Genomic DNA, 46785 nt, shown 5'->3' with positions numbered 1-46785 from the left:
GGGTACGGCGACTCCACGTCTCACGGCGGCTCGTCCGCCCACGGGGACTCTTCCGCCCACGGTGACTCCGCGGCGTACGGCGACTCCTTCGGGCACGGCGGCGCTCCGGGCTACGGAGACGCCCCGGCCCACCGAGACCCCTCCGTCCACGGTCACGCCTCCGCGTACGGCGGCGCGCCGGGGGCCGTGCCGCTGCCGCCGGAGAACCGCTCCCCGGCCGGCGACCGGCAGACCCTGGCTCCGCGCCGGGCGGAGCCCGCGCCCCCCGCTCCCGCCCCGGGCCCGGCGTCGGGTCCCGAAGGCGCGGGGGCGACCTACGGCCCCGCCACCCTCGCCGGCAACGCGCGCGTCACCGACGCCCAGCGGGCCCGCCTGGAGGGGCGCTCGCCGATCATCGAGCCCGGCATGCAGCCCGCCGCGCTCACCGCGCTCCTCGGCCTGCTCCTGTCCGGCGCGGCGGCGATCGGCTCGTACGCCCTGGTCGTCCCGCTCGTGGCGCTGCAGGCCGTCACGGCGGCGGGCTGGTTCCGGCTGAACGGCATGTGGCCGGCCCGGCAGGGCATCGCGCTCGCCTTCCTCGGCGCGCTGGTCTCGGACGTCGCCCTCCTCGCGGCCGGCCGGGAACACGCGCCCGCCGCGATCCTGGGCACCCTCGGCGTCTGGGTGCTGCTCTGCCTGGTCCTGCAACTGCGTTCGCACGCCGACCCCGACGAACGCATGTACGGCCTGATGGCGACCGTGACCTCCTCCGCCCTGGCCGTCCTGGCCACCGGGCACCTCGGCGCCGAGCCGGACGCGGTGACGGTCGGCGCGGCCGCGGTGGCCGTGGCCGTCCTCGCCCGTGCGCTGCCGCTGCCCACCCCGGCCTCCGTCGTGGTGGCCCTGCTCGCCGCGGCGGGCGCCGGCATCGCGGTCGGTCAGCTGACCGGACTGGGCCCGCGGGGAGCGCTCCTCGGGGCGGGCGCGGCGGTCTGCGCGCTGATCGGCCACCGGGTCGCGAGCTACGACTACCCCTCCCGCTTCGTGCACTTCACGGCGGGCGTCGCCCTGCCGTTGGCCGCCGCGGCGCCGGCGGTGTATGTCCTGGGGCGGGCGCTCGTGTAGACGGGCTTCGCGCCAGGCGGGACGGCGGGTGGGAGCGGTGCGGGACTGTCACAGGTGATCGACAATCCGGTGGCGGCCGTCGCGCGCGGGGTTACCTTGAACCGTTGTCCATGAGAACCGGCCGGTAACGTGCACCGGTCACCGCGAACGGTTCACCGTGAACCGTTCAGGCCATCCGGGTGGGGGAATCACCGCATGCGTGCGCTTCGAATACTGCTGGTCGTCGTCGTGGTCCTGGGCGGCCTGTTCGTGCTCGCGGACCGCCTGGCCGTGAACTTCGCGGAGGGCGAGGTGGCCGACAAGGTGAAGGCCAACGAGGGCCTGGCCACCACCCCGGACGTGTCCATCAAGGGTTTCCCGTTCCTCACCCAGGTCGTCGGCGGCTCGCTCGACGACGTCGAGCTCGGCATCAAGGACTACCAGGCGGCGACCGGCGCCAACGGCCGGACGATCCGCATCGACGACCTCCAGGCGGACATGAAGGGCGTCGACTTCTCCAGCGACTTCAGCTCCGCCACCGCCTCCAGCGCCACCGGCACCGCGTCCATCACCTACGCCGAACTGCTGAAGACGGCGAAGTCCGAGCCGACGCGGGTGATCCAGGGCGTCACCGCCAACGTGGTCGGTCTCTCCGACGGCGGCAACGGCAAGATCAAGGTCGCCGTCCAGGCCACCGTGCTCGGCACCAAGCTGCCGCAGCCCGTCTACGTGCTCAGCACGGTCACGGTCGAGGGCGACACCGTCCGGGTGCACGCCGACTCGCTGCCGAGCTTCGGCGGGGTGCGGGCCGCCGAGAACGAGGTGCGCTCGATCACCGACTTCCAGCAGAAGATCGACAAGCTGCCCGGCGGGATCAAGCTCGACAAGGTGGTCGCCGCGAAGGACGGCGTGGAGATCTCCGTGAAGGGTTCGAACGTCAGGCTGGCCGGGTAGGGCTGACCCCTGATGGACGGCAGCCGTCCGACAGGCGAGACGCCACCGTCCGCAGGCCAGCTGTGACGACGCAGACGAGCGCCCGGAATCCGTGTCCCCACGGCCCGGGCGCTCTTGGTTTCCCACTATCCGGACGATCGCGTCTCATTATGCGGAGCGCTGGTGACATGTCCGCCTGTCCGTCCCTACGATCGACGACATGATGCAGCGACAGGCGGATCTCACGAAGCGGCGGGCAGTAGACCTGTGCCGCGTCGCCGCCATGCTCTGTCGCCCCTTCTGAGCGGAAGCGCCGCCGGCCTTCCGCGCCTCCCGGCGCCCTCGCACCGAGGGCATCCGTGCGCCGGCCGCCGGCGAGCCCGGGCCGCGCACCCTCTTTTTCTTGCACACCCCCGCCGTAACTGCCCCGGAGGAGAACGAGCATGAGCCGCAGCGACGTACTGGTCGACGCCGACTGGGTCGAGGCCAACCTCGACAACGCCGACATCGCCATCGTCGAGGTCGACGAGGACACGTCCGCGTACGAGAAGAACCACATCAGGAACGCGATCCGGATCGACTGGACCAAGGACCTCCAGGACCCGGTCCGCCGTGACTTCGTCGACCAGGAGGGCTTCGAGAAGCTCCTGTCCTCGAAGGGCATCGCCAACGACACGCTGGTGATCCTCTACGGCGGCAACAACAACTGGTTCGCCTCCTACGCCTACTGGTACTTCAAGCTGTACGGCCACGAGAACGTCAAGCTTCTCGACGGCGGCCGCAAGAAGTGGGAGCTGGACGCCCGCGAGCTGGTCGAAGAGGTGCCCGAGCGCCCCGAGACCTCCTACCAGGCCAAGCCGCAGAACAAGTCCATCCGCGCCTTCCGCGACGACGTGGTGGCGGCCATCGGTTCGCAGAACCTGGTCGACGTCCGCTCGCCCGACGAGTTCAGCGGCAAGCTGCTCGCCCCCGCGCACCTGCCGCAGGAGCAGTCGCAGCGCCCGGGTCACGTCCCGTCCGCCCGCAACATCCCGTGGTCGAAGAACGCCAACGACGACGGCACCTTCAAGTCGGACGACGAGCTCAAGGAGCTCTACGCCGACGAGCAGGTCGACCTGGCCAAGGACACCATCGCGTACTGCCGCATCGGCGAGCGCTCGGCCCTGACCTGGTTCGTGCTGCACGAGCTGCTGGGCGTGGAGAACGTCAAGAACTACGACGGCTCCTGGACCGAGTACGGCTCCCTCGTCGGCGTCCCGATCGAGCTCGGCGCCAACAAGTAACCCGCGCGGCCGGGCGAGCGCACGCGCCGCCCGGCGAACGGACGACAAGCGGACCCGACCGGCCTTCCGGTCAGACATCTCTGGAGAAGCACATGTGTGGAGCGAAGGCCGGCGGCCCGGACGCATCGACGATCAAGCCCGGTGAGACGACGATCCAGGGCCAGGTGACCCGGGACGGCGAGCCGGTGGTCGGGTACGTCCGCCTGCTGGACTCGACCGGCGAGTTCACCGCGGAGGTCCCGACCTCGGCCACCGGACAGTTCCGTTTCTACGCGGCCGAGGGCACCTGGACCGTGCGCGCCCTCGTCCCCGGCGGCACCGCCGACCGTACGGTCGTCGCCCAGCAGGGCGGTCTGGCGGAGGTCGCGATCGCGGTCTGAGCACGAGGCAGGGGCCGCGTCCCCCGGGTTGGACGCCCGGGACGCGGCCCTTCGCCGTGTCCCGGCCTACCCTGGAACCATGCTGTCCCGTCGACGACGCGCGTACTTCGCGATGATGGGCGCCTGCATCGCGCTGTTCGTGCTGGCCTGGGCGGTCGTGCGCATCTGGTCGGTGCCCGCGGCCGTCGGCATGTGCCTGGTGGCCATGGTCATCCCGCCGCTCGCCGCGGTGGTCGCCAACCGGCGCGGCCCCGACGACCGCTGGTGGGACGACCCGTCCGGGGACCCCAAGTCCGACGAGTGGTGGGACGAACTGGACGGCAGGCGCCGCCCCCGCGACCGCCCCTGACGCCTGCCTAGTACACGAGCGCCTGCGTCTCGTCCCCGAGCGCCTCCTGCACGAAGACCTGGGCGCCGGCGATCCGCACCCCCTCGATGACGTCCTTCTCCGTGATGTCCCGACGGGCCGCGCACTGGGTGCACAGGGTGAGACGGCCGCCGGCCAGGACCGAGTCGATCAGATCCGGCAGCGGGGCCGCGTGCGGAAGCTCGAACTCGGCGGCCCGCCCCGGCAGCGCGAACCACGCGGACTCCCCGGTCAGCCAGAGCGACACCTCGACCCCGCTGGCCACGGCGACCGCCGCCACCGTGAACGCCTGCGAACACCGCTCGGGAGCATCGGCCCCCGCGGTCACCTTGATCACGAGCTTCTTCGCCATGCCTGAATCGTAATCAACGCCCTGACAACTGCCGGTGTTGACCATGGCTCTCCTGTGAAGCGCGTTACGTAAGGCACCTGCTGCGTTCGACACCGGCGCGGTGGTTGAGAAAGTCTGCGACGGCCTCACCTCGTTCGCCGCCCCGCAGCACGCCGCGGTCGGCGCGGCCGAGACGGAGTTCGACAAGGCTTACCCCGCCCAGGCCGATGTCGCGACCGTCACGCGGTACGCCTACGACGAGGTGAAGCCGTACGGCGCGGAGCAGCTGCGGCAGGCCTACCTCCGGGCAGGCGACGTCATGGCCTTGGTCCTTGCAGTCGCGCAGGGGCGCCGCGGTGGCCGTGCCCTTCCAGCAGACCGTCGCCCCGCAGAGCCGGCTGCTGGGCTGATCGGCGCGAGGGCCCACCTCACAAGGAGGGCCGGGTCCCGGCCGCGTAAGCTGGGGCCCGGTCCTGTCGTACGTGTCCCGAGTCGTACGTACCCGCAACACGCTCATCCGAGGAGCACCCGTGGAGATCTTCTTCGAAGCCCTGCTGGTCCTGGTCTGCGTCGGCGTCCTCGCCTTCGCCGGTCTGACCGTGAAGAAGCTGTACCAGGGCCAGCGCTGACCTACCAGTCCAGGAACTGCCACTCATGATCGAGATTCCGTCCGACCTCCACAAGGACCTCGTCCCCCTCGCCTTCCTGCTCGGCAGCTGGGCGGGCGCGGGCGTGCACGACTTCCCCGGATCGGAGAAGTGCAACTTCGGGCAGGAGGTCACCTTCGGCCACGACGGCCGGGACTTCCTCGAGTACCACTCCCACACCTGGGTCCTGGACAAGGACGGCGAGAAGGTCCGCCCCCTGGAGTCGGAGTCCGGCTTCTGGCGCATCGACGCCGACCGCAAGGTCGAGGTGACGATGGTCCGCGACGACGGGGTCGTCGAGATCTGGTACGGCGAGCTGGCCGACAGGAAGCCGCAGATCGACCTGGTCACGGACGCGGTGGCCCGCACGGCCGCCTCGGGTCCCTACACCGGCGGCAAGCGGCTCTACGGCTACGTCAAGAGCGACCTCATGTGGGTCGGCGAGAAGCAGACCCCCGAGGTCGAGCTGCGCCCCTACATGTCGGCCCACCTGAAGAAGGTCGTCACCCCCGAGGACGTCGAACGCTGGGCGAAGGCCCTGCCCGACGACATGCCGGACGACGGGATCGCCTTCTTCAAGTAGTCCTAGACTCTTGGGTGTGGTGAGCACTGAAAGCACTGACTGGAAGAGCGACCTGCGGCAGCGCGGCTACCGGCTGACGCCGCAGCGTCAGCTTGTCCTCGAGGCCGTGGACACCCTGGAGCACGCGACCCCCGACGCCATCCTCGTGGAAGTGAGGAAGACGGCCTCGGGGGTCAACATTTCGACCGTGTACCGCACGCTGGAGCTCCTCGAGGAGCTCGGGCTGGTCAGCCACGCGCATCTGGGGCACGGGGCGCCCACCTACCACCTGGCCGACCGCCACCATCACATCCACCTGGTCTGCCGGGACTGCGACAACGTCATCGAGGCGGACGTGAAGGTGGCCGCCGAGTTCACGGCCAAGCTGCGCGAGACCTTCGGCTTCGAGACGGACATGAAGCACTTCGCGATCTTCGGCCGCTGCGAGGACTGCGCCCGCGGGGGTTCGGCGGCAGAGGGTTCCGCCGTGCAGGGTGCCGACGCCCGACGTCCCGCCGCGCGGGGCGGGGCCGAGGGATCGGTCGCGGGTTCGGCTGCCAAGGGTTCGATCACCGAGTCGTAGGCTTGGGCCCATGAAGAGCCCTCTGCTGTCCCTGCCCGGCGCCGTCCCCGCCGAGGGCGTGGACGAAGACGTCGCCGGTCACTACGGCGACCTGTTCCGTGAGCAGCGCGCCCTGGCCGACGGCGCCGGCTTCGTCGACCTCTCGCACCGCGGAGTCGTCGCCGTCTCCGGCGAGGACCGGCTGAGCTGGCTGCACCTCCTGCTCACCCAGCACGTCACCGACCTCGCGGCGGGCCAGGCCACCGAGGCGCTGATCCTCTCCGCCCACGGCCACATCGAACACGCGCTGTACCTGGTGGACGACGGCACGACGGTCTGGGCGCACGTCGAACCCGGCACCCAGGACGCGCTGATCGCGTACCTGGAGTCGATGAAGTTCTTCTACCGGGTCGAGGTCGCCGACCGGACGGCGGACACCGCGGTCGTCCACCTTCCGGCGGGGTCGATCGCCCCCGTGCCGTCCGGCGTCGTCGTCCGTGAGACGGCGTACGGCCGTGATCTCTTCCTGCCGCGCGCCGACCTGGAGTCGTTCGCCGAGCAGGCCGGTCCCCCGGCCGGGATACTCGCCCACGAGGCGCTCCGCGTCGAGCACCACCGTCCGCGCCTCGGCTTCGAGACCGACCACCGCACGATCCCGCACGAGCTCGGCTGGATCGGCACGGCCGTGCACCTCCAGAAGGGCTGCTATCGCGGCCAGGAGACGGTCGCCCGCGTGCAGAATCTCGGCAAGCCGCCCCGGCGTCTCGTCTTCCTGCACCTGGACGGCAGCGAGGTCCACCTCCCGCCCGCGGGCACCGAGCTCCGCGTCGCCGACGAGGGCCCCGACGGGCGCAAGATCGGCTTCATCACCACGTCGGCCCGCCACCACGAGCTCGGCCCGGTCGCTCTGGCCCTGGTGAAGCGCAACGTCCCGGTGAGCGCCCCCCTGCTGGCCGACACGACGGCGGCCGCCCAGGAGATCGTGGTCGAGCCCTAGGGGACCCAGGGGACCCAGGGGACCCAGGGGACCCAGGGGACTCGGGGGACTCGGGGCACCCCCAGGGCATTCCCACGGACACTGTCGCCGGCGGCAGGTTCAGATCTCGATGAGGACGGTGAACGGGCCGTCGTTGGTCAGGGAGACGCGCATCCGTGCGCCGAACCGGCCGGTCGCCACCGTCGCGCCGAGGTCGCGCAGGCGGGCGACGACCTCGTCGACGAGGGGTTCGGCGACCGGGCCGGGGGCGGCCGCGTTCCAGGTGGGGCGGCGGCCCTTGCGGGCGTCGCCGTACAGGGTGAACTGGCTGATCACCAGCAGCGGCGCGTCGACGTCGCTGCACGACTTCTCGTCCTGCAGCATGCGGACCGACCACAGCTTGCGGGCGAGCTGGGCCGCCTTCTCCGCGGTGTCCTCATGGGTCACGCCGACCAGGACGCACAAACCCTCGCCGCTGATCTCGCCGACCGTCTCGCCGTCCACGACGACGCTCGCGCCGTCCACCCTCTGCACCACCGCTCGCATGCCGACCATGATGCCGGGTACGCGGCAAGGACTCGAGAGGGGCCCATTTTTGATCCTTAAGCCCCTGTCTGGGGCCGTTCGGGGGGACTCGGTCACAAAGGGGCCACTTGGGGTGGCACGATGCTTTCCACACGCCGGTCGAGGGGACGGTTGAGGCACATGAGCACACCGAGTACCGGGCGGCCCGCTGCACACCGGCCGCCGACACAGCGCAGCGACGGCGCCCTGCTGCACGTCGCTCCCGCGGATCACGACCTGGCCGGACTGGGCCTGCCCGAGTTGCGCACCCTGCGCCGGGACGCCCAGCGCGACGAGGCCGACCTCAGCTACGTGCGGCGGCTGCTCCAGGGCCGGATCGACATCCTGCGCGCGGAGCTGGCCCGGCGTTCCCCGACGGGCGCGGCCTCCGTGGTCGAGCGGCTGTCGGAGATCCTCACCGACGCACCGGCCCGCCACCGCTCCTCCGCGCGCCACGTCACCCTGGGCACCCCGCACAGTGAGGAGTACCGGCGGCTGGCCGCCGACATGCTCGCCGACGTCGAGCTCTCCGATCTCGACGCCCGCACCGATCCCGAGCTGCACGAGGCGATGGGCCGTCTGATCCGTTACGAGCAGCAGGTCTCCAGCCGACGGCAGAGTCTGCAGCGGACGGCCGACGAGTCGGGGGCGGAGATCACGCGGCGTTACCGGGAGGGAGAGGCGCAGGTCGAGGACCTGCTGGTGTGAGCGTCCGCCGGACGGGGCGCCGGGGACGAACGAGCGGGCGCCGCCCGGGGGTCGACGCCCTGCTGCGAACGTCCGGGCGCCCTGGGTGCCCGGACATCTTCTTGCGGCTCCTTTCGCCGGGCGGGAAGCTGGTGTCCATCCGTAGCTGTTCAGTTGTGGCTGTGCGCTCGCTCTGAAGTTGTGGCTGTGCGGGCGATGTTCAGTTGTGGCTGTACGTCGGCGCCGGCCGCTCGGGACTCCCGGCTCCCCTCCGGAGCGAAGTCCGACCGGCCAACCGTCTGGAAGTTTGACCACGTTGTTGAAGTTGGCAGCCAACTTCACTGTAGTTATGTCCGCTTGGAAGCGGCCTATAACCATCTCTCTTTGAACTGCCGGAAGATGGCGGGAAGTTGTACTGTGCGGACGTGGAGACGGAAAATGCCTCCGTCAAGCGGCGGAGGGGAGCGGAGCGGTCGCAGCGCTCGCACCGCGAGGTGGCCGACGAGCTGCGCGCCCGCATCAGAACCGGAGTGCTGCGGCCGGGGCAGCGCATGCCCACCCAGGCCAAGCTGGCGGACGAGTTCGGGGTCGACCGGGGCGCCGTGCGCCGGGCCCTGCGCATCCTGCAGTCGGAGCGGCTGCTCACCGACGTCTCCAAGGGGAGCCCCGCGACGGTCGTGCGGCAGCCGCACCCGCCGGGTCTCGCGGCCGGCCCCGGAGCGGCGCCGCAGCCCTCGATGGCGGGCCTTCCGCCCCGTGTCACCGAGGCCTTCGCGGCCGACCACGTCCAGGTGGACGCCCTGTGTCTGACGGCGGTCTCGCTGACCGCGGCGATGGGCGAGCCGGTGCGGCGGATCCACGCGGGGCAGCTGAAACCGGCCAAGATCGACGTCCGGGTCCTGCTGCCGTCCCGGGACATCGACCTCGCCTTCCCGTCGCCGGTGGACGCCTCGGCCACCGGGCGGCTGCAGCGCCGCTGGCTGGCCCATCGCAACGCCCAGGGGCAGGTGCTGCGCCACAACCTGCTCACGCTGCGCTCCACGCACGGCATCGACGTGCACGTCACCTTCCGCGCGCTGCCCTTCACCCCGCCCGTCAAGCTGTACGTCCTGAACGGCAGGGAGGCGCTGTTCGCCTACTACACGGTCCAGCGCGGCGAGCAGACGATCGACCAGGAACACCTGGAGATGTACGACGCCGAAGGCACGCGGTCGGTGCTGTTCGCCTTCGAACAGGGCGCCGGACCGCGTGACACGACGTTCGTGGATCAGTCGCGCCTGTGGTTCGACGCGCTGTGGGACACGATCAGTTCGGAGCTGATCCTCACGAGCTGACGGCGGGCCCGGTGGCCAGGAGGGCGAGGATCACGGCGCCGACCGAGCTGAGGGCGGGGCTCTTCGCCTTGACGCCGACGCTGAGCAGGAGCAGGCCGACGGCGCCGGCGGTGCCGTACCTCCACTGGATGGTCTGCTCGACGCCGACGACGAAGGCGGCGCTGAGGAGGACGAGGACGGGCATGGTGATCCCCCCTTCCAGGCTGGGAGCGGGAGGCAACTTCTGCCAACTCGCTCAAGTTGGTGACCAACTATGACTATGTTGTCCCCACTTGGCAGCAACTACTAAACAACTTTCAAACAACTCCCGTCAGATGGATCGCAGTTGTAGCGTTTGGTCGTGACCCAGGAGAACGTGGCAGTGAACGGCAGCAACAGGCTCTCGCCCCAGGAGATCGCCGACGTCCTGCGCGAACGCATCCGGGTCGGGGATCTCAAGGCCGGCGACCGGCTGCCCACCCAGGCCGAGCTGGCCGACGAGTTCGGCGTCGAACGCGGCGCCGTGCGCCAGGCCCTGCGCGCACTGCAGGACGACGGGCTGCTCGCCGGCGTCAGCAAGGGCAGCCCGCCCCGGATCGCCGAACCGCCGTCCTCGGGACCCGAGGAGCCCCAGCCCACGATGGTCGGCCTGGCTCCCCGGCTGACCGCCGCCTTCTCCGCCCCGCACGTGCGCGTCGACGCGGCCTGTCTCACCGCAGAGAGCCTCATCCCGGCCCTGGGGGAGCCCCTCCGGCTGATCCACGCGGGCCGGCTCAAGCCCGCCAGGATCGACGTCCGCATCCTCCTGCCGTCCCGGGACATCAGCCTCGCCTTCCCGGTCCCGGTCGACGGCCGCGGCGACGACGACCCCGTCCATCAGCGCTGGCTGGCGATGCGCAACGCCCAGGGGCACGTCCTGCGCCACAACCTCCAGACGCTGCGCTCGCACGGCATCGACGTCAGCATCGCCTTCCGCGCCCTGCCGTTCACCCCGCCGGTGAAGCTCTACCTCCTCAACGGCCGAGAGGCGCTGATGGCCTACTACATGGTGACCCGGCGCGAGGAGTCCACCGACACCGGCACCCTCGACATGTACGACGTCCTCGGCACCGAGTCGCTGCTCTTCTCCTTCGAGAAGGCGGCCGGTCAGCGCGACGCCACGTTCGTGGAGGAATCCCAGAAGTGGTTCGACGCCCTCTGGGAAACCATCACCACGGACCTGACACTCTCCTAGTGACTTCTGATACGCAGCAGACCCAGCACACGACCCCCCACACCGGCGCCGAAGCGGCGGACCTGCGTGAACTGATCAGGGGCGTTCGAGTCGTCCTGTGGGACTTCGACGGTCCGATCTGCCGTCTCTTCGCCGGTCACTCGGCGGAGACCGTGGCCGACGGCCTGGTGTCGTGGCTCGAAGGACGAGGGCTGCACCACCTGCTGACGGAGACCGAGCGGGAGTCGCTGGACCCGCATGTCGTCCTGCGCGCCGTGGACCGTCTGCGTCCCGGCAGTGACCTGGTCGCCGAGCTGGAGGAACGTCTCACCCAGGAGGAGCTGAGAGCCACGGCCACGGCGATGCCCACCCCGTACGCCGATCCCCTGATACGCACGGTGACAGCCCTGGGCCTGCGGCTGGCGATCACCACGAACAACTCCCCCCGGGTCGTCACCACCTACCTGGCGACCCGCGGTCTCACCTCGTGCTTCGCGCCCCACATCTACGGCCGCACCCAGGAACTGCGCCACCTCAAGCCGCATCCGCACTGCCTGAACCTCGCCCTGCGCGCCACGGGTTCGGCGCCCGGCGCCGCCCTCATGATCGGCGACACCCCCTCGGACTTCCTGGCCGCCCGCGAGGCGGGCGTCCCGTTCCTGGGCTACGCGCGTAACGAACGCAAGGAGAAACTCCTCAGAGGAGCGGGCGCGACCCGGGTGGTGTCGTCCCTGGAGCCGGTGCTGGAGGCGTGCAGGGGCCTGAGCGGCAGGGCCTGAGCGGCGGGGGCTGAGCGGCAGGGCCTGAGCGGCGGGGGCTGAGCGGCAGGGCCTGAGCGGCAGGGGCTGAGCGTCAAGGCACAATCGTGGTTCGACTCCGTCTGGACGTATCTGGCCGAATAGCCCCTACGGCTGCGCTAGCATGCCTCAATCGCGCGAGCAATCACTCCCGTCCATCCGTACAAGACGGCGAACCAGCCAGTCCCGGACGGCCTGACGCGGATGAGTGGCACCCACCCATTGGCTCACTTGCATCGCTCCGGTCGTGCGGCGCCTTTACCGTTTGCCCTGACATGCCCAGCGCGACTATCCGGAGCGGCCAGTGGTCGACCACCTTGTTCCCCTTCGTCACCCCGGGGAGCGAGCCGCCGAGGACTCGTCCGGCGTCCTACGTGCCTTCGTCCGGGCCGCGGAGTCCACACAGGCGTCCTGCGGCCACCACAACCGCAACTACGTGCTGCCGCTGACGGACGAGGTGGCCCGACGGCTGGGCCGCGAGCCGGGCACGCCGGTGACGGTGCGCATCCGGCGACAGGACGCGCTGCCCGTGGTGATCAGGACGTGGCAGAACGAGGCGGCGATCCTCGACGCCCTGCAGGGCGTCCTGCCCCACGCCCCCGCGTGCCTGGTCAGGACGCCGGACTACTCCATCCACAGCTATGTGGAGGGCGTGCCTCTCTCCACCATCTGCGGAAACGGTAAGCCTGTCGACACCCTGCTGATGAGGGCGCTGGCCGGCCTGCTGGCCCAGATGACCCAGGTGCGTCTGCCCGCGTTGCCGGCCCTGCCGAGGCCGTGGCCCGCCGACCACAGCGACAGCCAGGCCTTCCTGAAGACCCTGGCCCATCGCGCCGACGCGGAGATCCGCAAGCCGAACTGGGACGAGTTCGGCGGACTGTTCAAGGCGCTGGGAGTCTCCGACGACGCGCTGCTCCGGCTGGCCGCGCGGGTGCCGGCCATGACCCGGCGGCCGTACAGCCTGCTCCACGCGGACCTGCACCGGGACAACCTGATCGTCTCGTACGACGGCGACCCGCCGCTCGTCTGCGTCGACTGGGAGCTTGCGACGTACGGCGACCCCCTGCACGACCTCGCCACCCACCTCGTGCGCATGCGATACCCCGATCACCAGTGGGACGAGGTGATCCGGGCGTGGACCGAGGCCATGCGGGAGTGCCGGCCCAGCGCGGTCAAGGGTCTCGCCAAGGATCTGCGCCACTACCTCGACTTCGAGTGGGCGCAGTCCCTCTATCCGGACGTGATGCGGGCCGCGCGGTCCTTGCAGGAAGCGTTCACCCAGAAGTGCCTGGACGAGGCGACGGTGGAGGTGGGCCGGGCGCTGCGCCAGGCGGCGGAGCCCCTGCGGCTCGGGAACGTCCCGACCAACGACGAGATCGGACGGGCTCTGTTCCGGTGGCTGGCGTCGCGGGGCGACAGGGTGGTGAGCGGCCGGGGCTGGATCACGAAGGCCTTCCGCTGGGAACCGGATCCCCGTCTGCCCGAGAACCCGCGCTTCCCGGCGTCCGCCGTGCGGGAGGCGCTGCTCGCGGAGGGAGCCGCTCCGGCACACCGGGTGTTCAAGGGAACCGCGCACCTCAACTCCGTGGTCTGGGTGCAGGGCACGCGGACTCCCGTGGTCGTGCGCCGCAAGGTGCCCGACGTCTCGCGCCGGGAGCCCAAGTACCTGAGCGAGCACGTCGTCCTGCAGGCGATCCAGGAGTCGCGTGTCCGGGTGGCGGCGCCCGAGGTCCTCGCACTGGGGGTGAGCTACCCGGACGACCAGCTCAGCATCCACACCTACGAGGGCACGCACATCGACCGGCCGCCGGTGCATCCGGTGAACGGCCTGCGGCCGCACGAGGCGGACGCACTCGTCGACCAGTTGTGCGAACTGACCCGGGTGGACCATGCGCTGATCGATCCGCAGGCCGGTCACGTCGATTTCTGCGAGTGGCTGAAGGAGCAGTTGGTCGGTCTGGTCAGGGACCTGCCGAAGAAGTCGCTGCAACTGGCTCGCACGCTGGGGCTGCCCGACGAACGGCGGCTGCGGGAGATCCTGTCCGGGCACCGGGTGAGCCATCGGGCGCCGGCTCTGCTGCACGGCGACCTCAACCCGTGGAACCTGGTGCGTCGCGACGACGACGCGGCCCTGACGATCATCGACTGGGAGATGGCCCTGGTCGGCGACCCGCTCTACGACCTGGTCCGGCACATGCATCTGACGCCGACGAGGCCCGAGATCAGGGAGCGGATGTTCCTCCGGTGGCAGCGGCGGCTGGCCCCGGAGTACACCCGGGACTGGGGCAAGGACTGGGTCGTCTACCGCCGGATCGAGATCGTCCGCTCCGCCTACATCGACCTCGACCGGCTGGCGACCGGGTCGAGTCTGGACGCTCCCAACGTCCGCCGGGCCGTCAACTCCTACGCCGACACCCTCGCCGCCGCCACCGCTTCCCTCGGGCTTTCCGTCCCGGCGACCGCGAACCCCTATCTTGCCCGCGCTCTGGCCTAGGGCGACCATGGTGCGATCGAACACGGTTCGGACCAGGGTCAGTTGGCGTCATCCAGGCGTCGGGCGCGAGAGGGGGCGGACATGTCCGCGCGGGGGAGCCGAACGACGGGTGACGGCGGCGCAGGACATGCGCTCCGTCGCTTCCAGGAGCGCTTCGAGCCGACGGTGACCAGGGTCCTGCTCATCGGGATCTTCGTCACCGGTCTGACGGCCCAGTTCGTCAAGCCGGTCGGCGACGCCCTGGCAGGCATGGTCTACCTCGGCGGCGCCCTCCTCGGCCTGGTCGACCCCAAGGGCTACCGCACGGACCTCAATGTCTGGTCCCCGGAGGGTACGGACGACGCCGGAGCCGCCATCGCCGCCTGGAACAAGCACCACGGCCTGGAACAAGCACCTCGACGACCTGTGGAGCCTGGCCGCGCAGCCCCTTTGGCCTAGTCCCGCCTCGTGACCGGTGGTGCTCCGTGACCGTGACGCGGGCCGCGTCCCGCCGGGCCCGAGGGCCCGTAGGCTCGGTCCATGAGCGAGACCGGGCTGCGTGAGCGCAAGAGGCAGCGCATGTATCAGGCCGTGTCGGAGGTCGCCGTCCGGCTGTTCCTGGAGCGGGGTTTCGACGCGGTGTCCGTCGCCGAGGTCGCCGCGGCGGCGGAGATCTCCAAGCCGACCCTCTTCCGCTACTTCCCGGCCAAGGAGGATCTGGTCCTGCACCAGATCGCCGATCACGAGCAGGAGGCGGCGCGGGTCGTCGTCGCGGGGCGGGCCCAGGGGCCGCGCGGGTCAGCACCACGTACACGCGGTTCAGGCCGCGCGGTTCCGCTTCCGCGACCGCCGCCGGTTCGACGGCGACGACATGGTCGTACGAGTGCGGAGTGCCCCTCAGGAGTTACGGCGAACGCGTGGCCCGGGGATCCTGGACGGTGACGCTGCTCTTCCTGGACGTCGACGGGACGCTGATCCCGTTCGGGGGCACGGCCCCCCACCCCGAGTACGGACCACCGTCGCCCGCGCACCCCCTCCGCGTCCACGATGACGCGCGGGACCGGCAGGCCCATCCGAGCAAATCGCCCGCGCACCCGGTGCTCGAGTCGGAGGTCACGAGCGCGTTGTTTTTTCGGCGAGAACTACTGGGATCCCCTGTCGGCCGAGGAAGGCCAGTAGCCGAATGTGCGCAGGTGCGTCGGCCGGGGCGGCGGCCTCGGGTCCGAACATGCCGGGCCGGCGGAAGGCGTCCATGTCCATCCGTCGCATGCGTGCGAGCAGTTCCTGGCACAGGTGCTGGTCGATCAGGTCGGTGCGGTCGACGGTGACGGCCAGGTCGAGGCCGTGGACGAGGACCTCGGTGAGATGGATCAGTGCCGCTGTCGGTCCCGGGATGGTGCCGAAGCCGAGTCGGACCGTCGCTTTGGCCAGGTCGGTTTCGGTGGCGGCGGCGTGCAGCCAGGCCGTGTGGTCTGCCTCGGCGGCGGCGGCGTAGGCGGCTTGGGGGTCGGTGCCGAGCCAGTCGTCGTGGTGTTCGCCTCCGGGGTCGGCGCCGGTCAGCTCGGCGGCGAAGATCCGCATTCCGCCGACGATGTGGTTGAGTGCCGTGCGCGTGTCCCACTCCGGGCAGGGGGTGGGCAGGGACCACGCGTCGGCGTCGATCGCCTCGACCACGGTGCCGGTCATGGACAGCGCTCGGCCGATACCGCCGACCACGGCGGGGCGCTGGGCCATCACCTCATCCAGCCAGTCGTAGACCCGCGCGAAGGCCAGCTTTTGGGCGCCGGACTGGCAGTGTGCCTCGGCGCCTTCTTCCTCGGTGAACGCTATGAACGTCTTCTCGCACCTCAGGTGGTGATACAGCTTCTCCGGCTGTCCCTTGAAGAAGCCGTCGTCCTCCCCTGAGCAGACCAGGACCGGGCAATTGATCCGCTCGGCGATGCCGTCACGCAGGTGGTAGTCGAGGTAGGCGGCGCAGAAGGCGCGAGGGCTGTCGGCGTCCATCGCGAACATGCCCTGCTCGATCGCCCATTTCAGGGTGGGGGCGGCGGCCATGGCCTGTTCTATCTCCGAGTCGAGGCCGGGGTCGTGGGCGGCCCGCAGCCGGCGCTCGGCCTCGTCGCGCGGCAGCGCAAGGGGGGCGGTGCTGATGTCTCCGAGGTCGAAGACGCCGTCGAGCGCGACGACGGCGGCGATCCGGCGGTCGAACGCGGCGGCGCGGGGCGCTAAGTAGCCGCCCATGCTGGCGCCGAACACGGCGATCCGCTCGGGGTCGACTTCAGGCAGCGTCGTGGCGAAGTCGAGCACCGGAGTGACGACGTTCTCCCAGTCCGGCCGGAACATCAGTCCCTGTCGGTGACGGGGGCCGGGCTGGCCGGGGCCGTCGAAGACCAGGACGGTGTAGCCGCGTTCGACGGCCGCCGCCGCGCCGAAGAAGTGCATCTCCTCGGCGGTCCCGTCGAAGCCGTTGAACATCACCACGGTCGGGCGCCGGGCGCCGGGGGCGCCGGGGCGGTAGAGGTAACCGGGCAGCGTCGTGCCCTCGTAGGGGATGGCGACCGGCTCGATCGCGGGGGTGAAGAGTGCGGCGGCACGTCGGAAGCAGTCGACCGAGGCGTCGTAGGCGTGCCGGATGCGCGGGTCGGCGGTGTCGCCGTGCAGGAAGAACTCCGCGCACCGGTAGTAGTTCGAAGCCCGCAGGAATCCGTCTCGGGCGCTGGTGCGATGGCCGCTTTCCAGCGCGATGCGGGCCCGGTCGGCGACCCGGTCGGCATTGGCCAGCCACTGGTCGTGCCAGCTGTCGTAGTCGCCGCCGGTGATGCTCTGGGCGGTGACGGCGACCTCGCCGAAGTCGGCGCCGCCGTAGGCGATATGGCCGAGGGTGCGCAGCGTCTCGTACCAGAACGAGGGGTGGTCGGGGAAGAAGATCGGCTCCATCGGAAGACTCCTTAACGCAGTCAGTGACTGCTTTAGTGCGACCATAGACCTGCCGCCGCCGCAAACGCAACTGGAAACTGCGTTAAGATGGGTGTCGTGACGAAGACGCCTGCCTCGCCCGAGCCTTTGACGCCGCCGGCCACGCGCCGCCCCGGCGGCCGCAGCGCCAGGGTCCGCGCCAACGTGCACCAGGCCGTCGTCGACCTGGTCGCCGAGCGCGGCTACGGCACGTTCACGGTGGCCGAGGTCGCCGACCGTGCCGGCGTCGCCGACAGCAGCGTCTACCGCCGCTGGGGCACCTTGGAGGCGCTGCTGATGGACGTGGTCGTCAGCCGTCTCACCGACCGCTCGCCCATGCCCGACACCGGCAACCTCCCCGGAGATCTGCGCGCCTTCGCCGCCAAGGCCGCCGAGGACGTCTCGGGTCAAGGCGGCCTGGCCCTGCTGCGCACCGTCGTCACGGTGCTGGCCGCCGGCCCCGACGGGGAGGCTGCCCGCGACCGGTTCCTCGCCGCCCGCTCCGAGCAGATCCAGAGCATGCTCGACCGGGCCCGCGCCCGCGGCGAAGACCCTCCCGAAATGCTGGACGTGCTGGACGTGGTTCTGGCGCCGATGTACGTCCGGGTCCTGTTCGGTGTCGGCCCGCTGACACCGAACTACATCGACGGCCTGATCGACCGCCTCCTCGCGCACCGACGGAGGTGACGGATCGATCGTCCGGCTATCGATCCGCTGCTTCATCGGCGGGACCTTCACGCGGCCGGGTGGACGGCGATAAAAAGGGGGATGGTCACCCCCCGACCGGGGGCTACCGAGGCCGTACATGACGGGTGGCGGCAGCTATACGAGAACACGGCCGACAAGGCGTGAGTCCTCGCCGATCCGGTTGGGCATCCGTTCCGCATCAGCCTGCGTTGAGCACCGGCCACAGGCGCCCCGAAGATCCCCGCTCACGGATACCGGCCGTGCTGCCGTACTTCGGCTCCACGTCCTCCGCCGACACCTCGCGCACATCCATCCCGGCCTCCGGTACGACGATGACCAGCCACTTCGACCGGAGAAGCGCAGTGACCGCCGTACCTGCACAAGACCGGAACACTCCGGGACTTGCCTACACGTGACCGGGACCCGGCCGCACATGCCTACAGAAGAGCGGAACTGCCTGCACATCGCAGAGACAGGACAATCGCGGGCAGGTGAGCACGCAGTGGTCCTCCCGAGTGGCGCGGCACACTATTGCAAGCAGGTGCTTGCAATAGTTAGCGCCAGTGATGCAAGGTGGAGGCATGGCATCGCTCAACGTCGGCAATCTCGGTGAGTATCTGCGGGAACAGCGGCGCACCGCGCAGCTGTCGCTGCGGCAGCTCGCCGACGCCGCCGGGGTGTCCAATCCGTATCTGAGCCAGATCGAGCGCGGGCTGCGCAAGCCGAGCGCGGAGGTGCTGCAGCAGGTCGCCAAGGCGCTGCGGATCTCCGCCGAGACGCTGTACGTGCGGGCCGGCATCCTCGACGCGGAGCGGGACCGGGACGAGGTCGAGACCAGAGCGGTCATCCTCGCCGATCCCACCCTCACCGAGGCGCAGAAGCTGGCGCTGCTCCAGATCTACGAGTCCTTCCGCAAGGAGAACGGGATCGGGAGCGACGGCCGCGGCCAAGGCGGCGTGGACGGGGTGGACGCCCGGGCACAGGAGAGCGACGCCGATCCGCAGCAGCCGGCCGGTTGACCGGACCAGGGGACCGGCCGCACCGCCGCGGAACCGCACGACCCTCGGCCGAGGACGACGTGATCGGCACGATCGACGTGATCGACGTGATCGACGTGATCAAGGCGATCGACGTGCTCGACGTACTCGGCTCGCACGACGCATACGACGCACAACGACCTGTACGACGAACGTCAATCCGGGAGGACCTTCACCATGGCCATCACCGACGACCTGCGCAAGACCCTCAGCGACCCGACTCCGCTCTACTTCGCCGCGGGCACCGCCGACCTGGCCCTCCAGCAGGCGAAGAAGGTGCCCGGTCTGGTGGAGCAGCTGCGCACCGAGGCCCCGGCCCGTTTCGAGGCCGTCCGCAACACCGACCCGAAGACCGTGCAGGAGAAGGCCGGCGCCCGGGCCAAGGAGGCGACCGCCCGCGCCAAGGAGGCGCAGGAGTCCCTCCAGTCCAAGGTCACCGACTTCATCAGCTCCCTCGACGGGGACATCAAGAAGCTCGGCAGCACCCTCGACGCCGACCTGAAGAAGCTCGGCGAGTCCGCCCAGGACTTCGCGCTGCGCGGTGTCGGCGTGGCCGCCGAGTACGCCGTCAAGGCCCGTGAGACCTACGAGAAGGTCGCCGAGCACGGCGAGCAGGCCGTGCGGACCTGGCGCGGCGAGGCGGCCGAGGAGATCGAGGAGCTGGCGATCGCGGTCGAGCCGGACGCCGCGCCGAAGACCGAGCCGAAGCCCGCGCCGGCCCCGGTCAAGGAGACCGTCGCGCCGAAGCCCGCTCCGGCCCCGGCTCCGGCTCCGGCCCCGGCCGTCGCCGTGCCCGCGGCCAAGAAGGCTCCGGTGCGCAAGCCCGCCACGAAGAAGACGACTCCGCCCGCCAAGTGAGACCGGCGGCCGGGACGGACGCGGCGAACAGCGACATACGGTCACGGGCCGGGCACTGATGCGGTGCCCGGCCCGTTGTGCGGGTAGCGGAAGGGCGGTTGCGGGTACCGTGACCGCGTAGGACGAGCAGGTCGAGACGAGACGCGTCGAATCGGGTGGTGGGCGTTGTGCTGATGGCTGGCTTCGCGGGGCTGATGTGGCTGCTGTACCTCGCCATGTTGATTCTCGCCGTGGTGGCACTGGTGATGGCGGCGGTCTTCCGCGACGACGCCTACCGGGCCGCGGACAAGCAGAACAAGGGCTTCTGGCTGATCATCCTCGGCATCGCGGTCGCGGTGAACCTGCTGGTGCCGATGCTCTTCCTGCAGCTCGCGGGCCTGGTCGCCACGATCGTCTTCTTCGTGGACGTCCGTCCCGCCCTCCGGCAGGTCTCGGGCGGCGGCGGCTGGGGTCGCCGGCGCGGCGGAAGCAGCAGCGACGGTCCGTACGGCCCGTACAACGGCGGACGCTAGACCGCGACCGACCCGGCGCGAGTCCCGGCGCGGCGGCGGGGACGACGCGGGACGACTGGGGCCGACCCGGCGGTCCGGGGCCCGTTCACGGCCCCCGGTCCAGCAGGACGACCGCCACGTCGTCCGTCAGCTCGCCTCCGTTGAGCTCACGCACCTCGTTCACCGCGGCCCGCAGCAACGCCTCCCCGCTCAGCCCCTCGGAGAGCTGCCGGCGGATCATCTCCACCATGCCTTCCTGACCCAGCCGCTCCCGGCCCTCGCCCACCCGCCCCTCGATCAGGCCGTCGGTGTACATCATCAGGCTCCACTCGGCCCCCAGCTCGACCTGCGTCCGCGGCCAGCGCGCGCCCGGCAGCAGCCCGAGGGCGGGGCCGTTGTTGTCGTGCGGGAGCAGACGCGCGGGCCGGTCGGGGCGGGCGATCAGCGGTGCGGGATGACCGGCCAGGCACAGGCCCGCCCGGCGGCCGTCGGGCGCTATGTCCACCGTGCACAGCGTCGCGAAGATCTCGTCGTCGTCGCGTTCGTGCTCCAGTACCTGCTGGAGCGTGTTCAGCAGCTGGTCCCCGCACAGACCCGCCAGGGTCAGCGCCCGCCAGGCGATGCGCAGCTCCACGCCGAGCGCCGCCTCGTCCGGGCCGTGCCCGCAGACGTCCCCGATCATGGCGTGCACGGTGCCGTCCGGGGTGCGGACGGTGTCGTAGAAGTCGCCGCCGAGCAGCGCGCGCGAGCGGCCGGGGCGGTACCGGGCGGCGAAGCGCAGCAGGGAGCCCTCGAGGAGGGGCGTGGGCAGCAGGCCGCGCTCCAGCCGGGCGTTCTCCTGTGCGCGCAGCTTGCCCTCGGCGAGCCGCCGCTCAGCGGTGTCGGAACGTTTGCGTTCCACGGCGTAGCGGATCGCGCGGCTCAGCAGCCGGCCGTCCAGTTCGTCCTTGAAGAGGTAGTCCTGAGCGCCCACGCGCACCGCCTCTGCGCCCCGCTCGGCGTCGCCGGACGCGGTGAGCGCGAGCACGGCGTGCCGGGGCGCGAGCCGCAGCACATGCCGTAGCACCGCGAGCTCGTCGTCGCCGGCGGCCGCGGAGGCGCGGCCCGGCGTGGGCAGCGCGAGGTCCAGCAAGATGCAGTGGACGTCGTCGGTGAGCAGCCGCTCGGCCTCGGTGAGGTTGCGGGCGGCGCGCACCCGGATCGGCTTGTCGTCCGCGTCGCGCAGGTCGCGGACGAACGGCGCGGCCGTGGGATCTTCCTCGATCAGCAGCAGCGTGAGTGGGGTGTGCGCGGAGCCCACGCCGGCGGTGCCCGCGGCGCCGCTCGCGCCGACAGGGCTCATGCCGGTGGTGCTCACGCCATGGTGGACGCCCTCGGCGGGCGTGGCGTTGAGTGAGCTGTCGTTCTCGGCCGGCGTCGCCTCGTTGCGGCCGGCGTCTTCGGTGCGGGCGGCTTCTTCCTTGGAGGGGCCGCCGGCTGTGGGCGCGGCCTGCGCCTGACCACTCTCCGCGGCCGGGATCGCTCTCTGCCGCGGTACGGGTACGGGCATCGTCTTGAGTTCCTTCCCTCCCCCCGAGGGCATGGCGGGGGCGAGGGACCTCGACCCACCGACGGGGACCATAGCGGCAGAAGGCGTCGCAACGGAATGGTGTGAAGCACGCTGCTTGATCTCTGGCCGCTGTCATATGCCGCGTTCCCTACCGCAGTTGGGCACGACGGGAACCGGACCGGGATGACGAACGTCACGTCTGCCCGGAGTTTGGGCCGCGACGGGGGGTGTCGTGGGTCACGCGCTCAGCGCCACCCTGGCCCTGGGCCACTTCCGGTCCGGGCCCTGGGCCACTTCCGGTCCGGGCCCTGGGCCACTTCCGGTCCGGGCCCCGGGCCACTTCCGGTCCGGGCCCCGGGTCACTTCCGGTCCGGGCCCTGGGCCACTTCCGGTCCCCGCCCCGGGCCACTCCCGGTCCGGGCCCCGGGCCACGTCCGCCCCTGGCCCAGGCCACTCCCCGCCCTGGACTCAGGGGCGCACGGTCACGCGTCCGGTCACGCGTCCGGTCGCACGACCCCGAGTATCGGCATCGAGCCCGCCCCGGCGAGCGTCACCGTGCGGCCCGGGCGCGGCGCGTGGACGATCGTGCCGTCGCCCACGTACATCGCCACGTGGCTGGCGTCGCTGAAGTAGATGATCAGGTCGCCGGGGCGCATGTCCTCGACGGGGACGTGCGGCAACTGCTTCCACTGCTCCTGCGAGGTGCGCGGCATGGCCCGGCCGGCGCTCTTCCAGGCCTCGGAGGTCAGTCCGGAGCAGTCGAAGCTGTCCGGGCCCTCGGCGCCCCACACATACGGTTTGCCGACCTGCGCGGTGGCGAACCGCACGGCCTCCTTGCCCTGCGCGGAGGCCGCGCTGCCGATCTCGTGGAGTACGCCCGTGTCCAGCCAGGCGGTCTGCGCCTTCTGCGCGGCCTGCCGCTCCAGCTCTTCGAGGCGCGCCTTCTCCTTCTTCTCCAGCCGGGATTCGAGCTTCTCGGCCTCGGAGATCTGCTTCTCGATCTTCTTCTGGGCGGCGGCCTTCGTCTTGCGGCCGGCTTCCAGCTTCGACCACTGCGCGGAGGCGTCCTTGGAGTACTGCTCCAAGTCCTGCTGTGTGCGCGACAGTTCGTCGATCAGGCCCTTGGTCGCGCGCTGGCCCTGGCGCACCCGGCCCGCGCCGTCGAGGAACTGCGACGGGTCGTCGCTCAGCATCAGCCGCGCCTCGTCAGGGAGGCCGCCGGTGCGGTACTGGGCCCGGGCCGCGGCGCCCGCGCGGTTCTTCAGGTCGGCCAGCTTCTCCTGGCCTGCGACGATCTTCTTGGCCAGTGCGACGATCTCCGCCGACTGCTGCCGGGCCGCTTCCTCCGCCGCGTTGTAGGCGTCGGTGGCCACCGCGGCGTCGTGGTAGAGGGCTTCGAGCTCGGTGCGGACGGCTTCGAGGTTCTTGTCGGCGGTCGCGGTCGAGGGGAGCGGCGGGGCCTCGGCGCCCGCCGTCGATCCCGGTGTCGGCGTCGGTGTCGGGCTCGGACTCGCGAACGCGGTGCCGGGCGCCCCCAGGACGATGACCGCGCAGACCACGGCCACAGCCGTCGCGAGCAGGCCGCGCTTGCCCGTTCCCATACCCCGTCCCCCAACCCCTGATTAACCGTCAGTAACTTACGGCGCTCGGGGGATCGTGCCACGCCCCCGTCGAAAACGACAGAGGCGAGGACGGAGCGACAGAACGACGGAAGCAGTCCTTCCCCTCTTCGCCACCGCGGCATGACGATCTCCCCGCCTGTGTGACGAACGACTCAGGGAGATCGTTCCCGACGGCCCCCGCCCGTCCCGCTCGACCGGCTCCCGGGTGCCAACGCCGCCCACCGCACCGTCACTTCGCCCTGCCGCCACCGCGCCGGCCCGTCCGTCACCGGCCAGTCGGCCGTCAGGTCCCGCACGGCGCGGATCCATCGCTGACGGGCGCCGTACGACGCGTACGGCGCGGCCGCCGCCCAGGCCCGGTCGAAGTCGCGCAGGAACGCGTGCACCGCCTCGCCCGGGACATTGCGGTGGATGAGCGCCTTGGGCAGCCGTTCGGCCAGGTCCGAGGGCCGTTCCAGGGAGCCGAGCCGGGTCGCGAAGGTGACCGTGCGCGGCCCTTCGGGGCCGAGCGCCACCCATACGTGTCGGCGTCCGATCTCGTCACAGGTCCCCTCGACCAGCAGGCCCCCGCGGGATCCGACGGCCGGATCGGCCGGCGCGAGCCGTGCGCACAGCCGCTCCCAGACCGCGGCGACCTCGCCCTCGTCGTACTGCCGCAGCACGTTGGCGGCGCGCACGAGGTGCGGCCGCGGGGCGACCGGGATCTCGAAACCGCCGTGCCGGAAGACCAGCCCCTCGCGGGCGTACGGCGCGGCGGCCGCGACCCGGGCGGGCTCGATCTCCACGCCCACGACCCGCGCGCGTGGCGCGACCGAACGCAGCCGGTGCAGCAACTCGACGGCGGTCCAGGGCGCGGCCCCGTACCCGAGGTCGACGGCGACGGGCTCGGCGGCCCGCCGCAGCTCGGCGCCGTGCGTCGCGGCGATCCAGCGGTCCATGCGGCGCAGCCGGTTGGGATTCGTCGTCCCGCGCGTGACCGTGCCCACGGGGCGGACAGAGGCCCGGGATGTCATACCCAAGAGGGTAATGCGGGGCCGCCAGCGACCCGCCCGGTGCGCGAACGCATGTTCCATTCTTTAACCGGCTCGTCCGGCTCGTCCGGCTCGTCCGGCTCGTCTGGCTCGCACGCCTCCTCCGTCTCCTCCGGCTCGCACGTCTCCTCCGTCTCCTCCGTGCGCCGGCCTCGGCGAGCCGGTGCCCTTACATCCGTGCGCCCATGCAGTCGCCCGTGTGCCTGTGCGCCCGTGTGCCCGTGTGCCCGTGTGCCCGTGCGCCTGTGCGCCTGTGTGCCTGTGCGGCCGTGTGCCCGTGTGCCCGTGTGCCCGTGTGCCCGTGCGCCTGTGCGGCCGTGTGCCCGTGCGGCCTACGGGTGCATGAGCAGCCGCCACGCCACGCCATGCCACCCCACCCTCCACGCGCATCGGCCTCGAACGGTTGAGCAACAGACGGTAATGGTCGGGCAAAAACCGCTCTTATTCGAAACCCGGCCGGAATGGGGGTCACTTCACCCGTGTTGCACACCCAAGGAGGGCCCCACACCCTCCTTCCGGCATGCCCGCAGCAAGGAGGAACGCCCCGTGAGCCAGTACGCCAACAGGCTCGGGCGTCGCTCCACGGCGGTTCCCGCGCGGCTCAGGCTCCACCGCCGCCCCCGCCGCGTCGCGATGCTCTCCGTGCACACCTCTCCGCTCCACCAGCCCGGCACCGGTGACGCCGGCGGCATGAACGTCTACATCGTCGAACTCGCGCAGCGCCTGGCCGCGATCAACATCGAGGTCGAGATCTTCACGCGCGCGACCACCGGCGGGCTCCCACCGACGGTCGAGCTGGCCCCAGGGGTCCTCGTCCGGCACATCGACGCCGGTCCCTACGAGGGCCTCGCCAAGGAGGACCTCCCGGCCCAGCTGTGCGCCTTCACGCACGGCGTGATGCAGGCCTGGGCCGGTCACCGGCCCGGCTACTACGACCTCGTGCACTCGCACTACTGGCTCTCCGGACACGTCGGCTGGCTGGCCGCCCAGCGCTGGGGCGCCCCCCTGGTGCACGCCATGCACACCATGGCCAAGGTCAAGAACGCCAACCTGGCCGACGGCGACACCCCCGAGCCCGCCGCCCGCGTCATCGGCGAGACCCAGATCGTCGTCGCCGCCGACCGCCTCATCGCGAACACCGCGGAGGAGGCCGACGAGCTCGTCCGGCACTACCACGCCGAGCCCGGCAAGGTCGCCGTCGTGCACCCCGGGGTCAACCTCGACCGTTTCCGGCCCGCGGACGGCCGCGCCGCCGCCCGCGCCCGCCTCGACCTGCCCCAGGACGCCCTCGTCCCGCTCTTCGCCGGCCGTATCCAGCCCCTGAAGGCGCCCGACATCCTCCTGCGCGCGGTGGCCGTCCTGCTCGACGAGCGCCCCGAGCTGCGCTCCCGCATCGTCGTCCCCGTCGTCGGCGGCCCCAGCGGCAGCGGCCTCACCAAGCCGGAGGGACTGCAGAAGCTGGCCGCGCGGCTCGGCATCGCGGACGTCGTACGGTTCCGGCCGCCGGTCGACCAGGACCAGCTCGCGGACTGGTTCCGGGCGGCGTCGCTGCTGGTCGTCCCCTCCTACAGCGAGTCCTTCGGCCTGGTCGCCATAGAGGCGCAGGCGGCCGGCACCCCGGTGCTCGCGGCCTCGGTCGGCGGGCTCCCGGTGGCCGTCCGGGACGGCGAGACGGGCTTCCTGGTGCAGGGCCACGATCCGGCCGGCTACGCGCGCGTGCTCGCGCGTTTCGCCGACGGCCCCGAACTCCCCGCCCGTATGGGCGCGGCCGCCGCCGCGCACGCCCAGTCGTTCGGCTGGGACACCGCGGCCGCCGCCACGGCCGACGTCTACACGGCCGCGACCCAGTCCCACCGCCGTCACGTACGCTCCGAGCATGGGTGACGTGGAGAAGACCGCCGCACAGGCCATCGAGGCGTTCCTCAAGGACGCGGAGCTGGAGTGGGAGAGCCCCGAGCCCGGCGCCTACGTGGCCCAGCTGCCCGGCGCCCGCAAACTCAAGACGACCGTCTCCCTCATCGTCGGCCGCCACTCCCTGTCGCTCAACGCCTTCGTGATCCGCCACCCCGACGAGAACGAGTCCGGCGTCCACCGCTGGCTCCTGGAGCACAACCTCAAGCTGTACGGCGTCGGTTACGCCGTCGACCAGCTCGGCGACATCTACGTCACCGCCCGTCTCCCGCTCGCCGCGGTCACCGCCGACGAGGTCGACCGCCTCATGGGCCAGGTCCTGGAGGCCGCCGACGGCGCCTTCAACACCCTGCTGGAGCTGGGGTTCGCGAGCGCCATCCGCCGGGAGTACGAGTGGCGCGTCTCCCGCGGCGAACCGACGCACAACCTGGACGCCTTCGCCCACCTGACGCAACGGTCGTCAGCCCCCTCCAGCCCGGCGGACTCGGCGAACGCGGCGGACTCGGCGAACGCGGCGAACGCGGCGTTCTCGACGAACGCGGCGGACTCGACGGCCTCGGAAACCTCCGCGGACTCGGCGGATCCGACAGCCTGACCGCCGCCGTTCACGCACGGCCGGGACCGCCCCGCCCCCCGTACCGTCCCGGGGTGACCCCCACCAACTTGCGGAAGTGCCGGGTGAGATGAGCCTGGTCGTAGAACCCGGAGGCCGCCGCGACCGCGCCCGGCGGCAGTCCGTCGAGCAGCAGCCGGCGGGCCAGGTCGACCCGGCGGGCGGTCAGGTACTGGTGGGGCGCGATGCCGTAGGCCGAGCTGAACGCCCGTACCAGATGGGCCGGATGGGCCTGCACCAGCCCGGCCGCCTCGTCCAGCGTCAGACCCTGGACGACCCGTTCGTCGAGGAGTTCGCGCAGGCGTCGGGCGAGGGCGGGGTCGCGGCGCGGGGGGCCGGCGGGCCGGAGCGGCCGCAGATGGGCCCGCAGCCGCTCGCCGATCAGCGTCAGCCGGCTGTCGGCCTCCAATTCGTCGCCGGTCCGGGCGAGGGCGGAGTGCAACTGCCCCACCCGCCGCCGCAGGACGGGATCGCGCAGGTCGGGCGCGTCGACGGCAGCCCCGACGAGCTCCTCGCCGAGCACGCCGGCGTCGAGGTAGAGGACCCGCTTGCGGAAACCCTCCGGCGTCGCGGGCGAGCCGTTGTGCGGCACGTGCGGCGGCAGCAGGGAGACCGTGTCGTGCGGCGTTCCGTGCTCGTGCCGGTCGAGGTCGTAGCGCACCGCGCCGTCGTCGACGATGAGCAGCGTCCACGCCTCATGGACGTGCATCGGGTAGGCGTACTCGGTGAAGTGGGCGTGGAAGACCTCCACGACGCCCGGCACGCGGGGACGCCAGGCGGAGACGTCGGCCGTGGGCTGTGCGGCCAGGCGTGGCGCGGCCAAATGGGGGGCGGCCGGATGCGGGGCGGCCAGATGCGGGGCGGCCATGCAAAGAACGTACAAGACGACGTCGGGCGGCGACCGGCAGTCTCGTCGTATGGACAGCGCTAACAACGAGAACGCCACGAACGCCACGAACGCCGCCAGCGCCGCGAGCGCCACGCACGCCGCCAGCGCCATGGACGCGCATGAGATCGCGGACGTCACGAACGGCGAACCGATCCGCTTCGACACGAAGATCGCCGTGCTGCTGCGCGAGGACCTGGAGACCTGGCAGCGCCTGAACGTCACCGCGTTCCTGGTCAGCGGGCTCGGCACGGAGCTCCCCGAGGTGATCGGGGAGCCCTACGAGGACGCGGACGGCGTCCCGTGTCTGCCGATGTTCCGCCAGCCGGTGCTGGTCTTCGAGGGCACGAAGGAGACGGTGAAGGCCGCCCACGCGCGCGTGCTGTCCCGTTCCCTTCCGCGCGCGGTGTTCACCGGCGACCTCTTCGCCACCGGCAACGACCGCGACAACAGGGCCGCGGTGCGCGCCGTGCCCACGGCGGAGCTGGACCTGGTCGGGCTGGCGGTGTACGGCCCGAAGAACGCGGTGGACAAGGTGCTGAAGGGAGCGAGGATGCACCCGTGACCCCCGTGACCCCCGTGACCCCCGTGACCCTCGTGCCACCCGTGACCCCGGTGGTTTCCGTGTCCCTCGTGACCCCGGTGACTCCGGTGGTTCTCGTGTCCCCCGTGACGCCGGTGACCCCGGTGGTTCCCGTGCCCCTCGTGCCCCCGGTGACCTCCGTGACGCCATGTCCCGCTCGCCACCCGTGACACCGTGCTGGTCGTGATCGTCGTGGCACCGTCGGCTCAGGCGGCGTTGCCCTCGGGCTTCGCCGGGGCGGCGGCCGTCTCGGACGTCACCGGGGCGCCGGCCGTGCGCTCGGAGGCGGACGCGGGCGTCTCCTCCGGGAGCCGGCGCATCAGCAGGCCGTACCCGAGGCCCGCCGCCGTACCCACCACCGCGCACAACCCCCACAGCCACTCCGCGCCGAGCCGGTCGATGACGAGACCGGACATCACCGGAGCGACCAGGGAGGCCACGGCCCACGAGAGCGTGTACATGCCCTGGTAGCGACCGCGGCCGTGGGTGGGGGAGAGGCGGACCACGAGCCCGGTCTGGGTGGGCGCGTTGACGATCTCGGCCAGCGTCCACACGCAGACGGTCAGCGCGAACACGCCGACCGACCCGGCGAAGGCCGTCAGCCCGAATCCGTAGCCCGCGAGCACCGAGGAGATCACCAGCAGCCGCCGGGTGTCCCAGTGCTCGATGAACCGCGTGACCGGAATCTGCAGCGCGACGATGAGGACGCCGTTGACCGCGATGGCCATGCCGTAGTCGGCCGCCGTGAACCCGGCCGCGCCCATCGCCACCGGCAGGCCCACGGCCCCCTGCTGGAAGACGAGCGCGACGAGGAAGGACAGGCCGACGACGCTCATGAACCGCCCGTCGCGCAGGACGGTCCCGAGCCCGACGGCGTCCTCGCGCACGGTCTTGTCCTCCCGCTCGGGCCGCGACTCGGGCAGCTTGAGGAACACGACGACCGCGCACACCGACGTCATCCCCGCCTCCAGGAGGAACCCGGCGCGGTAACTGACCTCGGCGATGAACCCGGCGGCCGTGGAGGACACGGCGAACCCGAGGTTGATGGCCCAGTAGTTGAGCGAGAAGGCGCGGACCCGGTCCTCGGGCCGCACGATGTCGGCGATCATCGCCTGCACGGCCGGCCGGGAGGCGTTGGAGGCCATCCCGACGAGGAAGGCGACCCCGGCGATGGCGACGGGATGCTCCATGAACCCGAGCAGCGCGACACAGGCCGCGGTGGAGGTCTGGGCGATGAGCAGGGTGGGCCGCCGTCCGAGCCGGTCCGCCATGACGCCGGCGCCGAGCGACGAGACGACCCCGCCCAGTCCGTGCAGCGAGGCGACGAGCCCGGCGTAGGAGGCGGAGTAGCCGCGGTCCAGAGTCAGGTACAGCGCCATGAAGGTCGCGACGAAGGCGCCGAGCCGGTTGACGAGGGTGCTGGTCCACAGCCACCAGAACTCTCGGGGCAGCCCGGACAACGTCTCGCGGGCGGCACGTCTCAGGACGGCGACAGGCATCGGATCCCCCGGGAGTAAGTGGCGCAGACGCTCTCACAACTTACGAGGGAGGCGGAAGCGGAGGCCACTCATTTAACAGAAACGGTCGATCGTCACCGTCCCGCCGCGGTACCGCGGGCGTCCCGCGGGCGGCCTGTCCGCTGGGCGAGCAGACGTACGACGCGTCGGAACGGTGGATTACGCTCATACGCATGGCCGACGCACCGTACAAGCTGATCCTCCTCCGCCACGGCGAGAGCGAGTGGAACGCGAAGAACCTGTTCACCGGCTGGGTGGACGTGAACCTCAACGAGAAGGGCGAGAAGGAGGCGGTCCGCGGTGGCGAACTCCTGAAGGACGCCGACCTCCTGCCCGACGTGGTCCACACGTCCCTCCAGAAGCGGGCGATCCGCACGGCCCAGCTGGCCCTCGAATCCGCCGACCGCCACTGGATCCCGGTCCACCGCTCCTGGCGCCTGAACGAGCGCCACTACGGCGCGCTTCAGGGCAAGGACAAGGCGCAGACCCTCGCGGAGTTCGGCGAGGAGCAGTTCATGCTCTGGCGCCGTTCCTACGACACCCCGCCCCCGCCCCTCGAGGACGGCACGGAGTTCTCCCAGTCCGCGGACCCGCGTTACGCGACGATCCCCCCGGAGCTCCGCCCCCGCACGGAGTGCCTCAAGGACGTCGTCATCCGGATGCTCCCCTACTGGTACGACGGCATCGTCCCGGACCTCCTCGCCGGCCGCACGGTCCTCGTCGCCGCCCACGGCAACAGCCTGCGCGCCCTCGTCAAGCACCTCGACGGCATCTCGGACGCCGACATCGCGGGCCTGAACATCCCGACGGGCATCCCGCTCGCCTACGAACTCGACGCGGACTTCAAGCCGACCAACCCGGGCGGCACCTACCTCGACCCGGAAGCCGCGGCAGCAGCGATCGAAGCAGTCAAGAACCAGGGCAAGAAGAAGTAGCCTTCGTGATCATGCCCCCGACCTGCGCATACGGCGCGAGTCGGGGGCGTTTTCACGGCCTGGGCCCACTGTGGGCCCTCAGCGTGGCGGGTCCTGCGGCGGCCGCGCCGGGACATCCCGAACGAGCGGTCGCACCGCCCCCTCCGGTCGCCCCCCGGCCACCCCAGCGCCCTTGCCCTGGAGGAAGGCTTCCGGGTGCGGGCAGTGCGGCCGCGGGCGATCTCCTCCGATACGGTCCTGAATCATGGCGGAGGGCATCGGTGTGCCGGAGAAGGTGGCGTGGGTTCTCGTTCGGGATGACCGGGTGCTGGTGACGCGCAGTCATGGCAGAGATCGCTTCTACTTCCCGGGCGGTCACCGAGAGCCGGGCGAGTCCGACGGCGAGACCCTGGTGCGGGAGATCGACGAGGAACCGCAGACGGCGATCGAACCCGGTTCCATGGTGCACTTCGGCACTGTCGAGATCGGTGCGGGCCATCCGGAGCACGGCCCCTTCCGGATGATCTGCTACACCGCCGATCACCGCGGTGAGCTGACCCCGGCGAGGGAGATCGCCGAGAAGGCGTGGTTCCGCTACGTCGATCGCGACCGGGTCTCGGCCGTCGACGAGATGGCTTTCCACGCGCTTCACGAGGCCGGGTGGCTTTCGTGACCCCGTGACCGTCGTAGCGCACCCGGTGCTCGCTGCGTGTCCTGCCCCGGCCGTTCGAGGAAGGCCGGGAGGGGGGTCAGGCCGTCGGCGTCCTCACCGCGGAGTCCGTCGAGTCCGTCGCGTCCGTCGAGTCGGTCGAGTCGGCCGAGTCGGCCGAATCCGTCGAGCCGGGGGCCTCTGCCGCGTTCGGGCGCAGATGTTCTCGGGTGACGCGGCGGCGGGTGGTCGGCAGGAGGAGGGGGTTGGCGACGCCCCAGGCCGCGCCCTTGCAGACCAGTTCCTTGTAGACCGCGGCGAGGCGCCCCGTCAGGGCCGCGTTGACGGCGCGGTCGTCGGCGGTGACGTACTGGATCAGACCTTCCCGGCGGCCCAGCGAGATGCACTGGTTGAAGTAGCGCAGCGGCACGTTCGGGACCTTCTTCGCGCCGGTCAGGCGGGCCGCGATGGCGTCCGCGGCCTGCCACGCCATCGGGACGCCCGAGGCGCACGACATCCGCAGCGGCTTGTCGCCGGGGCCCGTCGCCATCGCCGCGTCGCCGATGGCGTACACGTCCGGGTGCGAGATCGAGCGCAGGGTCCGGTCGACGACGATCCGGCCGCTGTCGGTGACCTCCAGGGCGGTGGCCCGGGCGATGGGGTGGACCGCGAAGCCGGTCGTCCAGACCGTGACCGCGGACGGGACGGACCTGCCGTCGGCGGTGGTGACATGGTCGGCCCCGACGGCGGTGACGGCGGTGTGCTCGTGGACGGTGATGCCGAGGTCGTCGACGACCTTGCGCAGATGCCGGCGGCCCCTGGGCGAGAGCCAGTCGCCCAGTCCGGCACGGGCGGCGAGTGCGACGTCCAGGTCCGGGCGGGCCTCGGCGATCTCGGTCGCGGCCTCCAGGCCGGTGAGGCCCCCGCCCACCACGACCACGGGCCGGCCGGCGGCGAGCCCGGACAGGCGCTCACGGAGCCGGAGCGCTCCGGGCCGGCCCGCGATCTGGTGGGCGTGCTCGGCGACGCCGGGTACGCCCTGGTCGTTCCCGTCGCTGCCCAGGGCGTACACGAGAGTGTCGTACGCCAACTCCTCGGCGCCGTCGGCGGCGAGCACGGCGACGGTCCTTCGGTCGACGTCGACGCCCGTGACCCTCGCGATCCTCAGGCGGACGCCGGTGCCCGCGAACATCTCGCCGAGCGGACGCGGCCGCAGGTCCTGGCCGACCGCCAGCTGGTGCATCCGGACGCGCTCGACGAAGTCGGGCTCGGCGTTGACGAGAGTGACGGCGACGTCTTGGCGGTGCAGTCGCCTGGCGAGGCGCCCGGCGGCGATGGCTCCGGCGTACCCGGCCCCGAGGACGATGATGCGATGCTGCATGTCGCTGCTCCTGTCTTGAGCGGATTCGCCACTTGAACCGGGCGGCCCGCCGTTTCCTGACAGGAGTGCGATGTGAAGCACCTCACATCGCGGTCAGAAGAGGCGGAGCAGGGGTTCCCCGTGGTCGGCGGCGGCCCACCGCCTGGTCGCGCGTTCGAGCTTGTCGGGGTTGACCTGGTTGCGGAACGCGGCGATGCCGTCTGCGCCGATCTCCAGGCACATGACCCCGATGACCCGGCCGTCGACGACCACCACGAGGGCCGGGGCGCCGTTGACGTTCGTGGCGTGGACCTCGGGCGAGCCGCCGACGAAGGAGCGCTTGGCCTCGCTGGGCTTGAACAGGCCCCGCATGAACTTCGCGACCGCGAGAGCGCCCTCGAACGCCTTGGCGCGCGCCGGGACCTTCCCGCCGCCGTCGCCGATCGAGACGGCGTCCTGGGTGAGCAGCCGCACGAGCGGCTCGGTCCGGCCGCTGGTGGCGGCCGCGAGGAACTCCTCGACGATGCGCCGGGCGGCGGCCTCGTCGATCTCGGTGCGGGTCCTGCCCTGCGCGACGTGCTTCTTGGCGCGGTGGAAGATCTGCTGGCTGGCGGCCTCGGTGAGGTCGAGGATCTCGGCGATCTCGCGGTGCGGGTAGTCGAAGGCCTCCCGCAGCACGTACACCGCCCGTTCGTTGGGGGAGAGGCGCTCCAGCAGGGTCAGCACCGCGTACGACACCGATTCGCGCTGTTCGGCGGTGTCGGCGGGGCCGAGCATCGGGTCGCCGGCGAGCAGCGGCTCGGGCAGCCACTGGCCCACATAGGTCTCGCGCCGCGCGCGGGCCGACGTGAGCTGGTTGAGGCACAGGTTGGTGAGCACCTTCGTCAGCCAGGCCTCGGGAACGGCGACGTGCTCGACGTCGGCCGCCTGCCAGCGCAGGAACGTCTCCTGCACGGCGTCCTCGGCCTCGCTCGCGGAGCCCAGTAGGCGATAGGCGATGGCCTCCAGGCGGGGCCTCGACGCCTCGAACCGCTCCACGTCGCTCAGGGTCAGGGCCATGGCACGGATCCTAGCCCGCACCCCCCGCCGGCCGCGGGCCGCGTTTTCGTCACCGCTCGGTCACAGGCGCGCGACCGGCAGAACCTCCGCGAGCGTCCGGTTCGTCTGCCGGGGTGAGCAACGGCGCGAAGGCGGACGCCCGCGCCGATCGGAATCGGGGGAACGGCATGCGTCACACGGGTGGAAACGCGAACAGAAGTGAGAACGGAAGTGAGAGAGGAAGCGGGAGCGGGAGCGGGGGTGTGCTGTGGGGCGTGCCCCGGCATGCGCGCCGGGGTTCCGTGGCGGCGGCCGTCCTCGCTTCGGCGGCGCTGGCGATGACGGGGTGCCAGCCCACGGACTCGCCCTCCCCCGCGGGGAGTTCCGCCGCCGTCACGAGTTCCGCCGCCGGAGGCTCCGCCTCGACCGGTTCCGGCTCCGCCGCCGGGAGCAGCTCCGCCTCCGCCGGTTCCGCCTCGACGGGTTCCGGGTCCGGCTCCGGCTCCGGCGGGTCCGCGTCCTCGGCCCCCGCCCCGGCCCCTGGCGCGCCCTCGGCCCCGGTCACCGCGTCGGCGTCGGCCTCCCACGGTTCCACGGGCGGAGGTTCGACCGGCGGCGGGTCGACGGGCGGAGGTTCGACCGGCGGCGGGTCGACGGGCGGTGTCGTGGCGGCCTGTGCGGCGAAGAGTCTCAAGGTCACCGCCCGGCAGGCCGACGAGCGGCCGCCGGGCACCGGGACCGGCGCCGCGATCGTCACGTTCACCAACGTCTCCGCCCGGCCCTGCGTCCTCAAGGGGCATCCGTCCGTCGCCGGGGCCGGCAACGGCTCCCCGGGGCACAACTCCCCGCTCGCCGTCACGCCCGTCGGGCCGGCCGCGCCGGTGACGGCGGCCCCCGGCGGCAGGGCGTGGGTCAAGCTGACCTTCGTGCAGGTGCAGGGGGAGGCCGACGGGTACTGCGCGTCCGGTGCGACCCCGTCCGTGTTCCCGACGGTGGTCGTCGGCCTGCCGGGCTCCGGGGCGCATCAAGTGGCCCTGGACGACGGGCAGTTCGCCGAGTGCGACGACACCGTGACCGTCACGGGGGTGTCGGCGGCCAAGCCCTGACGCCTCCGAGGCACGGCGAAGGGCCCCGGCGTCCTGTCGGCGCCGGGGCCCCGCGTCCACGTACGTTCGGGCGGTGCGTCCTCAGCCGCACTGGCAGGGGTTGCCCGACTGGCATCCGCAGCCGCACCCGGAACCGCAGCCGCACGCGCGGATCAGCATCAAGTTCCTGATCTCGGCGGGCTGCTCGGTCGGGCGCTGCTGCGTCGGGTCGGGCGTGGGAGTGCTGGGGGACTCGGCCATGGGTTCCTCCCGGAGGCGTAGGACCTGTGCCCATTGCATGCCCGTTCCCCTGGGCGCATCAACGGCGCACAGTGTCTTGGGCACGCCCTGGACGGGATCCGGCACGCCCCCGGCGATCGCCCGCGCGGGCGGACCGGATCCCCCACGGACCACCCGACCGGCCCATCGCCCGGCCGGCCGAGCACCCGACGACCCCACCGCCCCACGATCCCATCGCCCGGCCGGCCCGGCACCCGACGACCCCACCGCCCGACGATCCCATCGCCCGGCCGGCCGCCGATCCCATCGCCCGCCCGCCCGCCCGCCCGGCCGGCCCACCGCCCGGCCGGCCCGGCACCCGACGACCCCACCGCCCGACGACCCCACCGCCCGGCCCCAGCTCACCCTCCGACCCCGTCAGACACTCGCGTCTCGGACGCCGGCCCGTCTCGGACGCCGGCCCCGACGAGGACGCCGCCTCCCCAGCGGCCCGACGAGGATGCCGGCCCGACGAGGATGCCGGCCCGACGAGGACGCCGGCCCGACGAGGACGCCGCCTCCCCAGCGGCCCAGCGTCCTAGGACGCCGGCCCGACGAGGACGCTGCCCCCCAGCGGCCCCCTCAAGCGCCCTCGCCTCACACGCCCGCGCCGTCGGATCCCGTTCCCGTTCCCGTTCCCGCGCCCGTGCCCGGCCCCGCGGCCGGCTGGATCTCCGGCGGCAGGTCCTGCTGGAGCTCGTCCGCGTGCTCGCCCGTCACCAGGAAGACCACGCGCTTGGCGACGGCCACCGCGTGGTCGGCGAACCGCTCGTAGTAGCGGCCGAGCAGGGTCACGTCGACCGCGGTCTCGATGCCGTGCTTCCACTTGTCGTCCAGCAGGTGCTGGAAGAGCGTGCGGTGCAGCAGGTCCATCTCGTCGTCGTCCTGCTCCAGCTGGAGCGCCAGGTCGACGTCCTTCGTGATGATGACCTCGGCCGCCTTCGCCATCAGGCGCTGCGCCAGCTGGCCCATCTCCAGGATCGTGGCGTGCAGGTCGTGCGGCACCGCACGGTTGGGGAAGCGCAGCCGCGCCAGCTTCGCCACGTGCTGGGCGAGGTCGCCGGAGCGCTCCAGGTCGGCCGACATCCGCAGTGACGTGACGACGATCCGCAGGTCCGTCGCCACCGGCTGCTGCCGGGCCAGCAGCGCTATCGCCCGTGCCTCCAGGTCGTGCTGCAGCTCGTCGACCCTCTTGTCGGCCTCGATGACGCTCTCGGCGAGCTTGAGGTCGGCGTCGAGAATGGCCGTCGTGGCGCGTCCGATCGCCGACCCGACCAGCCGGGCCATCTCCACCAGGCTGTCGCCGATCGAGTCCAGTTCCTCGTGGTACGCGTCCCGCATCAGGGTTCCCTCTCGTACGTCGTGCTCGGGGTTCGGGTTCGGTTCCGGGGGCCAGAACCGGCCGCGACACCAGGCCGGAACCGGTTCTCGGACCGGCGCCGGCCGGCCCTGTGACCGGAGCTGCGAACCCCACGGTGCCACGCTGCGCCCCGTACGCGTCGATTTCCGTCACCTCAAATGAACCACCACTGGCTCCAAGGTGAACTCTGGGCGACGAGTGTTCGAGCTCGCACCTCGATGGCTGTGGCCAGGACCGAACCCGTGCCTAACCTGGGGGCATGGACGTGAACGCGGCGGTCGCCGCAGCGGCAGCGATCGCCGGCGTGCTCACCGGTGTCATCGCCATGCTGGCGTTCCGCTGGAGCGAGCGGGAGCAGAAGCGCCCCACGCGCACCTCCCTGCACACGGACCCGGTGCTTCCGCCGGGCGTGGACACGGTCCTGTCGGTGCTCCGCTCCTCCGCCGTCGTGCTCGACGAGGCCGACGCCGTCGTCAAGGCCAGCTCCGCCGCCTATGCCCTCGGGCTGGTCCGCGGAGGCAGGCTCAGCGTCGAGCCCATGCTGAAGATGGCCCGGGACACCAGGCGCGACGGGGAGATACGCCAGGTCGAGCTGGACCTCCCCCGGCGCGGGACCGGGCGGGGCGAGGCCCTCGCCGTGTCCGCCAGAGTGGCCCCGCTGGGCTCCCGGCTCGTCCTGCTGCTCGTCGAGGACCTCACCGAGGCCCGTCGGATCGAAGCGGTCCGGCGGGACTTCGTGGCGAACGTCAGCCATGAGCTCAAGACGCCGGTGGGCGCGCTCTCCCTCCTCTCCGAGGCCGTCATGGACGCCTCGGAGGACCCGGAGGCGGTGGAGCGGTTCGCCGGGCGTATGCAGATCGAGGCCACCCGGCTGACCAGTCTGGTCCAGGAGCTCATCGACCTGTCGCGGGTCCAGAACGACGATCCGCTGGAGGACGCCGAACCGGTCGGCGTCGACGAACTGGTCGCCGAGGCCGTCGACCGCTGCCGGCACCAGGCCGGCGCCAAGCAGATCACCATGGCCGCGGCGGGCCCGGACGACCTGCGCGTCTGGGGCAACCGGGGCCAGCTGGCCGCGGCCCTGGGCAACCTGGTCGAGAACGCCGTCAACTACTCGCCCGCCCGCACCCGCGTCGGCATAGCCGCCCGCCGGGTGAACGCGGCCGGCGGCGATCTCATCGAGATCGCCGTGACCGACCAGGGCATCGGCATCTCCGACAAGGACAAGGAGCGCATCTTCGAGCGTTTCTACCGGGTCGACCCGGCTCGCTCCCGTGCCACCGGCGGCACGGGCCTGGGGTTGGCGATCGTCAAGCACGTGGCCGCCTCGCACGGCGGGGAGGTCACGGTGTGGAGCGCCGAGAACCAGGGCTCCACGTTCACCCTGCGGCTGCCGGAGACGGGCGTGGCCCGCGACCGCGCGCATCAGCGTCAGGACCCGGACGAGGTCGACGACGTCGACGACTTCGACGAGGTCGCCTCCTCTTCCCACCCCTCACGCCGGGCGCCGTCCCGCGCCACATCCCCCGATTCGACCGCGTACCAGACGCTTTCCGCCCCGGAGGTCCATCCGTGACCCGAGTGCTCGTCGTCGAGGACGAGGAGTCCTTCTCCGACGCCCTGTCGTACATGCTCCGCAAGGAGGGATTCGAGGTCGCGGTCGCGACCACGGGTCCCGACGGACTCGACGAGTTCGAGCGCAACGGCGCCGACCTCGTGCTCCTCGACCTGATGCTGCCGGGCCTGCCCGGCACGGAGGTGTGCCGTCAGCTGCGCGGCCGCTCCAACGTCCCCGTGATCATGGTGACCGCCAAGGACAGCGAGATCGACAAGGTCGTCGGTCTGGAGATAGGGGCCGACGACTATGTCACCAAGCCCTTCTCCTCGCGTGAACTGGTCGCCCGCATCCGGGCCGTGCTGCGCCGCCGCGGCGAGCCGGAGGAGGTGACGCCGGTGGCCCTGGAGGCGGGTCCGGTCCGCATGGACGTCGACCGCCACGTGGTGACGGTCTCCGGTTCCAAGGTCGACCTCCCCCTGAAGGAGTTCGACCTGCTGGAGATGCTGCTGCGCAACGCCGGCCGCGTCCTGACCCGCATGCAGCTCATCGACCGGGTCTGGGGCGCCGACTACGTGGGCGACACCAAGACCCTCGACGTCCACGTCAAGCGGCTGCGCGCCAAGATCGAGCCGGACCCGGGCGCTCCGCGCTACCTGGTGACGGTCCGCGGCCTGGGCTACAAGTTCGAGCCGTAGGCCGACGCATACGGATGAAGGGCGGCACCCCGCACGGGGTGCCGCCCTTCATCCGTGTGCCTGGTCAGTGACCGGCTGCCGCCGACTCCGAGGAGTTCGGGGAAGCCGAGCCGGACGCCGACCCGGAGGGCGAGGCGCTCCCGGACGGCGACTGCGAGGGCTTCGGCGAGGCGCTCGGAACGGAACTCGGGCCCCACGAGGAGAAGTAGCTCTCGGCGGGGACGACGAAGGCGGTCAGGGTGACCGCGCCGGTCTCGCTGAAGGTGAAGGTCACCTTCTGGGCGTTGCCGTCCTGAACGGCCTCTCGGCTGCTCGGCAGGACGGCGGAGGCGTTGTCCGCACCGCCGATGACCACGGAGCCGTGGGCCGGCACGGTCAGCTTGCCGTCGCCCTTGGCGGGCTTGAGCTCGGCGGACTTGCCCGTGCCGTCGACGGTGACGGACTCCAGCGTCTGGGGGTCGTCGCTGCTGTTGAAGACCGTCGCCGAGATCACCGCGGGACCCTTCGACTCCAGGTCCGGCTGGGTGATGACGACGACGTTCTGCAGCTTGATCTTGCCGACCTGGGCGGCGGCGTTGTCCGGCTTGACCTCAAGGGTCTGGGCGTCGTTTCCGGCGCCGCAGGCGGCGAGCGAGGCGATCGAGAACGCGATGGCGGAGGCGGCGAGGACGCCGCGTCGAAGGCTGCTGCTCACGGCGGCGGCAACTCCTTGTAAACGCGGGCGGCTTTTTCCTGTGAGCAAAGCCGTCCTTAGGGTCTGTCAGCGGCCTCAGGTTACCGAGCCGGTCCCGCGCCGCCGCACCCGACCCGCCTCTGAAGCGGTCCCGGCCCCGGGCGGACGTCCCGGGCCGACTCTCGTCACGCCGACTCCGGCGTTCCCTCGTGACCCGCGAGTCACTTCGGCTTCACTCGTGGTCCACCTGCTCGCGCGCCATTCGGATAACCGCGCTCCCGTCCGCCCGCGGATTTTCGTGAAGGAATGCGCGGCCGTTCCGGAATTGATCACACCCCCGGCCGAACGGCTGATGATCAATTCCGGAAACGGCTCGTATCCGGCCGGGCGTACCGAACGGAGTAACGGAAGTCGCACACGCGGAAGCAGACATATGGGGACGTTCGGCCGTTCGGGCGGGCCTCCGGATGCGTGTAACGTACGCGTTTCTCCCCCCTCGGAGAGCCGCTCCGACCTGCGAATACCTGCTTCCGTCGGCCCTCCGCAGCACGTCCCTGTTGCTGTTGTCAAGCCCCGAGATATGCCCTGACCTGCGAAAACGCCATTCAGAACCCGGAGTTTCCGTGTTACCCTGGATAGCCACGGAAGGGGTACCTGTCACATGACGTTCAAGGTTGGCGACACCGTGGTCTATCCCCATCACGGGGCCGCGCTGATCGAGGCTATCGAAACTCGCCAGATCAAAGGCGTGGACAAGACCTACTTGGTGCTGAAGGTCGCCCAGGGCGACCTGACGGTACGTGTGCCAGCGGACAATGCGGAGTTCGTCGGCGTGCGTGATGTGGTCGGTCAGGACGGGCTGGACCGGGTCTTCGAGGTGCTGCGCGCGCCGTACGCCGAGGAGCCCACGAACTGGTCGCGTCGTTACAAGGCAAATCTGGAGAAGCTCGCCTCCGGCGATGTCATCAAGGTCGCGGAAGTCGTGCGTGACCTGTGGCGTCGTGAGCGCGAGCGCGGACTCTCCGCCGGTGAGAAGCGCATGCTCGCCAAGGCCCGTCAGATCCTGGTGAGCGAGCTCGCCCTCGCGGAGAACACCAACGAAGACAAGGCCGAGGCCCTGCTCGACGAGGTTCTCGCGTCCTGACGCCGGTGCTGCACCGGCCTCAGCACACCGAAGAACACTGAACTGCCGCGGTGCCCGATGACGTATCCCCGTCGCCGGGCGCTGCGGCATGTTCATGCTCGGACACCGCCGTTCGCTCCGTTGCGAAAGCTCTGCGCCCCGCCCCCAACGCCCCGTCCCACGGGGCCGCCCCCCGATACTTGATGTGCCGGGCCCGGGCCGCTGCCTCGACCGGTGCGTCACGGAAGGGTCGGTCAAGGCGTCGCCCCCGGCACTTCCCAGGCCATACCCACGGCAGGCCGGCACACAAACCTGACAGGAACCGATGTCTGACGATTCGCGTCCCTCCCCCGCGCCCGCCCGCACGGCCGCGGTGATTCCGGCCGCCGGCCGGGGCGTCCGCCTCGGTCCGGGCGCCCCCAAAGCGCTGCGCGCGCTCAACGGGACGCCCATGCTGATCCACGCGGTACGCGCCCTCGCCGCCTCCCGCGCCGTCTCCCTGGTCGTCGTCGTGGCCCCGCCCGACGGCGCCGCCGAGGTCAAGTCGCTGCTGGACGCGCACGCGCTGCCCGACCGCACCGACTTCCTGGTGGTCCCGGGCGGTGACTCCCGGCAGGAATCGGTCCGGCTGGGCCTGCACGCGCTGCCCCCCGCGTACGACATCGTGCTGGTCCACGACGCCGCCCGGCCCCTCGTCCCCGTCGACACGGTGGACGCCGTCATCGAGGCCGTCCGCGAAGGCGCCCCGGCCGTCGTTCCGGCGCTGCCCCTCGCGGACACCGTCAAGGAGGTCGAGCCCGCCGGCGCCCCCGGCGACCCCGAGCCGGTCGTCGCCACCCCCGAACGCGCCCGCCTCCGCGCCGTCCAGACCCCGCAGGGCTTCGACCGCGCCACCCTGGTGCGCGCCCACGAGACGGTCGAGGACGACGTCACCGACGACGCGAGCATGGTTGAACAGCTCGGACTGACGGTCGTGGTCGTCCCCGGCCACGAGGAGGCCTTCAAGGTCACCCGCCCCCTCGACCTGGTCCTCGCGGAGGCGGTCCTGGCCCGCAGGAGGCTCAACGATGGCTTCTGAGGCGCCCTTCGCCCGGGCCCCGCTGCCCCAGGTCGGCATCGGCACCGACATCCACGCCTTCGAGGAGGGCCGCGAGCTGTGGTGCGCGGGCCTGAAGTGGGAAGGGGAGGGCCCCGGACTGGCCGGGCACTCCGACGCGGACGTCGTCGCGCACGCCGCCTGCAACGCGCTCTTCTCCGCCGCCGGACTGGGCGACCTCGGACAGCACTTCGGCACCGGCCGCCCCGAGTGGTCCGGGGCCTCGGGCGTCACCCTGCTCACCGAGGCGGCCCGGATCGTGCGCGCCGCCGGTTTCGTCATCGGCAACGTCGCCGTGCAGGTCGTCGGCCCCCGGCCGAAGATCGGCAAGCGGCGCGACGAGGCCCAGAAGATCCTGTCGGAGGCGGCGGGAGCCCCGGTGTCCGTGTCGGGCGCGACCACCGACGGACTGGGCTTCCCGGGGCGCGACGAGGGCCTGATGGCCATCGCCACCGCGCTGGTGGCGCGTACCGGGTGAACCCCCGCCGCGCCGCGTCGCACCCGCCCGTGCCGCGGCATGTCAACGAATACGCGGCCCTTGGGCGCAAGGGGCTCGGGGCACTGCCCCGCGCCCACTACCCTGGTGTGGTGACCATTCGCCTGTACGACACCAGCGCCCGGCAGATCCGTGACTTCATCCCGCTCACCGCGGGCTGTGTCTCGATCTACCTGTGTGGCGCCACCGTGCAGGCCGCCCCGCACATCGGGCACATCCGCTCGGGCCTGAACTTCGACATCATGCGTCGCTGGTTCGTCTACCGCGGCTATGACGTCACCTTCATCCGCAACGTCACCGACATCGACGACAAGATCATCGTCAAGTCGCACGACCAGGGCCGCCCGTGGTGGTCCATCGGCTACGACAACGAGCGGGCGTTCAACGACGGCTACCAGGCGCTGGGCTGCCTGCCGCCGACGTACGAGCCGCGCGCCACCGGGCACGTCCCCGAGATGATCGAGATGATGCGGGGCCTGATCGAGCGCGGCCACGCCTACGAGTCCGACGGCAACGTCTACTTCGACGTGCGCTCCTTCCCGGGCTACCTGGAGCTGTCCAACCAGGACCTCGACGACCTGCGCCAGCCCTCCGGCGACGGCGAGACCGGCAAGCGCGACCAGCGCGACTTCGCGCTGTGGAAGTCCGTCAAGCCGGGCGAGCCGAGCTGGGAGACCCCGTGGGGCCGCGGACGTCCCGGCTGGCACCTGGAGTGCTCGGCGATGGCGCACAAGTACCTGGGCCCCGTCTTCGACATCCACGGCGGCGGCCTCGACCTGATCTTCCCGCACCACGAGAACGAGATCGCCCAGGCCAAGGCCTACGGCGACGAGTTCGCGCGGTACTGGGTGCACAACGCCTGGGTCACCATGGCCGGCGAGAAGATGTCGAAGTCGCTGGGCAACAGCGTCCTCGTCTCCGAGATGGTCAAGCAGTGGCGCCCGATCGTGCTGCGGTACTACCTCGGCACCCCGCACTACCGCTCGATGATCGAGTACAGCGAGGAGTCGCTGCGCGAGGCAGAGTCGGCGTTCGCGCGGATCGAGGGCTTCGTGCAGCGCGTCGTCGAGAAGGCCGGGGGAGTCGTCGAGCCCGCGGCCGAGGTGCCGCCCGCGTTCGCCGAGGCGATGGACGACGACCTGGGGGTCCCGCAGGCGCTCGCCATCGTGCACACGACGGTGCGGCAGGGGAACTCGGCCCTCGCCGCCGACGACAAGGAAGCCGCGGTGGCCCGTCTGGCCGAGGTCCGCGCCATGCTCGGCGTCCTCGGCCTGGACCCGCTCGACGCCCACTGGGCCGGCGAGGAGAGCCGGGGCGAGGACCTGCACGGCGTGGTCGACAGCCTCGTACGCCTCGTCCTCGACCAGCGCGAGTCGGCCCGCGGGCGCAAGGACTGGGCGACCGCGGACGCCATCCGCGACCAGCTCACGCAGTCCGGCCTGACCATCGAGGACGGCCCGCAGGGCCCGCGCTGGACCCTCGGTCCGCGCTAGGACGGCCCATGGCCCGTCCTTGATCGACTGTGCCGCCCGGCCCCCCGGGCGGCACACTGCATAAGACGTTCGTACGAAGCTCACGGAGACGAGAGACTCATGGCAGCCAACAACCGCCGCATGTCCGGCAAGAAGGGCGCGCAGGTCGGCAGTGGCGGCCAGCGGCGCCGGGGCCTGGAAGGCAAGGGACCGACCCCGCCCGCCGAGATGCGCAAGAAGCACAAGGCGAACCGCATCGCGACCGCCAAGGCGAAGCAGGCCGTGCGCCGGCCCGCGCAGCGCGGCCGGGGCGGCAAGGGCACGTCCGAGATGGTCGTCGGCCGCAACTCGGTGGTGGAGGCGCTGCGCGAGGGCGTGCCCGCGACGATGCTCTACGTTCAGCAGTTCATCGACAACGACGAGCGGGTGCGCGAGGCGCTCCAGCTCGCCGGTGAGCGCGGCGGCATCCACCTCATGGAGGCCCCGCGTCCCGAGCTGGACCGCATGACCAACGGCCTCAACCACCAGGGCCTGGTCCTCCAGGTCCCGCCGTACGAGTACGCGCACCCCGAGGACCTGGCGGCGGCCGCCTACGACAACGGCGAGGATCCGCTGATCGTCGCCCTCGACGGCGTGACCGACCCGCGCAACCTGGGCGCCGTCGTCCGCTCCGTCTCCGCCTTCGGCGGCCACGGAGTCGTCGTCCCCGAACGCCGCGCGGCCGGTATGACGGCCGGCGCCTGGAAGACGTCCGCCGGTGCGGCCGCCCGCACCCCGGTCGCCCGTGCCACCAACCTCACCCGCGCGCTCGAGGCCTACAAGAAGGCCGGCATCGCGGTCGTCGGCCTGGCCGCCGACGGGGAGCACGAGGTCGGCACGCTGAAGGCCCTGGACGGCCCGGTCGTCATCGTCGTCGGCAGCGAGGGCAAGGGGCTCTCCCGGCTGGTCGGCGAGACCTGCGACTTCCGGGTGCGGATCCCGATGCCGGGCGGCGCGGAATCCCTCAACGCGGGCGTGGCCGCGGGCATCGTCCTGTACGAGGCGTCCCGGCGCAGGAGCTGACCGAGAGCCGACAGCCGGGAGCCGGAGGGTGTGCCGGACAGGGCAGTCGTGCCGGGTGACTCGCGGGCGGGCGGATGGACGCCCGTCCGTGGGTTCACCCGAACGGGTTAATCCCGGCGCGTAGTGCAACCTTGACGGAGTCCGGACAGATCCGGCGGGTCAAAGCAGTGTCCTAACCACACGTCACTCGGTTAGATGAGTGTGGACACCAGAACACCCCGCACACCCACGGGGGACCGCTCGTCGGGATTCGACGACGCTCCCGCGCTGAGCATGGTGAAGGTGCCGAGCGATCCGGCGCAGATCATCGTCAGCCACGCGAGCTTCCGCGTGCAGCTGGGCGCGTCGGCGCGGCGTAACCAATCCCCGCGGATCGCCCGGCACGTGAGCGCCATCGATGACACCGCGCGCATGGCCGCCGTCGGCGCGGCCGGCAGAGCGGGCGCCGCTTCCGGGGGCCGCCGGCGGGCCGTCGTCTGGAGCGGCAAGTCCGCCCCGGACGACACCGGGGCCCACCGACTGCTGCAGGCCGTGCGGGCAGGCAGCGTCGGCCACGGCGAACCGCCGATGGCCGACGCCGGAGCCACCCAGGTCATCCCCCGCGTCGGCAACCGGGGCTACGACGGCGAACTCGCCGCCCAGACCCTGGAAACCCCGCTCGTCGGCGCCCAGCGCACCCCCGTCGCCGGCGAACACCGCCTCCTGCCGAACATGCGCACCGTCGGCAGCGCCTACGACGAACCCGCCTACGACGACGCCCAGTTCGAGGACTTCGGCGAGACCGGCCACGGCCACGACCCGGACCTCGAACCGACCCGGCGCAGCCGCCGGCAGGGCGACGACCCGGCCCGGCACGCCTACTACCCCGGCCGCCGGATGAACCTCGGCGTGGTCCTGCTCCCGCTGCGCGTCTTCCTCGGCTTCATCTCCATCTACGCCGGCATGGGCAAGCTGTGCGACCCCGTCTACTTCGACGGCGGCAAGCGCGGCTCCATGGTGAAGTGGCTCGACACCCTGCACCCCTGGGAAGTCGCCGAACCACTGCGCCAGTTCGCCCTGCACCACCCCGTCGGCTCCGGCCTCGTCATCGCCTTCCTCCAGGTCGTCGTGGGCGTCCTCACGGTCCTCGGCTGCTGGCAGCGGGTCGCCGCGGTGTTCGGCGCCGGACTCTCGGCCGCCCTCATCGTCACCGTCAGCTGGAAGACCGTCCCGGTCTACGACACCCCCGACATCATCTACCTCGCCGCCTGGTCGCCGCTGATCATCGCCGGCGCCCCCGTCTACTCGGTCGACGGCCGGCTCGCGGCCGGCGCCTGGCGCCGGCTCGGCCCGCGCTCCGACTTGTGGGAGCTGCGCCGCTACGTGCTGCGCCGCGGCGCCCTCGTCACCGCGATCGCCGTCGGACTCACCCTGCTCGTCGGCTCCCTGCTCGGCGGCGCCGTCCGCGACGCCGACCGCGTCGTCGTGCCCGGCCCGGGCGAGCCCCCGCGCAACGAACTCCCCGGCTCGCCGCTCCCCGAGCGGTCCGGCGGCCACAAGGCGTCCCGGCAGCCCTCGGCGTCCACCTCGCCCACCCACGGCGCCGCCTCGGCGGCCCCGACGGCCGACGCGGAGAGCAAGCCCCCCAAGGCCCACGACTCCGGCGCCGGCGGCGACTCCGGCGCGGGCGCGCCCAGCCAGACCCAGGGCACCGCGGGCCAGGCGCCGCCCGAGCGGTCCACCCCGCAGCAGCACGCCCCCGCCACCAGCTCGGGCCCCTCCTCCGGAGGCTCGGCCGGCTCCGGCGGTTCCACGAGCGGCGGCGGCTCGGACGGCGGCGGCTCGTCGTCCTCCGGCCAGCCCGGCCTGGTGGGCGGCCTGCTCGGCTAGGCCGTTCGTGATCGGTGTGATCGGTGTGATCGGAAAGACCGGCGGGGGGGGGGGGGGGGGGGAGGCGCGGGCCCCCCCCCGCAAGGGCACCCCCCCCCCACCCCCCGGCCCCCCCCGGCCCCCCCCCCCCCCCGGCGGCGGCGGC

46 protein-coding genes and 3 pseudogenes are annotated in these 46785 nt (G+C 71.7%); 34 read left to right on the top strand and 15 right to left on the bottom strand.

All coding sequences use genetic code 11. From position 1 onward, the window contains the following. From ACFVYK_RS16520 to ACFVYK_RS16495, 6 genes are all read left to right on the top strand, one after another. Positions 1–1104: hypothetical protein (locus ACFVYK_RS16520; RefSeq protein WP_389773984.1), on the top strand; the 1104-nt coding region annotated here is incomplete at its 5' end. Positions 1105–1299: 195 nt separating this feature from the next. Continuing rightward, entirely contained in the window at positions 1300–2037 is a 738-nt protein-coding gene (locus tag ACFVYK_RS16515) for a DUF2993 domain-containing protein (RefSeq protein ID WP_389773982.1), read from the top strand. A 199-nt stretch (positions 2038–2236) separates the two neighbouring features. Next, on the top strand, positions 2237–2320 hold the full coding sequence (locus tag ACFVYK_RS16510; RefSeq protein ID WP_350818853.1) for an Ms5788A family Cys-rich leader peptide: 84 nt from the start codon (positions 2237–2239) through the stop codon (positions 2318–2320). 139 nt (positions 2321–2459) lie between these two features. Then, positions 2460–3299 (top strand): sulfurtransferase, encoded by an 840-nt coding sequence (locus ACFVYK_RS16505; RefSeq protein WP_389773979.1) that lies wholly within the window; start codon positions 2460–2462, stop codon positions 3297–3299. 92 nt (positions 3300–3391) lie between these two features. After that, positions 3392–3679: a DUF1416 domain-containing protein gene (locus ACFVYK_RS16500; protein WP_007382995.1), complete on the top strand. Its 288-nt coding sequence runs from the start codon at positions 3392–3394 to the stop codon at positions 3677–3679. Between the two features lie 79 nt (positions 3680–3758). Next, complete coding sequence (locus ACFVYK_RS16495; RefSeq protein WP_389773977.1) at positions 3759–4028, top strand: DUF3099 domain-containing protein; 270 nt, start codon at positions 3759–3761, stop codon at positions 4026–4028. A gap of 7 nt (positions 4029–4035) precedes the next feature. On the opposite strand, the gene ACFVYK_RS16490 is transcribed toward ACFVYK_RS16495, so the two are convergent. Then, positions 4036–4398, bottom strand: coding sequence for a DsrE family protein (locus ACFVYK_RS16490; RefSeq protein ID WP_351360564.1), 363 nt, complete (start codon positions 4396–4398; stop codon positions 4036–4038). Positions 4399–5031: 633 nt separating this feature from the next. Here ACFVYK_RS16490 and ACFVYK_RS16485 point away from each other — a divergent pair. The 3 genes from ACFVYK_RS16485 to ACFVYK_RS16475 are packed head-to-tail and all read left to right on the top strand — an operon-like array spanning position 5032 to position 7145. Beyond that, positions 5032–5607, top strand: a complete 576-nt coding sequence (locus tag ACFVYK_RS16485) for an FABP family protein (RefSeq protein WP_389773974.1) — start codon at positions 5032–5034, stop codon at positions 5605–5607. Positions 5608–5623: 16 nt separating this feature from the next. Beyond that, positions 5624–6169 carry a Fur family transcriptional regulator gene (locus ACFVYK_RS16480; protein ID WP_389773971.1) on the top strand — a complete coding sequence of 182 codons (546 nt, stop codon included), beginning with the start codon at positions 5624–5626 and terminating at the stop codon, positions 6167–6169. A 10-nt stretch (positions 6170–6179) separates the two neighbouring features. Then, positions 6180–7145 carry a YgfZ/GcvT domain-containing protein gene (locus tag ACFVYK_RS16475; protein ID WP_389773969.1) on the top strand — a complete coding sequence of 322 codons (966 nt, stop codon included), beginning with the start codon at positions 6180–6182 and terminating at the stop codon, positions 7143–7145. Between the two features lie 99 nt (positions 7146–7244). Here ACFVYK_RS16475 and dtd read toward each other — a convergent pair whose 3' ends face one another. Continuing rightward, positions 7245–7670 (bottom strand): D-aminoacyl-tRNA deacylase, encoded by a 426-nt coding sequence (gene dtd / locus ACFVYK_RS16470; protein ID WP_389773966.1) that lies wholly within the window; start codon positions 7668–7670, stop codon positions 7245–7247. A 159-nt stretch (positions 7671–7829) separates the two neighbouring features. On the opposite strand from dtd, the gene ACFVYK_RS16465 reads away from it, so the two are divergent. Continuing rightward, complete coding sequence (locus ACFVYK_RS16465) at positions 7830–8396, top strand: aerial mycelium formation protein (RefSeq protein ID WP_389773964.1); 567 nt, start codon at positions 7830–7832, stop codon at positions 8394–8396. Between the two features lie 404 nt (positions 8397–8800). Then, on the top strand, positions 8801–9709 hold the full coding sequence (locus tag ACFVYK_RS16460; RefSeq protein WP_389773961.1) for a winged helix-turn-helix domain-containing protein: 909 nt from the start codon (positions 8801–8803) through the stop codon (positions 9707–9709). On the opposite strand, the gene ACFVYK_RS16455 is transcribed toward ACFVYK_RS16460, so the two are convergent. Beyond that, complete coding sequence (locus ACFVYK_RS16455; RefSeq protein WP_389773958.1) at positions 9699–9893, bottom strand: hypothetical protein; 195 nt, start codon at positions 9891–9893, stop codon at positions 9699–9701. The two genes, ACFVYK_RS16460 and ACFVYK_RS16455, sit on opposite strands and share 11 nt — an antisense overlap. 150 nt (positions 9894–10043) lie before the next feature. Here ACFVYK_RS16455 and ACFVYK_RS16450 point away from each other — a divergent pair, with 150 nt between their 5' ends. From ACFVYK_RS16450 to ACFVYK_RS16430, 5 genes and pseudogenes are all read left to right on the top strand, one after another. After that, positions 10044–10922, top strand: a complete 879-nt coding sequence (locus ACFVYK_RS16450) for a winged helix-turn-helix domain-containing protein (protein WP_389773956.1) — start codon at positions 10044–10046, stop codon at positions 10920–10922. Continuing rightward, positions 10922–11680, top strand: a complete 759-nt coding sequence (locus ACFVYK_RS16445) for an HAD family hydrolase (protein ID WP_389773954.1) — start codon at positions 10922–10924, stop codon at positions 11678–11680. Before ACFVYK_RS16450 ends, ACFVYK_RS16445 begins: the two co-directional genes overlap by 1 nt. A 322-nt stretch (positions 11681–12002) precedes the next feature. Further along, positions 12003–14192 carry a phosphotransferase family protein gene (locus tag ACFVYK_RS16440; RefSeq protein WP_389773951.1) on the top strand — a complete coding sequence of 730 codons (2190 nt, stop codon included), beginning with the start codon at positions 12003–12005 and terminating at the stop codon, positions 14190–14192. 81 nt (positions 14193–14273) lie between these two features. Beyond that, positions 14274–14630: a hypothetical protein gene (locus ACFVYK_RS16435; protein WP_389773949.1), complete on the top strand. Its 357-nt coding sequence runs from the start codon at positions 14274–14276 to the stop codon at positions 14628–14630. Positions 14631–14711: 81 nt separating this feature from the next. Further along, a pseudogene (locus tag ACFVYK_RS16430) lies at positions 14712–14954 on the top strand (TetR family transcriptional regulator); the annotation flags it as partial. Between the two features lie 245 nt (positions 14955–15199). Here the strand turns inward: ACFVYK_RS16430 and ACFVYK_RS16425 are convergent. Further along, positions 15200–15274, bottom strand: a pseudogene (locus ACFVYK_RS16425) (phosphatase); the annotation flags it as partial. Between the two features lie 10 nt (positions 15275–15284). After that, positions 15285–17108, bottom strand: a complete 1824-nt coding sequence (locus ACFVYK_RS16420) for a TIGR03086 family metal-binding protein (protein WP_389773946.1) — start codon at positions 17106–17108, stop codon at positions 15285–15287. Between the two features lie 96 nt (positions 17109–17204). Between ACFVYK_RS16420 and ACFVYK_RS16415 the strand changes: the two genes are divergently transcribed. The 4 genes from ACFVYK_RS16415 (at position 17205) to ACFVYK_RS16400 (ending at position 20220) form a co-directional block, all read left to right on the top strand. Then, a complete protein-coding gene (locus ACFVYK_RS16415; protein WP_389773943.1) occupies positions 17205–17813 on the top strand; it encodes a TetR/AcrR family transcriptional regulator in 609 nt (202 codons plus the stop codon). 581 nt (positions 17814–18394) lie between these two features. Next, positions 18395–18832, top strand: coding sequence for a helix-turn-helix domain-containing protein (locus ACFVYK_RS16410; RefSeq protein ID WP_389773940.1), 438 nt, complete (start codon positions 18395–18397; stop codon positions 18830–18832). A gap of 195 nt (positions 18833–19027) precedes the next feature. Continuing rightward, complete coding sequence (locus tag ACFVYK_RS16405) at positions 19028–19708, top strand: hypothetical protein (protein ID WP_389773937.1); 681 nt, start codon at positions 19028–19030, stop codon at positions 19706–19708. Positions 19709–19881: 173 nt separating this feature from the next. Next, positions 19882–20220 carry a DUF2516 family protein gene (locus tag ACFVYK_RS16400; RefSeq protein WP_285894327.1) on the top strand — a complete coding sequence of 113 codons (339 nt, stop codon included), beginning with the start codon at positions 19882–19884 and terminating at the stop codon, positions 20218–20220. Positions 20221–20305: 85 nt separating this feature from the next. On the opposite strand, the gene ACFVYK_RS16395 is transcribed toward ACFVYK_RS16400, so the two are convergent. The 3 genes from ACFVYK_RS16395 to ACFVYK_RS16385 form a co-directional block, all read right to left on the bottom strand. Then, positions 20306–21748 (bottom strand): PP2C family protein-serine/threonine phosphatase, encoded by a 1443-nt coding sequence (locus ACFVYK_RS16395; protein ID WP_389773934.1) that lies wholly within the window; start codon positions 21746–21748, stop codon positions 20306–20308. Positions 21749–22242: 494 nt separating this feature from the next. Next, positions 22243–23349 carry an NlpC/P60 family protein gene (locus ACFVYK_RS16390; protein ID WP_389773931.1) on the bottom strand — a complete coding sequence of 369 codons (1107 nt, stop codon included), beginning with the start codon at positions 23347–23349 and terminating at the stop codon, positions 22243–22245. A gap of 173 nt (positions 23350–23522) precedes the next feature. After that, positions 23523–24383: a class I SAM-dependent methyltransferase gene (locus ACFVYK_RS16385; protein ID WP_389773928.1), complete on the bottom strand. Its 861-nt coding sequence runs from the start codon at positions 24381–24383 to the stop codon at positions 23523–23525. A gap of 564 nt (positions 24384–24947) precedes the next feature. Here ACFVYK_RS16385 and mshA point away from each other — a divergent pair. Then, a complete protein-coding gene (mshA, locus tag ACFVYK_RS16380) occupies positions 24948–26285 on the top strand; it encodes a D-inositol-3-phosphate glycosyltransferase (RefSeq protein WP_389773925.1) in 1338 nt (445 codons plus the stop codon). Next, positions 26278–26769 (top strand): annotated as a pseudogene (locus ACFVYK_RS16375) (YbjN domain-containing protein); the annotation flags it as partial. The gene mshA and the pseudogene ACFVYK_RS16375, both read left to right, overlap by 8 nt. A gap of 148 nt (positions 26770–26917) precedes the next feature. Here the strand turns inward: ACFVYK_RS16375 and ACFVYK_RS16370 are convergent. Then, entirely contained in the window at positions 26918–27793 is an 876-nt protein-coding gene (locus ACFVYK_RS16370; protein ID WP_389773922.1) for an AraC family transcriptional regulator, read from the bottom strand. A 130-nt stretch (positions 27794–27923) separates the two neighbouring features. Here ACFVYK_RS16370 and ACFVYK_RS16365 point away from each other — a divergent pair, with 130 nt between their 5' ends. Beyond that, entirely contained in the window at positions 27924–28376 is a 453-nt protein-coding gene (locus tag ACFVYK_RS16365) for a DUF2000 family protein (protein ID WP_389774042.1), read from the top strand. Between the two features lie 224 nt (positions 28377–28600). Here ACFVYK_RS16365 and ACFVYK_RS16360 read toward each other — a convergent pair whose 3' ends face one another. Then, complete coding sequence (locus tag ACFVYK_RS16360; protein ID WP_389773919.1) at positions 28601–29893, bottom strand: MDR family MFS transporter; 1293 nt, start codon at positions 29891–29893, stop codon at positions 28601–28603. Between the two features lie 191 nt (positions 29894–30084). Here ACFVYK_RS16360 and ACFVYK_RS16355 point away from each other — a divergent pair, with 191 nt between their 5' ends. Then, positions 30085–30846, top strand: coding sequence for a phosphoglyceromutase (locus ACFVYK_RS16355; RefSeq protein ID WP_389773916.1), 762 nt, complete (start codon positions 30085–30087; stop codon positions 30844–30846). A gap of 244 nt (positions 30847–31090) precedes the next feature. Beyond that, positions 31091–31498, top strand: a complete 408-nt coding sequence (locus ACFVYK_RS16350) for an NUDIX domain-containing protein (protein ID WP_389773913.1) — start codon at positions 31091–31093, stop codon at positions 31496–31498. A gap of 76 nt (positions 31499–31574) precedes the next feature. On the opposite strand, the gene ACFVYK_RS16345 is transcribed toward ACFVYK_RS16350, so the two are convergent. From ACFVYK_RS16345 to ACFVYK_RS16335, 3 genes are all read right to left on the bottom strand, one after another. After that, on the bottom strand, positions 31575–32855 hold the full coding sequence (locus tag ACFVYK_RS16345; RefSeq protein WP_389773910.1) for an NAD(P)/FAD-dependent oxidoreductase: 1281 nt from the start codon (positions 32853–32855) through the stop codon (positions 31575–31577). A gap of 93 nt (positions 32856–32948) precedes the next feature. Continuing rightward, positions 32949–33893, bottom strand: coding sequence for an RNA polymerase sigma-70 factor (locus ACFVYK_RS16340; RefSeq protein WP_389773907.1), 945 nt, complete (start codon positions 33891–33893; stop codon positions 32949–32951). A 172-nt stretch (positions 33894–34065) separates the two neighbouring features. Beyond that, the gene (locus tag ACFVYK_RS16335) at positions 34066–34467 is read right to left on the bottom strand and encodes a hypothetical protein (RefSeq protein ID WP_389773905.1); all 402 of its coding nucleotides are present in this window, start codon (positions 34465–34467) and stop codon (positions 34066–34068) included. A 70-nt stretch (positions 34468–34537) separates the two neighbouring features. On the opposite strand from ACFVYK_RS16335, the gene ACFVYK_RS16330 reads away from it, so the two are divergent. Continuing rightward, positions 34538–34978: a DUF4232 domain-containing protein gene (locus tag ACFVYK_RS16330; RefSeq protein ID WP_389773902.1), complete on the top strand. Its 441-nt coding sequence runs from the start codon at positions 34538–34540 to the stop codon at positions 34976–34978. An 855-nt stretch (positions 34979–35833) separates the two neighbouring features. Here the strand turns inward: ACFVYK_RS16330 and phoU are convergent. Next, positions 35834–36577 (bottom strand): phosphate signaling complex protein PhoU, encoded by a 744-nt coding sequence (gene phoU, locus ACFVYK_RS16325; RefSeq protein WP_389773900.1) that lies wholly within the window; start codon positions 36575–36577, stop codon positions 35834–35836. A 278-nt stretch (positions 36578–36855) separates the two neighbouring features. Between phoU and ACFVYK_RS16320 the strand changes: the two genes are divergently transcribed. Further along, on the top strand, positions 36856–38172 hold the full coding sequence (locus tag ACFVYK_RS16320; protein WP_389773897.1) for a sensor histidine kinase: 1317 nt from the start codon (positions 36856–36858) through the stop codon (positions 38170–38172). Beyond that, entirely contained in the window at positions 38169–38849 is a 681-nt protein-coding gene (locus tag ACFVYK_RS16315; RefSeq protein WP_389773894.1) for a response regulator, read from the top strand. The genes ACFVYK_RS16320 and ACFVYK_RS16315 overlap by 4 nt, the downstream gene beginning before the upstream one ends. Positions 38850–38913: 64 nt before the next feature. On the opposite strand, the gene ACFVYK_RS16310 is transcribed toward ACFVYK_RS16315, so the two are convergent. After that, positions 38914–39543 carry a DUF461 domain-containing protein gene (locus tag ACFVYK_RS16310; RefSeq protein WP_389773891.1) on the bottom strand — a complete coding sequence of 210 codons (630 nt, stop codon included), beginning with the start codon at positions 39541–39543 and terminating at the stop codon, positions 38914–38916. Between the two features lie 640 nt (positions 39544–40183). Between ACFVYK_RS16310 and ACFVYK_RS16305 the strand changes: the two genes are divergently transcribed. The 6 genes from ACFVYK_RS16305 (at position 40184) to ACFVYK_RS16280 (ending at position 46640) form a co-directional block, all read left to right on the top strand. Next, positions 40184–40666 (top strand): CarD family transcriptional regulator, encoded by a 483-nt coding sequence (locus ACFVYK_RS16305; RefSeq protein WP_003953493.1) that lies wholly within the window; start codon positions 40184–40186, stop codon positions 40664–40666. Between the two features lie 304 nt (positions 40667–40970). After that, the gene (gene ispD, locus ACFVYK_RS16300) at positions 40971–41723 is read left to right on the top strand and encodes a 2-C-methyl-D-erythritol 4-phosphate cytidylyltransferase (RefSeq protein ID WP_389773889.1); all 753 of its coding nucleotides are present in this window, start codon (positions 40971–40973) and stop codon (positions 41721–41723) included. Continuing rightward, positions 41713–42219 carry a 2-C-methyl-D-erythritol 2,4-cyclodiphosphate synthase gene (ispF, locus tag ACFVYK_RS16295; protein WP_389773886.1) on the top strand — a complete coding sequence of 169 codons (507 nt, stop codon included), beginning with the start codon at positions 41713–41715 and terminating at the stop codon, positions 42217–42219. Before ispD ends, ispF begins: the two co-directional genes overlap by 11 nt. A gap of 110 nt (positions 42220–42329) precedes the next feature. Continuing rightward, positions 42330–43730, top strand: a complete 1401-nt coding sequence (gene cysS / locus ACFVYK_RS16290) for a cysteine--tRNA ligase (RefSeq protein WP_389773883.1) — start codon at positions 42330–42332, stop codon at positions 43728–43730. Between the two features lie 99 nt (positions 43731–43829). Then, positions 43830–44771, top strand: a complete 942-nt coding sequence (gene rlmB / locus ACFVYK_RS16285; RefSeq protein ID WP_389773881.1) for a 23S rRNA (guanosine(2251)-2'-O)-methyltransferase RlmB — start codon at positions 43830–43832, stop codon at positions 44769–44771. A gap of 195 nt (positions 44772–44966) precedes the next feature. Further along, positions 44967–46640 carry a DoxX family membrane protein gene (locus ACFVYK_RS16280; protein ID WP_389773878.1) on the top strand — a complete coding sequence of 558 codons (1674 nt, stop codon included), beginning with the start codon at positions 44967–44969 and terminating at the stop codon, positions 46638–46640. Positions 46641–46785: the final 145 nt, after the last annotated feature.

Origin of the sequence: Streptomyces sp. NPDC058291 (genome assembly GCF_042880855.1) — a bacterium.
Lineage (GTDB): Bacteria > Actinomycetota > Actinomycetes > Streptomycetales > Streptomycetaceae > Streptomyces.
This window is presented reverse-complemented; position numbering and strand designations above follow the sequence as displayed.

Coding starts and splice junctions, on each gene's coding strand:
- ACFVYK_RS16515 (WP_389773982.1), top strand. CDS start 1,300: ATGCGTGCGCTTCGAATACTGCTGGTCGTCGTCGTGGTCCTGGGCGGC.
- ACFVYK_RS16510 (WP_350818853.1), top strand. CDS start 2,237: ATGATGCAGCGACAGGCGGATCTCACGAAGCGGCGGGCAGTAGACCTG.
- ACFVYK_RS16505 (WP_389773979.1), top strand. CDS start 2,460: ATGAGCCGCAGCGACGTACTGGTCGACGCCGACTGGGTCGAGGCCAAC.
- ACFVYK_RS16500 (WP_007382995.1), top strand. CDS start 3,392: ATGTGTGGAGCGAAGGCCGGCGGCCCGGACGCATCGACGATCAAGCCC.
- ACFVYK_RS16495 (WP_389773977.1), top strand. CDS start 3,759: ATGCTGTCCCGTCGACGACGCGCGTACTTCGCGATGATGGGCGCCTGC.
- ACFVYK_RS16490 (WP_351360564.1), bottom strand. CDS start 4,398: ATGGCGAAGAAGCTCGTGATCAAGGTGACCGCGGGGGCCGATGCTCCC.
- ACFVYK_RS16485 (WP_389773974.1), top strand. CDS start 5,032: ATGATCGAGATTCCGTCCGACCTCCACAAGGACCTCGTCCCCCTCGCC.
- ACFVYK_RS16475 (WP_389773969.1), top strand. CDS start 6,180: ATGAAGAGCCCTCTGCTGTCCCTGCCCGGCGCCGTCCCCGCCGAGGGC.
- dtd (WP_389773966.1), bottom strand. CDS start 7,670: ATGCGAGCGGTGGTGCAGAGGGTGGACGGCGCGAGCGTCGTCGTGGAC.
- ACFVYK_RS16465 (WP_389773964.1), top strand. CDS start 7,830: ATGAGCACACCGAGTACCGGGCGGCCCGCTGCACACCGGCCGCCGACA.
- ACFVYK_RS16455 (WP_389773958.1), bottom strand. CDS start 9,893: ATGCCCGTCCTCGTCCTCCTCAGCGCCGCCTTCGTCGTCGGCGTCGAG.
- ACFVYK_RS16435 (WP_389773949.1), top strand. CDS start 14,274: ATGTCCGCGCGGGGGAGCCGAACGACGGGTGACGGCGGCGCAGGACAT.
- ACFVYK_RS16420 (WP_389773946.1), bottom strand. CDS start 17,108: ATGGAGCCGATCTTCTTCCCCGACCACCCCTCGTTCTGGTACGAGACG.
- ACFVYK_RS16410 (WP_389773940.1), top strand. CDS start 18,395: ATGGCATCGCTCAACGTCGGCAATCTCGGTGAGTATCTGCGGGAACAG.
- ACFVYK_RS16405 (WP_389773937.1), top strand. CDS start 19,028: ATGGCCATCACCGACGACCTGCGCAAGACCCTCAGCGACCCGACTCCG.
- ACFVYK_RS16400 (WP_285894327.1), top strand. CDS start 19,882: ATGGCTGGCTTCGCGGGGCTGATGTGGCTGCTGTACCTCGCCATGTTG.
- ACFVYK_RS16395 (WP_389773934.1), bottom strand. CDS start 21,748: ATGCCCGTACCCGTACCGCGGCAGAGAGCGATCCCGGCCGCGGAGAGT.
- ACFVYK_RS16390 (WP_389773931.1), bottom strand. CDS start 23,349: ATGGGAACGGGCAAGCGCGGCCTGCTCGCGACGGCTGTGGCCGTGGTC.
- ACFVYK_RS16385 (WP_389773928.1), bottom strand. CDS start 24,383: ATGACATCCCGGGCCTCTGTCCGCCCCGTGGGCACGGTCACGCGCGGG.
- ACFVYK_RS16370 (WP_389773922.1), bottom strand. CDS start 27,793: ATGGCCGCCCCGCATCTGGCCGCCCCGCATCCGGCCGCCCCCCATTTG.
- ACFVYK_RS16365 (WP_389774042.1), top strand. CDS start 27,924: ATGGACGCGCATGAGATCGCGGACGTCACGAACGGCGAACCGATCCGC.
- ACFVYK_RS16360 (WP_389773919.1), bottom strand. CDS start 29,893: ATGCCTGTCGCCGTCCTGAGACGTGCCGCCCGCGAGACGTTGTCCGGG.
- ACFVYK_RS16355 (WP_389773916.1), top strand. CDS start 30,085: ATGGCCGACGCACCGTACAAGCTGATCCTCCTCCGCCACGGCGAGAGC.
- ACFVYK_RS16350 (WP_389773913.1), top strand. CDS start 31,091: ATGGCGGAGGGCATCGGTGTGCCGGAGAAGGTGGCGTGGGTTCTCGTT.
- ACFVYK_RS16345 (WP_389773910.1), bottom strand. CDS start 32,855: ATGCAGCATCGCATCATCGTCCTCGGGGCCGGGTACGCCGGAGCCATC.
- ACFVYK_RS16340 (WP_389773907.1), bottom strand. CDS start 33,893: ATGGCCCTGACCCTGAGCGACGTGGAGCGGTTCGAGGCGTCGAGGCCC.
- phoU (WP_389773900.1), bottom strand. CDS start 36,577: ATGCGGGACGCGTACCACGAGGAACTGGACTCGATCGGCGACAGCCTG.
- ACFVYK_RS16320 (WP_389773897.1), top strand. CDS start 36,856: ATGGACGTGAACGCGGCGGTCGCCGCAGCGGCAGCGATCGCCGGCGTG.
- ACFVYK_RS16305 (WP_003953493.1), top strand. CDS start 40,184: ATGACGTTCAAGGTTGGCGACACCGTGGTCTATCCCCATCACGGGGCC.
- ispD (WP_389773889.1), top strand. CDS start 40,971: ATGTCTGACGATTCGCGTCCCTCCCCCGCGCCCGCCCGCACGGCCGCG.
- ispF (WP_389773886.1), top strand. CDS start 41,713: ATGGCTTCTGAGGCGCCCTTCGCCCGGGCCCCGCTGCCCCAGGTCGGC.
- rlmB (WP_389773881.1), top strand. CDS start 43,830: ATGGCAGCCAACAACCGCCGCATGTCCGGCAAGAAGGGCGCGCAGGTC.
- ACFVYK_RS16280 (WP_389773878.1), top strand. CDS start 44,967: ATGAGTGTGGACACCAGAACACCCCGCACACCCACGGGGGACCGCTCG.